The following is a 57,317-nucleotide window of genomic DNA, read 5'->3' as shown; positions in this document are numbered from 1 at the left end:
GAGGGTATGGGGAAACGAAATCCCCATCAAGTTGCAAGTGGTCAATAGCCCGGAAAGGGTTATTGTGCTACGTTGCGAAACTTGCTTTGATTTATGCATTTAGCCTTTGATTGAGAAGAGCGTAAAATTATGATAAAATATTAGAGATGTAATACAGATGGGAGTTACAAGAATATATGAAAAAAATACTTATTGTTGAAGATGATAATAAATTGAATGATGGGATCAAGTTAGCGTTAAGGAATGAGTTCTTTTGTTTGCAGGCTTTTTCACTTCAGTCAGCTTCAGACATATATAAAGAGCAGTCAATAGATCTAATTATATTGGATATAAATATGCCGGATGGAAATGGTATAGATTTTATGATAGAAATTCGTAAAACAGAAACTATTCCAATTATACTTCTTACAGCAAATAAGATGGAAATGGATATAGTTTCTGGCTTGGAATTGGGAGCAAATGATTATATTACAAAACCTTTTAGTCTGATGGTTTTACGAGCCAGAGTTAATGTACAATTAAGAAATGAGAAGATTTCAGAAGATGTGTATAAGAATGGTGATTTTTGCTTCGACTTTGGAAAAATGGAGTTTACAAAGGGAAACACTGTTTTAGAATTGAGTAAAACAGAACAAAAATTGCTCCGGTGTTTCATTGAGAATAAGGGTAAGAATCTAAGCCGTAGTCAGTTGATTGATTATATTTGGCAAGGAGATACGGAATATGTCGAAGAACACGCTCTTACAGTCGTAGTAAACCGTTTGCGGAACAAACTTGGAAATGATTCGGAATGTATTAAGACTGTATATGGAGTTGGATACACTTGGGCGAGAATTTAATCTTTTAGGACGAGCGGAGAAGTTATGAATAAGAAAATATGGATTGTTGCTCTGATGGTTTTGCTTATATTTTCAGTTGGTATTTGCTTGACCATAGTAATTTATTTTATGAAGCGTGAGAAGAGAGTTGCTGAAAAAATTCAAAGTATGTTAGATGATGCAATCTCTGGAAAATTTCAGGAGAAACATTTGAATGAATCCAGAATATCTCAAATTGAAAATAATATGTGGCGTTATCTTTGTGACCATGAAGTGGCCGTCAGTGCTTTAAAGAAAGAACAAGAGCAAATACAGGTACATATATCAGATATTTCTCATCAGTCGGTTCTACCAATTTCTAATATTGTGTTGTATTCACAACTTTTGGAAGAATGGATAGATATGCAGACTCTTGAGGAAAAGCAGGAAATTAAAAATGAATTAGCTGCAATCAGGGAACAAGCAGAAAAATTGGATTTTTTGATTGAATCGTTAGTAAAATTATCCCGGTTAGAGACAGGAATCATCCATATAAATATCAAAAAGCAGCCCCTGCAATACATATTTGATGCGATAAAAATTCAGTTTCAGGCAATCGCATCTAGGAAAGAGATACATTTTGAAGTGCCTGATACGGATGAAACAGCAGCGTTTGATATAAAGTGGGCAATTGAAGCAATAGCAAATGTTGTAGACAATGCAATCAAGTATACTCCTTATGGAGGAGATGTTATAATCCGTGTTATAGCATATAATTCCTTTGTCAGGGTGGATGTTACAGATACTGGAATCGGAATATCAGAAACAGAGCAGGCGAATGTATTTTCAAGATTTTACCGTTCTAAAATGGTAGGCGATAGATCCGGTGTTGGGATTGGGTTATATTTAGCAAGAGAGATTATGAAAGCACAAAATGGATATATTAAAGTCGCATCAGAAGTGGGGAAGGGAAGTACATTTTCAGTTTTTTTTATGAAAAAAGAAATATCTCAAAAGTGAGAGATTGTGGAGACTGGTTTGTGAGAATAGTATGGTATAGTCTGTATGTAGAAAGATACAGACTATTTTTTATGGGAAAGGATGGACGACAGTGGAAATCTTGAAAGTAAAAGATTTGAGAAAAGTATATGGTATTGGCGAGACACAAGTGAATGCGCTTGATGGGATTAATCTGACTGTGCAAAGAGGAGAGTTTGTGGCAATTGTCGGTTCATCGGGAAGTGGAAAAACGACATTCTTAAATATGGTTGGGGGACTGGATGTTCCTACCAGTGGGAAAATTATTGTTGATCAGAAAAAAATACAAGAGTTATCCGATGATGAGCTGACTGTTTTTCGACGTAGGAAAATAGGATTTATATTCCAGCAATACAATTTAATCCAGATGCTTAATATTTGGGAAAATATTATACTTCCATTGAAACTGGATGGTAGAAAAGTTGATGAAGAGTATATATTAGAAATTACACAGATCCTTGGCATTAGGGAGAAGTTAAATTTCATTCCTAGCAAATTATCCGGTGGGCAGCAGCAAAGAGTAGCAATTGCAAGAGCATTGGCTACGAAACCGGCCATAGTGCTTGCAGATGAACCGACAGGAAATCTTGATTCGAAAACCAGCCAGGATGTAATGGGCTTATTGAAAGTTACAAGTAGTAGATTTAACCAGACGATTATTATGATTACTCATAATGAAGAAATTGCACAGCTTGCTGACCGAATTCTGAGAATTGAGGATGGAAAAATCGTAACAAGGTAGGTGGAAAAATAATGAACAGCGAAAAAGAAATTAGGCTACATAGATATTTTATAAGAAATTGTAAGAAAAATACGCTGACCATTTTTTTTAGTTTTACATTAACTTTTGTTTTATTGACAGTCATGCTGGTTTTGCTACACACAAATCGTAAAATAGAGAATATACAGTTGAAAACAGAGTTTACCCCATCTGATTGTTATGTGGATGATTTGTCAGAATGGCAGATAAATCTGCTTCGGAATGATCCTCAAATTAAGTGGATTGCACTGCAACAGGGAATGCATGATCTTTATGGACGTAATGGGCAAAGGGTGTTATTGACAAAAAATGATGATACGGCAATTACGATGATGACAAAGATTACGGATGGCAGGCTGCCTGAAAAAACAGGGGAAATTGTCGCTGAGAGATGGGTACTGTTAAATCTGGGTATCGAACCAGTTATCAATCAGGAAGTCAATGTAATCAACGAGGAAACGGGGAAAGAAAAAAAGTTTAAGCTGGTGGGAATTTTATCGGATTCATATGGAAACAAAAAATATGGTCTGTTAGACTTATATACGGTCATGGAGAATAACAGTACAGATACCTACCTAGCTTATTTACGGTTTCAGGACTCTGTGAATTATGAAAGCCAAGTAAAAACTCTGCAAAAGAAGCTGGGAGTTTCAAGGGAGCAAATCAAAGAGTGTCCTGCAAGAGAGAAGCTGGGTGAGCTTCATTTGATTGATGTGGGAATCATTAGTGTTCTTCTGGTGATTTGCATGGTGGCATTTTACGGTATATATCGCATTGCTGTGTTATCAAGAGTACAACAGTATGGAATATTAAGAGCAATCGGTATGAAAAGAAAACAGCTCTATAAAATGATATTGTTGGAATTGTATGATATTTATTGTGTAAGTGTACCCATTGGAATACTGGGCGGACTTGGTGTAGCCTGGTTGGTTTTGTTCGTATCCGGTGACAGAAGCACAGAGGTTTATCTTTGTAATGAAACAGTGAAGTTCAGAATGATAATACCAGCCTGGCAGATTATTGAATGTGTCGTTGTTATCTTTCTTTTTATCAGTGTGCTTGGGTATTTACTTGGAAAAAAGGTTACACAGTATTCTGTCATAGATACAATAGTAGGGAAAGAAACAGAGGCGGGAAAACGTCTTTTCTATATACAGAATGCTCACGGCAAAATGGGTACATTGTTTCGGATGAGTTGCAAATATATCATGAAAGACTTAAAAACAAGTGGTTTTGTGATATTAACCATCTGTTTAGGAATAACGTTATTTACGGGACTTGCTTATAAAGCAAAAATTTTGAAATTGTACCGTGAAGATACTAGGGAAATGTATTACCTGAATGGTGAGTATGCTTTGACAATGCTGTATTTTGATGATGTAAGAGCCGGGATATCCAGACAAAACGTAGAAAAAATAGAGAATCTTGAAGGGATAAAGGCTGTTAAGACAAGTTCAGGACTTCCAATTCGTGTGATTGATGAAGACGGTATAGAAAGGAATGACACATATTATAATGAACGTAATGAAGCACTGGAGGAATTGTATGGTTATGGAAAAAGTGGCTATGATGGGAAAAATCAGATTTATAAATCTATGTTAATGGGATATAATTCAGCTGCATTAAAAGCACTTCAGGAATATGTGATTGAAGGTAGTTTTAATCCGGATGATATAGGAGAAGATGAAGTAATCTTGTCTGTTCTTCGGATAGATGATACAAAAAATAATGAGATGCCGGGATTTTACAAAGAGGGAATACCTTTAATGGAGTATCATGTAGGTGATGAGATTTCAATAAAATACAGGAAAGATTTGAAAACTAATTCCAATGAATATGAAACACTTGAAGATTATGATGCAGAATATATTTATAAAACTTATAGGGTGAAAGCTATTGTATCGTTTCCTTATATGTTTGACTGTAATAAAATACAGTATCCGTTATTGATTACCGCTGACCAGTATGTACAAAAAATCGCTCCAGAAAGCGGAATTCAATGCATGTACTGTGATGGGGATACGGATACAGATTTATCCCAACAGGATTTTTTAGAGCAACAGTTGATTCGGATTGGCAGTGAAAATTCTGATATATCAACACGCAGCTTGATTACGGAAAAGAAACAAAATGAAATGTTCTATCGTAAACAGATGGTGTATATTTATGGGATTTCTATTATCGTGTTTATATTGGTAATGATCAACATAATCAATAATTTCAGATATCGTATGCAAAAAAGGACCAGAGAGATCTGTATGCTACGTGCAATAGGAATGAGTGTGGCAATGATAAAGAGAGTGATGCTGTTTGAAAATCTGATATTAGGATTGGTGGCTGTTTTAACAGCATTTGTATTTTCACATCCAGTATTGAAATATTTGTATGAAGTGTCAGATATGCGGGCATTCGGGCATGAGTTTCGTTTTGCTTATACAGAATTTTTAGTTGTGGCAATGGGAACAGTGGTGATATGCATATTCCTTTCGTTTGGAATACTTAAATCATGGAAGATAAAGCAGATTATAGAAATAATGGGAAGTTTCGAATAAATTTTGAAGAATTCATATGTGTTGAAAGTCAGGTGATAAATCACGACATGATAGAAGTACATGATTAGGATTTGCGGTAGTTAAGACGCTTGTTGAAATTCTTTGGCAAGTATTGCTGCAAAAGTTCAACCTAATAGACTTAGTATTATTCTTGAATTATGAAGTGTTGAAGGCGCATCAATATAAATATTAATTACAGATGCCGAAAAGAGGTGGTTATTTGGGAGAGTTTTAATTTTGACAGTTAACGATAATGAAGAAGATATGTTAGAACGCATTTTATTATATTTAGATGACGAAACGAAAATTGTACAGTATGGGGCGACTTATAATGGAAATATTTGCTTTAATGGACTTTGTGTAGATGACCCGAAGCGAATTGTGGTTCGTGAAGGTAAAGAGATTGAATTAACCTATGCAGTAAACCATTGTATTTCGTTGAAATTGCCGTGGCTGTTCCTCATAGCGCTTGTTGCTGTTATGGGAGGTATTTATCTGATTTTTGTAGCATATGCCAAAGTTGAATTAAAGAAAGCGGAAATTTTGCCTGCCATACGGGAAGAATAGCAGTAAATCAGCGGAGTAATTAATAAATGCTGCTTCGCTGATTTTCAACTTTATCCGATTTCTTTAAAATATACGAGATTTGTAACAATTCAGCCTGATTTTCTGTCGGAAGCAAAGTTACATCGGATATTTATGTAACATTTGAATTGTATTATACCCCTCAGAAAGAAGAATAGTTTGTTATCAAAGTGCCGGACGATGATAAAAGAAAAAAGCCGTTGCACAGCAGTCTATCAACTTACTACAATAAAGAGTTGTTAAGTGGTGTAGTGTGTTTACAATCATAGAAAGTATAAAGGAAGGTGGTGCTTTTGGGAAGTTGCTGATTTTGTCCTTGGAAGATAACGAAGAACATATTATCAACAATATTTTATCATGTTTGAATGAGGAAACAGAAGTCTTACGACAGCAGATTGTCAATAAACGAAAACTGATATTTGATGGACTTCGCATTGATGAACATAAGCGGATTGTGGTTCGGGAAGATAATGAGATTGAGTTGACTTATACAGAATTTGAAATCTTATTGCTATTAGCACAAAATGCCGGAATAGTGTTCAGTAAAGAGCAGATTTACGATTGTGTCTGGAAAGAACCATATTTTGGCGATTATAATATTGTTATGAGTCATATCCGTAACCTACGTGAGAAAATAGAAGATAATCCAAGTAAACCAATGTACATACAGACAGTGTGGGGAGTTGGGTATCGCTTTAATAAAAATTTAAGCAGTGGTTTGTGAAAATATTCCAGATCACTGCTTATTTTTCCTTTTTAACACCCAAGAGATATTCACAAGATACATGAAAAAATTTAACTAATGATACAGACGGCGTGAAAAGTCAAGCTATTCTAGCGGAAAATTGAAGAAAATCAGAAGAATGCCAGGAAGACTTTCCTATGGAAATTTAATCGTACAGACGTTAGGAAAGTGTGGGAAATTTCGTCTGTGTCATGACATAGGAAGTGTTTGCTAGGTATCCTTTCATGCACTCCCGAAGGATGTGCCAATGTAGAAGGCATATGATTGTATTATTCGAAAGAACGAATTATAATAATATTCGGAGGAATGGATATGGATTATATGATATTAAAAGAAGCTAGTGCAAAATGGGGAGTAACACCTCGTTGGATAAATTATTTTTGCTCTGGTGGACGTATTCCAGGACCTGTAAAGATGGGAATGGTTTGGCTGATATCAAAATCAGTATAAAAACCTGTGGATGGTCGGACAAAACAAGGGAGAGAATTGTACCATGAATAGAATTTTGATTATAGATGATGACAGAGAACTGTGTGCCTTAATTAAGCGCAGCGTACAAACGGAAAATATAGCAGCCGATTTTTGTAATACCGGAAAAGAGGGCTTGCAGAAATTAAAAGAGCAGGAATATCAGCTTGTAATACTGGATGTGATGATGCCCGGTATGGATGGGTTTGAAACACTGGAAGAAATCCGCAAAGAGCATAGTTTGCCAATTTTAATGTTCACATCCAAAAATGACAGCATTTCTAAGGTGCGGGGGTTACGGGCGGGAGCGGACGATTATCTGACAAAGCCGTTTGATATGGATGAGCTGATTGCCCGTATTGTGTCCCTCATTCGCCGTTACACTCGCTTTAATCAGCAAGCCGGAACGATGCAAAAGCTGAATTTTGATGGATTACAAATTGACCTTGAAAATCGTTCCGTTACTACGGGAAACGGCACTTTTGAACTTCCACCAAAGGAATTTGATTTGCTGCTCTATTGTGTAAAAAATCAAGGAAGGATTTTAACAAAGCAGCAGATTTATGAAGAAGTATGGGGTGAAGAATATTTCTATGATGACAGTAACATTATGGCGATTATCAGTCGGCTTCGTAAAAAATTAGAAGTCAACCCCTCCAGTCCAAAGTACATCCAAACTGTCAAAGGGATCGGTTATCGCTTTAACAAGGAGGTGTAGTCAGCATGGAAATCATCGTATTCTTGTCCATTGTGATTGCTGTTGTGGCTGTATTGACTTCCATCGTTCTCGTTCGGCGTATAAAAAAACAAATAGCAGAAATGACCGATGCATTGGTTGATGTGAAAAATGGAAATGGCAATCGGCGTATTTTGTCTGCAACAAATGAACTAACAGCCCCTCTTGCATATGAAATCAATGAGATCGTTGTGGCTTATGAAAGCAGGCTTTCTGCTGTGCGACAGACGGAAGAAACCAACCGCCAGCTTATGACGAGCCTTTCTCACGATGTTCGGACGCCTCTTACCACTCTGATCGGGTATCTTGATGCTGCACACAAAGGTATTGTCACGGGAAAAGACCGGGATGATTATATTGAAACTGCTCGCCGGAAAGCCCACGATCTGAAAGAATATATTGATGTGCTTTTTGACTGGTTCAAGTTAAATTCCAACGAGTTTGCTTTGGAAATTCAGAGCATTGAGGCCGCAGAGTTTACAAGGAATATCCTGATTGACTGGATACCGATTTTTGAGGATAAACAGGTTGATTATGACATTGATATTTCCGAACAGCCTGTCCGGGTAAGATTGGATATAGACAGCTATATGAGAATCATCAATAATCTCATTCAAAATGTCATCGCTCATAGCCATGCGGACAAAATTAAAATCTCCCTATCGAAGAAGGAAAACAGCATGGAGCTGCTGCTGGCGGATAATGGAGTGGGAATTGAGAAAGAAGATTTGAAACACATATTTGAACGGCTTTATAAGTGTGATAAAGGACGCTCTGAAAAAGGCAGCGGACTTGGTCTTTCTATTGTCCATCAGCTTGTAGAAAAGATGGGTGGAAGTATAACAGTTGAAAGTTTGCCGGGAAAAGGAACTGAATTTATGTTGCTTTTTCCTTTGGAGAGTTAAGCGGGTTCCCGTCTTTATGGCGGGAGCCTTTGTCATTTTACTGGATTTCAAATTGCAAGGTTAATGCAAGGTTGCGGCAAGGTTAATGCAAGGTTGGCATGATAGAATACCTTACAGAACAGGAGGTTTTGAATATGGATACAAATTATATCATTGAAACAAAAAATCTGACAAAGCAATACGGCTCACAAAAGAGTGTGGCTGACTTAAATATCCATGTGAAGCGTGGGAGAATTTATGGTCTGTTGGGTAGAAACGGAGCCGGAAAAACCACAACTATGAAAATGCTGTTGGGTTTAACGAAGCCTACTTCCGGTGAGGTCAAAATCTGGGGAAAGTCTTTGCAAGGAAATGAAAAGAAGTTGCTGCCCCGCATTGGCAGTTTGATTGAGTCCCCTGGTTTTTATCCCAATCTGACCGGTACGGAGAACCTGCGTATCTTTGCTACCCTGCGTGGAGTACCAAACAATCATGCCATCAAAGACGCTCTGGATTTGGTCGGGCTACCTTACAAGGATAAAAAGCTGTTTTCGCAATACTCTCTTGGCATGAAGCAGCGGTTGGCGATTGCCCTTGCAGTCATGCACGATCCGGAGCTTTTGATTTTGGATGAGCCGATCAACGGTCTCGATCCCATCGGTATTGCAGAAGTGCGATCCTTTATCCGTGAGCTTTGCGACACAAGAGGAAAAACCATTCTAATCTCCAGTCACATTCTTTCGGAGATTTCCTTGCTGGCTGACGATATTGGAATTATTGACCACGGTGCATTGCTGGAAGAAGAAAGCCTTGCTGAGTTGGAGCAAAAAAGCAGTAAACATATCCGGTTTACGCTCTCTGATACTGCACAGGCGGCAAGAATTTTGGAACGCAATTTCCATGAAACCCATTTTTCCATACAAGACGACCACAATCTGCGTCTACACAATATGGAGCTACCCGTGGGGAAAATTGTAACTGCTTTTGTAGAAAACGGATTGGAGGTATCAGAAGCACATACCTGTGAAGAAAGTCTTGAAGATTACTTCAAGCGTGTGACAGGGGGCGAAGGAATTGCTTAAACTAATCAAATGCGAATTTTTGAAATTGAAACGGAAGAAATTTATTCCGCTGATTATTTTGGCTGCGTTCCTGTTTCCAATCCCGCTGACTTATCTGATGACAACGCCCTCTATGATGGAGCGATATACGGATCGGGCAGATGCTTTCGATGGACTATTTAACATGGTGTTGGGATATGGTATCCAGTTTTTACTGCCCTGCATTATCGGAGTGATTGCCGCTATTCTGTTTTTTATGGAACGCGACAACGATACATTCAAAAATCTGCGTACAATTCCCGTAACCAGCACGCAAATGGTACTTGCAAAGATTATTGTCCTTTTTATCTTTGGAATTGTTTTTTGCGTGGCTTCTACTATTGCAACAATTCTTTGCGGAATTGGAACATTAGAAGTTTATGGAATTGGTTATAAGCTGTTTTTGGCGGTTGAAACGGGGATCTTCATTACGGCAGGAACACTCCCGTTGATTGTCCTTGTTGTCTTTTTCAGTAAGACCTATGTTTTTTCCATTTTGTTGTGTGTCTTTTACAGCGTTCTGAACATGAGTGCTACGGCATTGTTTGACACACTGCCTAAAACTATGTTATGGCTTCTGCCCACGCCACTGACTACATTTTGGAGTGCGGGAGATATGGCGGCTCATGGAATAAAAATGGACTTGGAGCAAATGACAGGGCTAATTCCCTCAACATTTCAAGTTGTATTCATTCTTGGGATTATGGCATTCGTTTCGTTCTTACTGATTGACAGATTATATAAGCAGAGGGGGGAATAAACATGGTTCGCATTGTAAAAACAGAATTTTATAAATTGAAAAGGTATCATATCCTTTGGGCGGGCGTTGCACTCATGCTCCTATCTGTCCTGCTGACGTTGTTTACATCTATGGCGAATGATGGTTCCGTTTGGGATTTCGCCTATCTTACAGAACAGGTCATCAAAAACAATATGTCCATGATTTTTCCGATGTGTATTAGCCTAATTGCTGGATATATGATTTCTCGTGAGCAGACGGATGACACATTGAAAAATATTCTGACTGTGCCGATCTCTTTTAAGAAACTGTTGACCGGAAAATTGATTGTGTGCGGCGTACTGTCTATTATTTTCGGGCTGATATGCAGTCTGTTTACAATCATAGCAGAAATGATTGTGGGATTTCCTGGCTTTGAGATTTCCTTAGCCCTAAAAGCAGCCTTGCAGATTACGGCGGTTAATTTCTTTTTATATCTTGCGGTTCTACCGATTATCGCTCTTACTTGTCGGAGGGCAGGTAGCTTTTTAGTCGGTGTAATCATTGCTTTTGTCTATGGATATGGAGGGATGTTTGCCGCAGGAAATATGACATTAGCAAACCTTTATCCGATTACCGCCAGTCTCGGAATGGTAGGCTACCGTAGCTATGATACCGCAGTCAACTGGAATATCGGAATCTGTTCTTGCAGTCTTGTGCTTGCTGTTGTTATTTCTGCCATCTTGATTTTGTGCATGAAAGAGCGAGAAGCGACCCAAACAAAGAAAAAGGCCAAAAAAGTAGCACCAAAGAAAGGCTGGTGATGATTTTATGAAGAAAATAGTTTTAGCATTAACATTCGTCCTTGTGGGAAGTTTTATGCTTGCTGGCTGTTCAAAAGATGAAATTCTCAATCATTACAATAACATTGTTCAGTCTGCGGGCTCCATAGAACTGACAGGGAAATCGTCACTGCAAGGGGAAAAAGAAAAAGGAATTGATGATTATACAGGGACTTATACGGCTGATTATGCGCACTTTTCAGGTACAGAGTATTTGTTCGGAGGAACTTCCATAAAGAGAGAAGCCGGTAAGGAGGTGTCCATTGATTGCACCTTGGAGATTACGGAAGGTACTGCAAAGGTATTTTGGATTTCTGGATCTGATGAAGCAGTCACTTTGATTGAAGCAACCGGAACTTATAGTGATACAATTACACTTCCTGATGGTGGAAATTATATCGGCATTGAATGTGAGAATTTCACTGGAAACACTGAATTAAATATTGAATAATCTTTAGCTGTGTGATGGTAAAAGAAAAATGTCACAGTACGGCAGATTTGTTTTAGTTAAAAGTTTATGCATAAAAAAATAAAGTAGGTGATTACATGGGAAAATGTTAATACTGACATTTGAAGATAGTGAGGAAGAAATCCTGAATCATATAATATCCTGTGTCAATACGGGAGCAAGAGCATTTCAAGTAATTGAAAATGCAAAAACAAATTTGAGTTTTAATGGATTAGAAATAGATAATATAAATCGTTCGGTAAGAAAGCAGAAACAGGAAATAGATTTGACATTTACAGAATTTGAAATCCTCTATCTGTTAGCCAACAATCTAGGTAGAGTGTTTAGCAAGGAGCAGATTTATGATATTGTCTGGAAGGAATCCTATTCCGGCGATTACAACATCGTCATGAGCCATATCCGTAATCTACGTGAGAAAATAGAAGATAACCCAAGTAAACCGATTTACATACAAACAGTATGGGGAGTTGGGTATCGCTTTAATAAAAATTTAAGCAGTGGTCTGTGAAAATAATCCAGATCACTGCTTATTTTTCGTTTTTGACACCCAAGAGGTATTCACAAGATACATGAAAAAATTCTGCAAGGGCAACTACTTCATAATCCGGTACAAAACGTGTTCCTTGTTCGATACGAAGTACAGTAAGATCACTGAATTCATATCCGGCAAGTTGCAGTTGTTCGGCTAATGCTTTTTGCGACATATGTTTTTCGATTCGTAGTGCTTTTACACGTTGTCCGATAAGGTTCTTGGAATTATTTTCCTTATTCCAGTAAATCTTCATTCAAACACCAACTTTCTAAAGATGAAGTGTTACATGATTGATTTTACGGAATATTATTGATAATATACTTCTAAAGATGAAGTATAAGAGAATAAAGTTGTTGAAAATAATGCAAGGACTGATAATACTGCCTGCAAAATGCAATACTTATATGGAAAGGTGGATACAAAAATGAACGAAGTATTTGAAACGGTGGCAGAGGTATTGGAGGAGCTTCGTAGCGAAGCAGGAGAGCGTGAGTATTCTGTTTGTACAAAAGAGGCGAAAAATGCAGCTAAAGAATTAAAAAAGGCAAATCAGGAATATGAGAAGTTGCTGGCAGAGATTTCAGGAGAACAGAGGGAGCTTTTGGAAAAATATATGGATATTGTGGATCATGCTCATTTTCAAGAAGAACAAAGAGCGTATTATCAGGGAATGATAGATGCGATACAGATATTTGAAGGATTGGGAATTTTGAAAAAAAGAAATAAAGTAAAAGAATTGCTTATGCATACTGAAAAATAGTTCAAACGGGGTGGATGGCTTACCGGGAAGCTGACCACCCTGTTTTTCTTCAGAATAATTCAGAAATAATCCAGAAAAAATCGAAATCTTTTTGCTATTCTGTCTCATGGGTTTTATATGTACGAAGATAGGCTTCCACAAGTGCAAGAATAGTGGTGATCTGATCGTCCGTACATTCTGAAAGATAAACCAGCAGCCTTTGGTAATCCAGATTATCGGTTGGAGCTGCCGGATAAAAAAACGGATCGGCAGAGATGTGTAAAGCACGAATGAGCTGTCCGAGTTTTTCAAGACTTGGAACATTGCCATGATTTTCAATCTCTTTAATATATCTTGATGAAACACCGGATTTTTCGGATAGCTCATCATAAGTCAGCTTTTGGTCTAATCTGGCTTTCTTCAGGCGAAAACCCATGTCTTTATCAATTTTCTTAGATTTAGCCATATCATACACCTCCATGTATAGTGTATATTTCACTTTAGAGAAAGAAAATGCACTAATGAATCACTATATTAGAGGGGTATCATGCACTTTCGGAAAAATAAGAAACTTTGGATATTGCATATAAAAAAACGCAATGTTCAAAGGTTTTTTTTCGTGTTTTTATCCTTTGAACATGTTTGGGAGAGCTATGTATTCTGAACTGTTGAAAGGATTTTTTTGTGCTAATCAAAGCCAATCCTGCGTAATGCGTGGAAAGGCAGATAAATAAGTTGCATTTTAAGCAATGTAAATAGTTATGCAGTTGAGAGTGCATTATACCCACTCGGAACGTGTGGGAAAAATTTAATATCAAATATAAACAACGTCCTATGGGTATTAGCCAGTAAGGGCGTTTTTTATATAAAAAAATATTTTTTAAAAACAGTGTCGGGTGTTCGACGCTGGCTATATATCCATTCGTGCTATGGAGTGAAAGGGAGATATTTCACTCTGCTTCAGGTGGTTACGGAAGGAGGTGATCTCTTATGAAGAAATCTTCTTCCGAACAGCAGTCAAGAATAAGGAAACAGTTTGACAGTTTCTGCAAAACCCTGTTGAAGAATGAAATGATAGATTATGAGAGAGAAAGAAATTATCGTTTAAAATATGAAATTTCTTTTTCGGAATTAACGCAGAAGGAACTACGACAACTGGAAATCATGGATGATTACATAGTTGAATCAGAAATGTTCCATGTCTTTGATTATGACATAGAAGTAAAAGATGAGTTGATTGGTGAAGCATTAAAGTCCTTGCCGGAAAAGAAGCGAAATGTAATTTTATTATCTTTTTTTCTGGATATGACAGATACAGAAATTGCAAAATATATGAATCTTGTAAGAAGTACCATTCATCATCATCGTACAAGTTCCCTTATAGCTTTAAAAAAGATTATGGAGGAGATCAGGACTGGAAAAAAGAAATAATACAAAGTTACTACCGTATCATATTATTGTGTCGGCAGCGTCCGGAGATGTGGAAGCAATTAACAGGATTTTGAAACATTATGAAGGTTATATTGCAGTGTTATCAACCAGAAAATTATATGATGAATACGGAAATTTACATTATTGTGTGGATGAAACATTGAGACGCAGACTTGAAACAAAATTGATTACTAAAATACTGAAATTTAAGATTGCATAATTTTTATCTGAACTACTCCCTTTCGTAAATTGATATGAAAAGAGCAATCATTGTACCTTGAAAACTTCATATTTATCCTGCAGGACGAATGAAACAGAGGAGCTATACAGTAGATACGCCAGGACTGTCTGCATTATTGCTTTGCGACATCGTGACGCAAAGTGGAAATGGTATCAAAATGATATGGAAGTAAAGGCATGAGCGATAAATATTTGACTGTAATCAGAAAGTGGGATTTTTGTGGCGAAGATACTGTTTTTGATAATGATACTTCCGGGAAAGTTGCCCGGTCTGAGAAGATGGTGAAATACCAATGAGGCTGTTACCCGACAGCTACTGCAGGATTTTTGAATAAAAGTAGATGAGAAAGAATAGAGAGGGAAAATGAATAGTGCAAAATTGTTGAGATACAGTATGCAGCTGTCAATGTTGAAACAATTACGCTCGTTAAAACTTATAAGTGAAGCAGAGTATCAGCTGGTAGAGAAAAAGTTAAAAAAAGATTATGGTGTTATTTCTAATATTACCGCTTGACTATCGGAGTGTTGCGTTGTAAGATTATATCAACACTACGGTAGGAACACAAAAAGAAAGGGGCGGTGAAATGGAAGTTGAAATCATTAAGGCTAAGGGTGCTGGTGAGGATACTTCTACGGGAAGAAAGATTGATAGATTAAGAGTTGCCGCATATTGTCGTGTTAGTACTGATGATGAAGATCAGATTAAAAGTTATAATTCAATGGTCAGATATTACACGGACTTGATAAAGAGTAATAAGCAATGGGTTTTTGCAGGAGTTTTTGCTGATAAAGCAATTACAGGCACGAAAACAGATAAAAGAGAAGAATTCCAATTACTGATTCAGGAATGCCTTTCAGGCAATATTGATCTAGTGATTGCAAAAAGCATTCCTAGATTCGCACGAAATACATTAGATACATTAAAATATGTAAGAATGTTAAGAGAGAGGAATATAGCGGTATATTTTGAAGTCGAAAAAATTAATACGTTAAAAGATGGAGAATTTTTACTGACTATTTTAAGTTCTGTTGCACAGCAGGAAGTGGAAAATACATCTGCATATGTAAAAAAAGGTTTGAAAATGAAGATGAAACGTGGAGAACTTGTTGGTTTTCAGGGCTGCCTTGGATATGATTACGATGTAGTAACAAAGTCGCTGTCTATTAACGAAGAAGGTGCGGAAACGGTCCGATACATATTTGACAGATATGTTGCAGGTGCTGGAAGTACGATGATTGCAAGAGAACTGAATGAACAGGGAATTTCAACTGTTAAAGGAAATCCGTGGACTTCTTCAAGTGTAATGGGAATTATTAATAATGAAAAATACAAAGGTGATATTTTATTAGGAAAAACCTTTACAGTAGATCCGATATCAAAAAGAAGGCTGGAAAATCTTGGAGAAGAAGATCGGTTTTACATCAAAAATCATCATGAACCGATTGTATCAGAAGAAAAATTTGCAAGAGCTCAGGAGATACGGGAACGCCGTAATGGAGGACGCAAAAAGGGAGTAGCACCTGGAAAACGAGAAAAATTCAGTAGACAATATGCTTTTAGTTGTATGCTTGAATGTGGATTTTGCGGTGCAAATTTATCAAGGAGAAGGTGGCATAGCAGTTCGAAATATACAAAAACTATTTGGCAATGTGTAGAATCAACAAAGCATGGTAAAAGGTTTTGTCCAGATAGTAAGGGAATTCCAGAGCAGGTTATAGAAGATGCTTTTATTGAATCTTACCGTATGTTATGTACAGATCATAAAGACGTGTTAGAGGAATTTATTAAGAGAGTCGAGAAAACTTTATCAGAGGACTCGATAGAAGATAAAATTGAAAAACTCAATAGAAGTGTTTATAATATTCAATATAAGAGAAAAAAGTTGCTGGAAAACTATTTAGAAGGTGTTGTGGCTAAAGACATTTATGAGGAAACAGATGTGGGATATGAAAAGAAATTGTCTGAAACAAAAGCACAGTTAAGTATGTTGGAACAACAATATGACAATGAAGGCAGCTTGCAAAGAAGACTGGCAGATTTCAGAAAAGCATTGTCAAAAAATCAGATTTTAGAAGAATTTGACAGAGGAATATTTGAAAGTATCATCGAAAAAGTTATTGTCGGTGGTTACGATGAAAATGGAGAGAAAGATCCCTATAAAATCATTTTCATATATAAAACAGGATTCAAAAATGAAATTGGAAACGCAAAAGAACGATTTGGGAAGAAATCAAAAGCAGTAGAAAAAGCGAAAGAAATGTGTTCCCATATCGTAGACGGGGTAAAGGATGTGTGTTCCTATGTTAGTGACAACACATGTTGAGAGCGTAGTTCTGTTGACTAAAGTACAGAAGTAAAAGTGTGAAAATGCTTGAAATATAAGGCTTTTCCGAGGATTTGGAAGTAAATCCAGGTCCTCGGATTTTTTGCGTTTTAAGGGCTGAAAAGCTATTGATTTTTATAGGTTGATAGATAGAAGTGTTGATTTAAGGTTGGGCAGACAAAAATATTGATTTTAGCTGTCCGTATTTTGGCACACGTCTTATGGTATTCAGCTCTGATAAAGTGAGATTGGTCGTTATGATCAGGGGCTTTTTACTGCGGTAACGACTGTCGATTACATTGAATACCTGTTCCAGTGCAAAGTCAGAGTTCCGCTCAATTCCGAGATCATCAATAATCAGAAGACTGTAGCGGTTTAAGCTGTTGATGAACTGGTTTCTGTCTTCAAAAAGCATTCCGGTAAGGGTATTCAGAATCCGGAAAAAGTTGGTCATCAGTACAGGAACGCCTTTTTCCAGAAGGGCATTGGCAATGCAGCCTGCAAAAAAAGATTTTCCAGTACCGACATCACCCCAGATGAGAAGTCTAGAAGCGTTTGCTTTCATCTCTTCCCAGTTGCTTACATAATTTTCGTATTGATTGATTCAGCAGGTCGTATCGGTGTGGTACTGCTTTGCTGTGGGATAAGCATACGAAAATCGGAGGAAAAAGGCATTGAGGGGAAATTGAGCTGGAATTGAGTGAATGTTTGGAAAGTTGTAAAATTGAATTTCCTTTTTGGCAAAGAATTACCACAGTAATTATGAGGAGATAACGTGAATGAAAAATATAGTGATTGGGTATCCGGCAAATTTGATTCTTAAAAGTAGCATTTTTAAATGCAGCAAATTTTTATTATAAAACATTACTTTACAAGAAGAATAGAAAAGCATATAATTCTTTTATAAAATATTTAATAAAAGAGGATAAGAAAACGGGAAATAAAGATAAAAGAAATATAACAAGAAAAAAAATAATTAATTATGTGCTGAACAATCATGTCACATCCAAGGCAGAAATCGCAAAAGAGTTAAACTTGAGTATGCCGACTGTATTAGCAAATGTGAATGACTTGTTAGAAAAAATGGTGTTGGAAGAAACTGGGGAATATGCTTCGACCGGTGGACGGAAGGCAAAAAGTATAGGGATTAATAAGTCGTACTGTCATGCAATGGGAATTTTGATTACAGCGAATCATATAGAAATGGTATTAGTAAATCTTGGAGAGGAGATTATAAAAAAGGATCGCATCCGTTTAAAATTTACGGCAGAATTATCCTATTGTACAGAGGTGGCACAAAAGGTCAAAACTTTTCTTGAAGGCGAATTAGCGAAGGATACGCTACTTGGGATTGGAGTGGCGATTCCGGGAATCATTGATCAGAAAGAACGGATCGTTTTAAAATCTCATGCTTTAGGCATAGAGAATTATAGTCTGCGCTTTTTAGAGCAGGCTCTGGAAATTCCAGTATATTTTGAAAATGATGCTAATGCTGCAATGCTTGCAGAAAAAAAGCAAAAGTATCCAAATGCGATATATCTGTCTTTGAACCATACCTTAGGAGGCGCATTCTGCATAGATGGAAAGCTGTTTCGAGGGCAGAACCAGAAAGCAGGGGAGTTTGGTCACATGATACTCGTTCCCGGTGGAAGAAAGTGTTATTGTGGTAAATCAGGATGTGCGGATGCATATTGTGCTGCAAGTGTACTGACACAAGATAACAGGCAGTCACTGGATGCATTTATGAAAAAAATTGAAAGTGGTGATGAAAAAATTTTGCAGACATGGAATGAGTATCTGGATCATCTTGCTGTTTTGATATCAAATCTGCGGATGGCATATGATATGGATATCATACTAGGAGGTGATGTGGGAGGGGTATTGTCAGATTATATGATACCACTGGGAGAAAAAGTGATGGCATATAATGGCTTTGAGCATGATGTTTCATACTTGAAAAATTGTTCGTATAAGAAAGAAGCGTCGGCTGTTGGAGCCGCGAAATACTTTTTTACAAAACATATGGTAGAATTGTAAATTTTTTGAACGCAGATAAGCAGTCCACCGCATCTGATGCGTAGGGCATTAAGCGTAGGGCAAGGGGATGTTTAGTCTGTTGGAGTAAAAAACTCCCACTGACAGGTTGCAAAGTGAATGCAGATGTCCGCTTTATATGTGTGAAAAACGAGAAGTTGTGTAAAATTAGAAAAAGATATTATAGAAAAAACGGAAAGAAAACAATAACTACGGTTTCCTTTCCGTTTTTGCGTGTTGATTGTGAAAAATACACAAAAAATGTATTTTGAAATTATGAAATATATAAAATTATGAAAAAACATATTGACAAATCGTGTTTACAGGGCAATAATGTAATCACTTTAATAAAACATTTGATAAAACATAAAATAAAATAATATAAAAAAGGAGAAATCAATTATGTTACAGCAGATAATGACAAATCCAGGAGAAATTATTTTCAGAGAGATTCCGGTTCCGGAGGTAAAGGAAAATCAGGTGTTGGTAAAGATTATGAATATTGGTGTTTGTGGATCAGATATTCATGTTTATCATGGAAAACATCCGTTTACAAAATATCCGGTAACACAGGGACATGAGGTTTCCGGTGAGATTACAGAACTTGGAAAAAATGTCACAGAGTTTCATGTGGGACAGAAGGTGACAATAGAGCCGCAGGTATATTGTGGACACTGCTATCCATGCCGTCATGGAAAGTATAATCTCTGTGAGGAATTAAAAGTAATGGGATTTCAGACGACAGGAACAGCATCTGAGTATTTTGCAGTGGATGCATCGAAAGTAACACCGATTCCAGAAGATATGTCCTATGAAGAAGGAGCTATGATCGAACCTCTTGCGGTGGCAGTCCATGGTGTAAAACAGATGGGCGATGTGGCTGGCATGAATATTGCAGTCCTTGGTGCAGGACCGATCGGAAATCTTGTAGCACAGGCAGCAAAAGGAATGGAGGCAGCGAAAGTGATGATCACAGATATCAGTGATCTTAGACTGGCAAAGGCAGAAGAATGTGGGATTGATGTGTGTGTGAATACCAAAAATAAAGACTTCGGTGAGGCAATGGTTGAAGCATTTGGACCGGATAAGGCGGATGTGATTTACGACTGTGCCGGAAACAATATCACAATGGGACAGGCGATTAAATATGCAAGAAAAGGAAGCACGATTGTACTGGTAGCTGTTTTTGCAGGAATGGCAGAAGTAGATCTTGCAGTGGCAAATGACCACGAACTTGACATTAAGAGCACGATGATGTACCGCCATGATGATTACATAGATGGAATCAGACTGGTAAATGAGGGCAAAGTTCATTTGAAACCGCTCATCTCAAAGACATTTGCTTTTAAAGATTATCTGAAGGCATACCAGTATATTGATGATAACCGCGAGACAACGATGAAAGTAATTATCAATGTCAGTGAAAAGTAAGGAGTTAATATGGAAAATAAATATGGAATTGTCGGAGTTGCCCATATCGGGCTTCCGACAAACGATTTACAGAAAACAGTTGAGTTTTATAAGAGTCTTGGATTTGAAGTAATTATGCAGTCCTATAATGAAAAAGCAGGGGAAAAAGTGGCATTTTTACAGATAAAAAATTACTGTATAGAGACTTTTGAAAATGGACAGGCGGCAATGGCAGACGGTGCATACCAACATGTAGCACTTGATGTGGAAGACATTGAAAGTATGTATCAGAAAATTTGTAATGAAAAATACACAGTTATTACAGACGGAATCGAAGAACTGCCATTTTGGGAAAATGGTGTGAGGTTTTTTATGATTAAGGGACCAAATGAGGAAAGAATAGAGTTCTGCCAGAAACTCTGATAAAAACAGGAGGGACATATGGAAAGCGAAAACAAAAATGGAAAAATACCGCTGATCAGTAAGATTGCATATGGGTTTGGTGATGTTGGATGTAATTTCAGCTGGATGTTCGTCAGTAATTTTCTGATGATATTTTATACAGATGTGTTCGGAATCAGTATGGCGGCTGTGTCAGCACTTATGCTTTTTTCAAGATTCTGGGATGCAATCAATGATCCAATTGTCGGGGGACTTACGGATAAAACAAAATCGAGATGGGGACGGTACCGTCCATGGCTGTTAATAGCGGCACCAATTACAGCGATTCTTCTTGTTATGACATTCTGGGCAAGACCCGACTGGCCGCAGAATGGAAAGATCATTTATATGGTAATTACATATTGTCTGCTGGTTTTGGGGTATACCTGTGTGAATATTCCGTATGGAACCTTGTGTGGTGCTATGACACAGGATATTGATGAACGTGCAAAAATAAATACATCCCGTTCGGTTGCAGCGATGATTGCAATTGGTGTGTTAAATATTATCACAGTTCCACTGCTCAGCAAATTCGGCAGTTATAGTGCAAAGACAGGATATCTGACGGTTGCGGTCATATATGGATGTATTTTTACAGCCTGTCATTTCTTCTGCTTTGCGAAGACGAAAGAGACAGTGATTACTCCGGAAAAAGAAAGGATTTCTGTAAAGGTACAGTTGAAAGCAGTCATGCAGAACAGACCATATCTTCTTGCATTGGCAGGACAGATACTATTTGGATTTACATTATATGCTAGAAACGCAGATATTCTGTATTATTTTACATATGTGGAAGGAAATGCCTCCTACTACACAACTTATTCGATGTGCATCATTATTCCTTCTATCATCGGGGCAGCCTGTTTTCAGCCAGTATTCCGCAAGTTGAATAACAAAGGAAGAACAGCATCTCTCTTTGCTTTATTTACAGGAATTTCAATGCTGTCTATGTTTTTCTTCAATGCCAAAGAATCACCAGCAATTTTTTATGCATTATCTGGTCTCACACAGTTTTTTTTCTCTGGATTTAATACCGCAATCTATGCAATTATTCCAGACTGTGTGGAATATGGGGAGTGGAAAACCGGACTTAGAAATGATGGTTTTCAGTATGCATTTATTTCACTTGGAAATAAAATCGGAATGGCAGTTGGAACAGCACTTTTAGCAGGATTACTTGGAAAATATGGTTATATTGCAAATCAGACACAAAATGCAACTGTACTTTCAATTATGAAACATGCATTTACGACGATTCCAGGTGCACTTTGGATTGTGACTGCGGTTGTATTATTTTTCTACCGGTTAAATAAAAAACGTTATAACGAGATTGTGGAGGAACTGAAAAATGGAAGAAAAAGTTGATATCGTGGCATTGGGAGAATTGCTGATTGATTTTACGGAAGCAGGACACAGTCGGGATGGGAGGAAATTGTTCGAACAGAATCCCGGAGGTGCTACGGCAAATCTTCTAACCGTTGCAAGCCACTTTGGGTATCACACATCTTTTATTGGAAAAGTTGGAAACGATATGCATGGTAAATTTTTAAAGAAGACATTGCAAAAGGAAGGAATCAATACAGATGCTATTGTTGAAGACCCGGGTTATTTTACAACGTTGGCATTTGTGGAAATCGGTGAAGGTGGAGAACGGAATTTTTCTTTTGCAAGAAAACCGGGTGCAGATACACAGTTAAAAAAAGAAGAACTGGATCAGACATTAATTTCAGGTTGTAGAATTTTTCATTTTGGATCATTATCGCTGACAGATGAACCGGCAGAAAGTACAACGATTGAAGCGGTAAAAATGGCAAAAGCAGCGGGTGCACTTATTTCCTATGATCCGAATTACCGACCGTCTCTTTGGAAGAGCAAAGAGGATGCAGTGAAAAAAATGAGATCTGTCATAGAATTGGTAGATGTCATGAAGGTATCGGATGAAGAGAGTACTCTGTTGACAGAGGCGAAAAGTTATGAGCAGGCTGCAGATCAACTCCTTGCCATGGGACCAAAGCTGGTTGCCATTACATTGGGAGAACAGGGCGTTCTTATGGCAACAAAAAACAGAAAAGAAATCATCAAAGCATTTCAGATACATGCGGTCGACACGACTGGGGCAGGTGATTCATTTTGGGGAGGCGTATTATGCAGTATCCTTTCTATGAATAAGAATGTTGAAAAAATGGAATGGGAAGAAATCAAAAAGTGTGCTGTTTTGGGAAATGCAGTTGCTGGATTGTGTGTGCAAAAGAGAGGGGGAATCCCTGCGATTCCGACGAAAGAGGCGGTGTTTGAATTTATGCAGAAATAATGAATGTATATGAACAAACTCGGGGCTGTAAAAATTCCCCTATTTTTAATAATGATATAAGCAGGAAAACTTTCAAGATTGCTTCTGCCTGCATTTTTATGTAAATTACGAATAAGTTTTATTCCCTGGGTTCTTCTCTCCACGTACATAATGCCGTAAGCATTGGTATCAGAGATTTCCATTTTTCAGTAAAACTATGGTCATCTTTGTCATCATCCTTGTAATCAAGAAGATCCCCATCGTATAGACGCTCCTTATCATTCAATTGACCATTAGTAAAAAAATCAGTAGCATAGAGCGTTAATGATTATTAGCATGAAAATACTTTCTACCAAAAGTGATAGTAAAGCAACGGCGGACAATTTGTCCGCCGCAAAATTATGCCTGTTTTGTTAAAGAACTTGATATCTGTTGTCCAAGAAAGGAACCAACTTGTGGATATAACTCCTGAATCTCCTGATATTTTGCTTCAATCATTTCTGGCTCATCAGCCCAGATCTTTTCATATATTTTGAAAGCTTTTTTAAAATGTGTTTTGGCTTGAGGAAGATTGGCCGTCATCAGATAAATGGTTCCAAGGGTTTCCTGTACTTTGGCATAATCCAGACAGTCATCGGAATGGTATTCCTTGATGATGCCGGATAATTTTTGCAATTCGGAGATTCCTCTTTCGGGTTCCTGCTGTTCTGCCAGCTTTTTCTGATTACTGGGTTTGGAATAATAGGCAGATATTTTGGGACTGATCTTTGCTTGACCGGTCAGCCAACGACAAACCAGACCATTATCCATAGAAAAATCCTGATTTGCCGGATCATCCATAAAATCTTCAAATAATTCGTATAAAAAATCAGGCTGACTCATTTGATTACTTTCGCTGATATGATTTTTTTAGCAAGTGCTAATAGAAGAAAAATCGCATCGATTCAATTAATTTCTATTCAATGTGGTTTTCCGGCAGGTTCTGTAAAATAAGCTCAGATCAACAATAACGGGAGGAGCTTATGCAACAGAATATTGAATTTGAGCGGTGCATTGATTTTCTGGTACGGATGATTGATAAGTACGGCGAAGAAGTCCTCCGGGAGTTGGAGGAAGAAAAACAGAATAAAGAAGAAAAAGAAGCGGCAGTTTCCTGAAATACAAAATGTAAATCAGACTGTCGCTTTTTCATGTATTTTTAAATCGAATAAATTTTAAAAGCTGATAAAAAAGAATGATAATTTGGAGAAAAATAGCATAAAATAATTTTGGGCTGATATGACAGAGAATGTTTTGGCATATTGACAGAACATTTAAAATGACGTATACTAAGCTCAGTGATCGTTCTGTAGAAACTTGCGAAGCCTACAGGCGGGGGAGAGCCTGCGGGTCTCTCCCTCTTTTGTTTTAAGGAGAAATGAGATGCAGACACCGAAAAAATTCTCTTCTTTTAGTGACCAGGTTTCCTGGATCAGTGATGAAAAGGGAATAAAAATAAAAGACAGAGAATATGCGGAAGAGATGTTACGCCAAATAGGATATTTTCCTCTTATGGGAGGATATAAACATCTTTTTAGAATATCAAACACAAAAAAATATAAAGCAGGAACAAGTTTTGAAGAAATAGTCAGTCTGTATAAGTTTGATGCAGAGCTTAGAGAGTTGTTCTTTAAATATTTACTGCAGATTGAGCGACAGATGCGTTCTTTGATGTCATACTATTTTACTGAAATGTATGGAGCAGAGCAGAAGCAGTACCTGGATGCTAATAATTATGTAAATACAAAAAGAAATCATGCAACAATCGTAAAGTTGATAGCGACCTTGAAACGGGCAACAACGACCACAGATTATACATATATCAACTATTACCGCAAGACCTATGGTGAAATTCCATTATGGGTTTTGGCAAATGTACTTACGTTTGGAAACTTATCAAAAATGTTCCGAGTGTTTCCGCAGTCCTTAAAATCAAAAGTATCAAAAAACTTTGAACCTTTGAATCAGCATCAGATGGAACAGTTTCTATCTGTTCTCACTAAGTATAGGAATGTATGTGCCCATGGGGAACGACTGTTTACATACAGAACAGTAGATGCTATTGCGGATACACCGCTTCATAAAAAACTTTCATTACCACAGAGCGGTAATCAGTACGAAAAAGGAAAACAAGATTTGTTTGCTGTGGTGATTGCTTTTAGATATCTATTACCTGGAAAAGATTTTCTGGAATTTAAAAGAAAGCTTATAAAAGAGATTGACCGAGTAAACAGAGAAGTAGAGCATATAAGTGAAGCTGAATTATTGAATAAAATGGGTTTCCCGAAAAATTGGAAAAATATTACCAGATACCATTTAAATTAAAAAAAATCCTCTAAGAGATAGTGAAACACCTATTGTCTTAGAGGATTTTTTATTGAAGAATTTTAATATTTAAGAGTTTGTTTTTTTTCTTTTTGACATTAAAGATAAGATTTCTTGTGGGTTTGTCAACTGACGTCCGGGAAGTGTCTGCTTTGGTGTGCGGTCACGGTCGGCTTCGCCAATCGCTGCAATAAAAAGTTTTACGCTGTTTGGATTGGATATGACAAAATTATGAGTAATACTTGAAGTAGCCATACGAACACCTCCTCTTTTCGGGTTTTTTGTGTATTAATTATACGATCGACAGAGAAATGCGTCAATAGAAAAAATAAGTATTGGAAATAGTTGGTACAAGTATTAAAATAAAGTTGGGACACAAAATAAAGGTTATATTACGAAATGATAAGAATTGTAGGTGGAAGGTTTGAACATAGAAGCATATGATGCGGATTCATTGAGAAAGATGGTTAGGTTGCTTGAATATGAGAACAAGATATTAAAAGATAAATTGAAGAAAGCAGGCATTTCATATGAAGAGGTGAATCCTTTTGAAGAAAAAATAGAAAGTGCAGAAGAATATGACCTGGATCAAGGAAATCGTATTGTAAATCCACCGTATATTACAGAGAAAATGGCAATACATTTCTTTTCGATGTTTTGGGGAAGAGAAGATGTATATGCCAGACGGGGAAAGAACGGGGGGGATTTTCCACAATGTGCAAATCGTTGGAATGACCGGCTTTGTCCTAAACAACGTAAAGAGAAGGTATTTTGTGATGAATGTGAAAATACCAAATGGATAAGTCTGGATGTAAAAAAAATAATTGCTCATTTGTTAGGCACAAAAGAAGATGGATCAGATGTAATAGGTGTATATCCTTTACTGCCAAATGGAACATGCAGATTTATTGTATTTGATTTTGATAATCACGAAAAAGGAGCAGAGGTTACGGACTTTGCAAATACGGATAATGAGTGGCATAAAGAAGTGGATGCGCTTAGAAAAATGTGTGAGCTTAATGGTATCAGACCTTTAGTTGAGAGATCTCGATCTGGAAAAGGTGCCCATGTATGGATTTTCTTTAAAAAGGCAATACCTGCGGCAACAGCAAGGAATTTTGGATTTCTCCTGTTAGACAAGGGTTCAACTTCCATCAATCTGAAATCTTTTCATTATTATGATAGAATGTATCCTTCGCAGGATGTGGCAAGCAGCATAGGTAATTTGATTGCATTGCCATTACAGGGGCAGGCACTTAAAAATGGAAATAGTGCTTTTGTAGATGAAAATTGGAATGCATATCCTGATCAATGGGATGCTCTTTTCAATAAAACAAAAAAGCTGGGAATAGAAGATGTTGAACAATGCATGGCAAAATGGCAGGTAGAATTAGCAGAAGTCAGAGGAACGCTTACTAATATTGAGAAGAATGTCAGACCAAAACCATGGAAGAAGAAATGTGAGTTTTGTAAGTCAGATGTTGTGGGCAAGCTTCATATGGTATTGGGCAATGGAGTTTATATTGATACTCTGAATCTTATGCCAAGAATACAAAATCAGGTCCGTAGTTTGGCGGCATTTGATAATCCGGAATTTTACAAAAATAAAAGGCTGGGATATTCTAATTATTATAATTTCAGTGCTGTATATTTAGGTAAGGATATAGATGGATATATACAGATTCCGAGAGGACTGCGGGAAAATATTATACAGGAATGTGAAAAAGCAGGCATTTCAGTTGATGTTTCAGATCAAAGAGAAACAGGACAACCTATCAGAGTATCTTTTAAAGGTGATTTGCGAATGCAACAGGAATTAGCAGCAGAAAAATTATTATCACATTCAGATGGGGTTTTGAGTGCGGCAACTGCATTTGGAAAGACTGTAGTATGTAGTTACCTTATTGCAGAGCGAAAAGTAAATACGCTCATTTTGCTGCAAAGTAAAGATTTGCTTAATCAGTGGGTTGATGAATTGAATCATTTCTTAGAGATAAGAGAAGAACCACCGGAATATGAAACAAAAACAGGAAGAAAGAAAAAAAGAAATAGTGTGATAGGCGTTTTGCACGGAAATAAAAATACATTGACAGGGATTATAGATGTTGCAATGGTTGGTTCAATGTACAGCAGAGGAAAATTTAATGAACGGATTAATTCTTACGGAATGGTAATTATGGATGAATGTCATCACGCAGCTTCTAACACATCTATGGAATTATTGCAGAAAATAAATGCAAAATACGTATATGGTGTTTCTGCTACACCTAAACGTGGTGACAGTCTTGATCGGATCATCTATATGCTGTTAGGACCTTTGAGACATAGATTTACTGCATTGGAGAGGGCTAAGGAGCAAGGGATTGGACATTATTTTGTCCCAAGATATACAAGAGTAGTTGATACTGCAGAAAGCAAGGATAATATTAATAAAGCATATAATTTGATTAGTACCAGTAAGGTGCGCAATGAAATGATTATAGATGATGTTATAACTTGTGTTGCAAGAAAACAAACTCCTGTAATTTTAACAAGATTTAAGGAACATGCAAAATTTTTACATGATGCCTTAAAGGAAAAAGCAGATCATGTATTCCTTCTATATGGGGATAATTCGGATAAGGAAAATGCTGAAATAAGAGTAAAATTAAAGCAGATACCTGAAAATGAATCGCTTATTTTGGTGGCAACTGGTCAGAAAATAGGAGAAGGGTTTGATTTCCCAAGACTGGATGTATTAATGCTTGCAGCACCTGTATCTTTTGAAGGACGCTTGGAACAGTATGTAGGTAGATTAAACAGAGATTATGTCGGAAAAGAAGCCGTTTATGTGTATGATTATATTGATTCGCATGTGCGTTATTTTGATAAAATGTATGCAAAAAGATTGAGAACATACAGGAAGACAGGATTTTCAATCTGGACACAAGAGTTGCAACCTAAACAAATAATAAATGCAATATTTGATTCTGTAAATTATACCGAAAAATTCGAGCAAGATATTGTAGAGTCAGAAAAAATGGTGGTAATTTCCAGTCCGGATATCAGACAGGATAAAATTGACAGATTTTTATTACTAATCAAGAAGAGACAGGAAGTAGGGGTAAAGGTCACTGTTATTACAACAGATCCGGAAGATATTACTTACGCAAAGTCAGATGTATGTTATGAATTAATCAGAGCAATGCAATTGGTAGGAATAAATGTGATAACAAGAACAGAAGTAGAAGAATGTTTTGCCGTTATTGATGATGAAATAGTATGGCATGGCGGGATGAATCTACTTGGAAAAGCTGATGTCTGGGATAACTTAATGCGTATCAGAAATTCACAAGTTGCAACGGAATTGTTGGAAATTGCTTTGGGATGTTCTGAGGAGAGGAGGAAAAGTGAATAAAAAGATAAAATGTGATACCTATACCAGAGTATCCACAACCATGCAGGTAGATGGCTACAGTCTGGATGCTCAGAAAGAAAAACTCAAGAGATATGCGGAATTTCAGAACATGGAAATCGTAAATGAGTATTCCGATGAAGGTAAATCTGGAAAGAGCGTAGAGGGCAGACCGGAATTTCAGAGAATGTTGGATAATATTGAGAATGGCACAGATGAGGTGCAGTTTGTACTGGTGTTCAAGCTTTCCAGATTTGGTCGTAATGCGGCAGATGTTTTAAATTCTTTGCAGCGGATGCAGGATTTTGGAGTGAATCTGATCTGTGTTGAAGATGGAATTGACAGCTCAAAAGATAGTGGAAAGCAGATGATTTCTGTTCTGTCTGCGGTGGCAGAGATTGAACGGGAGAATATCCTTGTTCAGACAATGGAGGGACGTAAGCAGAAAGCCAGGGAAGGAAAATGGAACGGTGGATTTGCTCCATATGGCTATGAATTGGTAAATGGAGAATTGCAGATTGCAGAGGATGAAGCGGAAATTATTCGTTTGATCTATGATAAATTTATTCATACCAATATGGGAATCTCTGCGATTGCTTCATGGCTGAACCAGCATGGATATAAAAAGAAAAAACGACAGAATAATACACTGGACGCATTTGCCGCATCATTTATAAAAGGCGTTCTGGATAATCCGGTATACTGTGGAAAGCTGGTTTATGGACGAAGGAAAAACGAGAAAGTTTCTGGTACAAGAAATGAATATCGCATTGTAAAGCAGGAAAATTATATGCTGCACGATGGTATCCATGAAGGGATTATTTCGGAAACAGACTGGGAGCTGGCTCATCAAAAACGGGAAAAAACAGGTGTGAAATATGAAAAGATACATAGCCTCGATCATGAGCATATTTTATCCGGAATATTGAGATGTCCGTTATGTGGAAGCGGTATGTATGGAAACGTGAACCGAAAGAAAAAGAAAGACGGAACCTTATATAAGGATTATTTCTATTATGCCTGCAAGCATCGTCGCCTGGTAGATGGTCATAAATGTGGATATCGTAAACAATGGAGCGAGGAGAAGATTAACAATGCAGTGGAAGAAGTTATTCGGAAGCTGGTGAAGAATCCGAAATTTGAAGAAGCAATTCTGAATAAAATCGGTTCAAGAATAGATACAGAAGAAATAGAAAAAGAGATTGAAAGACTGGAAAAACAGCACAGGCAGCTGACCGGAGCAAAAGCAAGACTTGGACAGCAGATGGATAGACTGGATATCATGGATAAATTTTATGAGAAGAAATATCAGGATATGGAGACAAGGTTATACCGTTTGTATGATGAGATTGAAGGCGTGGAGAACAGTATAGAAGAAGTCAAGAACCGCCTGTTGAATATCCGGCAACAGAAAATATCAGAAGAAAACGTCTATCAATTTCTTTTATATTTTGATAAACTATATGATAAGTTCACCGACCTGGAGAAGAAAGAATTTCTTAACAGCTTTGTAGAACAGGTGGACATTTACGAGCAGGAGCAGCCAGATGGCAGATTCCTGAAGCACATGAAGTTCCGTTTTCCGGTGTATTTTGGAGACAGAGAGACACAGGAACTTTGTTGGGACAACGAAAGTACCGTTGAGACAGTATGTTTATTGTCCAAACTCCACGAAGCGAAGCATCATGTGAATGTGAGACCTGACATGGACGAGATGGATTTAACGGCGGCTGTGAGGCGCTAAAGGTCCAGGGAACCTTTGCCCAGCGCGGACCGAAGCGGAGCGTAGACAGGCTACTTATGAGGAGATAAAGAAGTATGTTGCAGAGTATAATGATGGGATGAAGGTATCTAATCTGTAGATTGCACAGGTGAAGAGAAAGTGTGGAATTGAATTAGCGGAGAATTTTAATATTCCTAGGTCAGAGGGAGCAAAGCAACCACAATGTCCGAAGGAGAAAGAAGAGGCAATTATTGGGGCACTGAAAGCATTTCAGATGATTTAAAATCACAAAGAGGAGTGAATTACATGATGTATAATCCACAACTTGATACATTTATCTGCGTTGTAGAAGCTGGAAGTTTTAGTAAAGCGGCAGAAGAATTATATATAAGTGCACCTGCGGTTATTAAACAGATAAATTCTTTGGAAAACAGCTTAGATTTGCAATTATTTGAAAGAACACACAGAGGTCTTATTATTACGGAAGCTGGTAAATCGCTCTATCAGGATGCAAAATATCTGATTCAATATTCAAAAGAATCGTTGATACGGGCGCAGGAAGCAATGAATCATAATGAAGAAATCATTCGTGTTGGAATATCTCCGATGACGCCACCGGAAGTTTTTGTGGAACTTTGGCCTAAGATACAGAAAATATATCCGGAGATGAAGTTTAAATTGATTACATTTGAAAATACACCAGAGAATGCAAGAGAGATACTGGCTAATATGGGAAAGAATATTGATGTGATAGCTGGAATCTTTGATGAAACAATGCTTGAACTCAGAGGCTGTGATGGCACTGAGATTTCAAGAGAACCATTTTGTGTGGCGGTATCAATTCATCACAGGCTTGCAAAAAAAGAAAAAATTACACTTGATGATCTGGCTGGAGAAAATCTTATGCTCATGCGAAGAGGATGGAGTTATTATGGCGATATGCTAAGGGATGATATGATGAAAAATCATCCTGAAATCAATATTGTAGACTTTAATCTGTACAATGTAGAAGCATTTAACCGATGCGAAAACAATAATGAGGTATTACTGGCATTCAAGAGCTGGGAAAGTGTTCATCCACTGATCAGAATCATTCCAGTAGAGTGGGATTATACTATGCCGTTTGGAATTCTTCATTCGAAAAAACCGTCCATTAAGGTTAAGCGGCTGATAAATGCTATTAACAAGGTAAAATAAAAATTGAATACATGCGAGTAGAAACCTAAAGGTTAATACTGAATAACAAAACGAGACTTCTAATGGAGTCTCGTTTTGTTATACTTTGGCTGAAGTGAAAAGGGAGGATACTATATGCAGATAAAGACAATATGAATGCTTTAGATAAGAGGTAGGATATGAAAAATAAACGATTTACAGCAAAAATATTGATAGATATAGGAATGACGATATGTTTGCTTCTTCTTATGCCATATAGTCTGCTCAGCGAGATTGCACATGAGTGGATTGGTATGGCGATGCTTGTGCTTTTTATTTCACATCACATACTGAATCATAAATGGGTGACCTCTGTAAGGAAAATATAATGCGTTCAGAGTGATACAGACAGTACTGGTTATCATCATGCTTATTCTTATAATGGGTTCCATGATAAGTGGAATATTATTGTCAAATCACATATTTAAATGGATAAAGATTTCCGGAACATATATGACAGCCAGACAGATACATATGTTTTGCGCATACTGGGGACTGGTGGTGATGTCATTACATCTCGGATTTTATTGGAATATAGCGGTAGCAATGGTAGGACGATTATGGGAACATTTATCCGTCATCAGAACATGGGCAGCAAGATCTGTCGCAACCACAATTGCAGGTTATGGTTTATATGCATTTTACAGGAGACAGATAGGAGATTATCTGATTATGAGGATGCATTTTATATTTTATGATTATGAAAAGGGGATCTTTCCTTTTCTGCTGGATTATCTGGCAGTAATGATATTGATAGCATTTATTGGATATTATAGTGGAGTGTTTCTAAAGAAAACAGGTAAGAGAAACCGAAAAGGTTCATACTGAAAGAAGGTGGTGTATTTATGGAAAAGCGGAAATTAGTACTTACAATTATTGGAGTTGTTATTTTAGCAATGGTAATCATGGTATATATCTACTTTTTAAAACTCGGCAGGGATGAAAAGAAGAATCAACAAACAATAAACCAGGTACAGACCGTACAGCAGAAGACAGATGAGAAAAAAGAAAATACAGAAAAAAATACATCCGGAGATGAATTGGAAAATGTTACGCCGGGAAGCGAAGAATACCGGGGCTTCCTCCTGGATAATGTTCTTCATTCTCCAAATGAAGGGGACATTCATTACAATGTATATATTCCGGATGCATATGACAGGACAAAGGAATATGCACTATATGTAACATTACCCGGATATCAGGGATTATATTTTCAGGGCGTGGGAGAAAATATCCGGACAGAAGATTTTGGATTTGAAGCACAGAAGTATATTACCGATATGATTATTGTAGCTCCACAGTTAAATGACTGGGGACAGACATCAGCAGATCAGACAATTGAACTGACACAGTATTTTCTGACGCATTATATTATTAATCCATCGAAAGTATATATTAATGGTTATTCCGGAGGAGGAGAAATCCTGTCACTGGTATTGGCAAAGCAGCCGGAATTATATACAGCGGCACTTATGTGCAGCTCTCAGTGGGATGGTGCATATGAGCCGGTTGTGGAGATGAAAACGCCGGTATATTTTGTGATTGGCGAAAGCGACGAATACTATGGATCAGAACCTTTTAAAGAGGCATACCAGCAGATACATGAGCTTTACAAAGAACAAGGATTATCGGAATCAGAGATTGATAAACTGGTGGTACTGGATGTAAAAGATAAAGATTACTTTGAAGGAACACCGGTCACTTATCAGCATGGCGGTGGCTATCTGTTTTGTCGTGACAAAGAAATTATGGGATGGCTGTTCAATCAGTAAGAACCAGAATAAACCGAAAGGTTAAGACTGAAAAACTTATCGAAACTTCTCAAAGGAATCTATCAGTATTATAGTATGAATGTAAGATGAATGAAAGAAAACAAGGAGGATACGACAATGGAATATATTTCATTAAATAATGGTGTAAAAATGCCAATACTGGGATATGGCGTATATCAGGTAACAAAAGAGGAATGTGAAAGATGTGTGCTTGATGCTTTAAAAGTTGGATACCGGGCGATTGATACAGCACAGAGTTATTTTAATGAGGAAGAGGTTGGGAATGCAATCCAAAAGTCAGGCATTCCAAGAGAAGAAATCTTCCTTACAACAAAGGTGTGGGTTGAACATTATGGATATGAAGAAGCAAAGAAATCAGTTCTTGAATCCATGAAAAAGTTAAAGACAGATTATCTGGATCTGGTATTGCTTCACCAGCCATTTTCAGATACTTACGGTGCTTACCATGCATTGGAAGATCTGTACGATGAGGGAAAAATCAGAGCAATCGGAATTTCCAACTTTTATGTAGACAGAATGGTTGATTTTGCATCCTTCAACCGCATTAAACCTATGGTAAATCAGGTGGAAACCCACATCTTCAATCAGCAGAAAGAGATGAAGGAATGGGCAGACAAATATGATATCCGGTTAGAAGCATGGGCACCATTCGGTGAGGGCAGAGGAGGCACCTTTGAGAATCCTGTCATCGCAGAGATTGCAGAAAAATATCAGAAGACTCCGGCACAGGTTATGCTTCGCTGGCATATTCAGAGAGGGGTAGTGGTTATTCCGAAATCAACACACATTGAGAGAATGGAAGAAAACTTTAATGTTTTTGATTTCACACTTTCTGATGAAGATATGAAGACTATTGCAGAACTGGACAAGAAGACAAGCTCCTTCTTCTCGCATCAGGATCCGAATATGGTGGAATGGTTCGTGAAGATGGTTGAGGAAAGAAAAAAGAATAATGACAGTTCAAAAGAAAAAAAGAACTGGTAAGCATAAGAGGAAAAATCAATGAAAGTATTACTTGTCAATGGCAGTCCACACAAAAATGGCTGTACTTATACAGCTCTTTGTGAAGTATCCAGTGCATTAAATGAAAATGGCATAAGTACAGATATTTTTTGGATTGGAAACAAGCCGATTTCAGGATGTATTGCCTGCAGAAAATGTCAGGAAAAAAATAAATGCATCCTGGATGATATCGTGAATGAATTTCTGGAAATAGCAGGGGATTATGACGGATTCGTATTTGGAACTCCGGTACACTGGGGTGGTGCAGGCGGTGCAATCACATCCTTTATGGACAGAGTCTTTTATGCCGATTTAAACGGTGGCGGCGACAGATTCCGCCTGAAACCTGCCGCTGTGGTAATTTCAGCAAGAAGGGCCGGAACAACGGCTACATGGGACCAGGTAAATAAATATTTTGGTCTGATGCAGATGCCGATCATTACATCGAGATATTGGAATATGGTACATGGGACGAATCCGGATGAAGTAAAACAGGATCTCGAAGGAATGCAGGTTATGCAGATCCTTGGAAACAATATGGCATATTTCATTAACTGTAAAAATGTTGCGACAAAAATGGGAATTGAAATGCCAAAGGCACCGGATTTTGTATTTACCAATTTCATCCGATAGAAATTAGCGTGACAAACATTTTATACGACAGGAGGTGACCTTAGAATGAAAACAAAGAAAATAGCAGCAGTACTCTTAACATGCATCATGGCAATCGGTTTGATGGCAGGATGTGGAGCAAGCAATACAAACCAGTCTGCTTCTAATAATGACAGCCAGTCTGCAAGTACAAACCAGTCTGGAAATGAAAAAACATTGGGTGTATATTATTCAGCTTCAGGAAATACAAAAGATGTTGCTGAAAAGATAGCAAAAATTACAGAGGCAGATCTGTTTGAAATAGAGCCTGTGGAGCCATATACAGATGATGACCTTGACTGGACAGATGATGACAGCCGGGTGTCAAGAGAACATGATGATGAGAGCTTAAGAGATGTGGAACTGGTATCTACAACAGTTGATAACTGGGATTCATATGATACGGTATACATTGGCTATCCTATCTGGTGGGGAATTGCAGCATGGCCAGTAGATAACTTTGTAAAAGAGAATGACTTTACAGGAAAAACAGTCATCCCATTCTGTACAGCAGCGACCTCGGGAATCGGTGACAGCGGTAATCTTCTGGAAGAGATGACAGGAACAGGTGACTGGAAAGAAGGGGAACGATTCCATGGTGGAGCGTCTGAATCAGATATCAGTTCATGGATAGACAGTCTTGGATTATAAAAGAATATAAAAATATTTGGAGGAATCGTAATAAGTAAGACATAACCTTTAGGTTTAAACTGCCTAACAAAGAGAGACTTCTGTCCGGAGTCTCTTTTTCTTATACTTACAGTAAAGTTTGAAATATAGAAAAGGAAGATAAAGATGGAGATAAGAATTTTAGGAAGAGACTTAGAAGTATCAGAAATCGGATTTGGATGTATGGGAATGAGTCATGCATATGGAACTGTTTCAACACAGAAAGAAGCAGAAGAATTGATTGAAAAAGCGATCGATGAAGGCTGCACATTTTTTGATACGGCAGAGATATACGGAACAACAGAAGACCCTCATCACAATGAAAAACTGCTTGGGGAAGTGTTAAGGCCATATAGAAACAAAATTGTCCTTGCATCAAAGTGTGGGATACGTTTTGATGAAACTGCAACAACTGTAAATAAACCTTTGATTCCTGATGGACGACCGGAGACGATTAAAGCATCGATTGAGGGATCTTTAATGAGACTTAACACAGACCATCTTGATTTATATTATATTCATCGTATTGACATGACTGTACCGATTGAAGAGACGGCAGGAGCTATGAAGGAGTTAATGGAGCAGGGAAAAATCACACACTGGGGGGTATCAGAAGCCAGTGAAGAGATTATTCGACGTGCACATAAAGTATGCCCGGTTACAGCGATTCAGAACAGATATTCCATGATGTACAGGGATTATGAGAAATTATTCCCGGTGCTTGAAGAATTGAAAATAGGATTTGTTGCATTTTCGCCGCTTGCAAATGGATTACTGACAGCAGCATATCATTCCCATGGGGAATTTGAAAAGCCGGGAGATTATCGAAGCGCAATGCCACAGTTTACAGAAGAAGGATTAAAGGAAAATAATGAATTTATGTCCTGGATGAAAGTGATTGCAGAAGAAAAAAATGCCACGCCTGCACAGATTTCTCTTGCATGGATGCTTGCAAAGAAACCATATATCGTACCAATTCCGGGAACAAGAAAAGTAAATAGACTGGAAGAAAATATGGAATCAGCAGATATAAAGCTGACTCAGGATGAAGTAAAATCTATTGATGAGATGCTTGCCCATATTCCGATGTCGCAGGTGTTTGGAGGTTCAAAAATACAGAAGAAATAAAAGAGGTGAGCAATGAAAATAAGGAAAAAGATAACCATCGAGGTAATAGTGGCTTTCTTGGCGGTAGTCATGGTGGGTTATATCTATCTGTTTACAGGGGTTAAAATAAGTAAAGGAGAATAGAGATAATGAAGAAAATGTTAGTTGTATATTATTCCTGGTCAAATGGAAACACGAAAAGAATTGCAGAGCAGCTGACTAATGGGACAGGTGCAGATATTACGAGAATCGAAACAACAGAGCCATACAGCGGCAGTCATGAAGATGTGGTTGAACAGGGAAAAAGAGAGGTAGAGGCAGGCTTTATGCCTCAGATCAATCCGATATCTGTAAATCTTGCTGATTATGATGTGATTGCTATCGGAACTCCAACGTGGTGGTATACGATGGCACCTGCAGTGCTTACATTTTTGACAACAAATGATTTTACAGGAAAGACAGTGATTCCATTTATGACAAATGGTGGATGGCCGGGGCATGTTATAAAAGATATGGAGGAAAATTGCAAAGGAGCTGCCTTTGCACATGAAATGCAGATTCAGTTTGATTCCAAAGGAAAAGATCATCTGGAAACTTCAGAAGAGGTGATTACAGAATGGATTGGGCAGATAAATACTGATATAAACAAATAACCATAAGGAGAAATAAAACAATGAGAAAAAATTTTGGAGCAAAGCCATTTTTATATCCACAGCCGGTTATGATTCTGGGAACCTATGATGAAAATGGAAAGGCAAATGCAATGAACGCTGCATGGGGCGGAATTGTAGGTGCAAATGAGATTATTGTAGATTTGTCTGCCCATAAGACAACAGACAATATTATAAAAAATAAGGCTTTTACAGTAGGGGTGGCAGATCTTGAACATCTGGTTGCCTGCGATTATGTGGGAATTGTTTCTGCAAATAAAGAAGCAGATAAGATGAAAAAAGCAGGCTTTACTACAACGAAAGGTGAATTTGTAAATGCACCAATCATCAATGAACTTCCATTGACTCTTGAGTGTGAACTTGTAAAAGTCATTGATGGCAGCAAGTATCTTGCGGAAATTAAAAATGTAAGTGTAGATGAGAAATATCTCGGTGATGACGGAGAAATTGATCTTAGTAAATTTACACCAATTACATATGACCCGGTACATCACGGATATTACCGACTTGGAGAACGTGTGGGAAATGCTTTTAAGGATGGAACACAGTTAAAATAAGGATAGGTGATTAAAGTGAAAAAAATTGTACAGACAGCAGATGGACAGTCTGGATATCATGGATAAATTTTATGAGAAGAAATATCAGGATATGGAGACAAGGTTATACCGTTTGTATGATGAGATTGAAGGCGTGGAGAACAGTATAGAGGAAGTCAAGAACCGCCTGTTGAATATCCGGCAACAGAAAATATCAGAAGAAAACGTCTATCAATTTCTTTTATTTTTTGATAAACTATATGATAAGTTCACCGACCTGGAGAAGAAAGAATTTCTTAACAGCTTTGTGGAACAGGTGGACATTTACGAGCAGGAGCAGCCAGATGGCAGATTCCTGAAGCACATAAAGTTCCGTTTTCCGGTGTATTTTGGAGACAGGGAGACACAGGAACTTTGTTGGGATAACGAAAGTACCGTTGAGACGGTTGTATTGATGTCAAAGGTGAACCCAGGCAAGTAAGAATAATGTGGTAAATTAAAGGCTTTTCAGAGAGCTATCGTTAGTGAGTACGATTAGTTACTGGAAAGCCTTTCTTTTTATGTGAAGTAATGACTTTGTGGAAACTGGTCCATAATGCAGGGTTGACACTAGGGGATAGATAACAAGAGAAAATGAACCCTGGGGTTCATCCTATAACGATAGTAGAAATAAGAAAAACAGCGACCGGAGAGTTGGTATCCGGTCGCTGCAGGTTGATTAAAGCTGCAGGCATTTCTGGAAGGACGATATGCAAAAGGAGAATCCGGACAAAATGCAGGTCCAGGAGGCGGAATGCCAGATGGAAATGATCCGGATGGAAACGAAATGGTGGAATCTTATGAAAGTGATATCGCCTCTATCGAGGATGGTGACAAATACGGAAATAATATTGTAGACCTGTATAATCCAATCAACTATATTGGAGATGAAGATACAGAAAGCTCGACATGGACCAGAATTGTAATGGGTGCATCCGAAGGTGATATGTCGCTATTTGCTTCTATGAACATGCAGATTGCATGGCTTAACAGCGGAACAGATGTCAGACTGGAATGAAAGTGGGATGGTGGACATGTTCCGTCTGAAATTTTTGGGGAATCACTGACACTTTATGTTGATGAAATGTATGGACAATATGTGGAAGGAGCTGCGGAAGTAACAAAAGCAGCAGCGCAGACTCAGACAGAAAACGGAACTGCCACAGAAACAACAGGAACCAGTAAAGCAACTCCGGGGTTTGATGTTATGGATTATGGGCAGGAAACCTATGAATTTGGTTCTTCGACACAGGATGCGAGACACTTTGACAAGTATGTGTTGAAGGTACTGCAGGAAGATGCGGAAACCTTAAGTGAACTGTTTAATTCTGAAGAAAAATAACAGTAAACTTACGTCAGTATGAGTATAGGAAGGTTAAGAAGCAGATATGAAGATTATATCCAGTTATGACGTAGAACTGCGAAACAGAATATCCCGATCCGCCAGACACTGGATATTTATCGTTCTGCGGTCAGCTGCCTGATTGAGATCTATGCCCAGACATGGGATGAACTGGCAGTGATCACGGAACCTAAAAAACGTTTCAATACCGACTTAAAAGAACTATTTTCAGAAATGGAACTCTTAAGAGTAGCATAAACACAGGCAGATATACAGCGGACTACCTGTGGTGTGGGAATCTGCCATATCTGGCATGGAAAAAGGCGCATGACTGCGCATATCCTAAGTTACAGGCGTATCCGCCGATATTTAGCCTTGTCGCTTAAAGCGACCGAGGAGCATGTGACTTTAGCCATGTGAGATCCACGAAGAGAATATCATTTTCAACTAACAATTCGGTAATGTTCATAAAGAACTGACGGTATACGAATAAGATTATGCAGCGTAATATTTATTATATTGAATGTATAAATTGATTTACATAGAACAATGCAGCCCCGATAGCAGGAGTGTATTGTCCATTTGTGCCAACAAAAATGTGCTCTTTGTTTAATGCGAATGGTGAGGAAACATTGATATGTTTAGTCAGGTAGGCAATGTCGTCCTCTAAAAAATATGGTGCCAGATAACCACTGATGATAATAGGCGCATCAATAATTAAATTAAGGTTTTTCATGGCAAAGGCCAGGTGATGGAGATAATCTTTCCAGATTTGTGTAAGCTGGGGAGATTTTTTTTCGCGTAAAAGAGAGAAAAAGTCTTTTATATTCATACCGGCAGCCTGTTCCAGAGCGTTGGCGGAACAGTAAGTTTCCAGACAGCCGCGGTTTCCGCAATAACAGAGCGGTCCATCTGGATTAATACAGATATGTTCGATCGTGCCGCTGTGCATAGAACTTCCCTGATGAATCTGGTGGTTTGTGATGATAGCGCCTCCGAGATTACGATTCAGTAGAAAGACAACGGCGCTGTCAAGTTCTGGGTGTTTCCATAATTCCAGAAAGGCAGCAGACTTTGAATCATGTTCCAAATAACATGGATAAGGCAGATAACGGGAAAAGTCCTCCAGTATCATGCCTGTATTGTTCATGATATTTCCATACAGCACAGTAGAGTGATCAGGGGAGGTGATTCCTTGTGTAGCGATGGAAACACCAAGTATCTTTTCTTCATCATACTGATTTGTGGCAATGAATTCTTTGATTTTATCGGTGACCTGCTTATAGTAATCCGGCGTGTTGGAATATGGAAATGGAATGGTATTGGTATAGAGTGCATTTCCGTACAGGTCAACGGCAGTGATATGGAACATATTCTTTAAAATACCAATGCCAATGGAAATTCTGAAGTCAGATACAATCTGAATCGCATTTGCTTTTCTTCCGCCGGTGGATTCGAAATATCCATTTTTTTCTATTAAGCCATCCTGCTCTAACAGGTTCAGATTCTGGCTTACGGTGGACAATCCCATCTGTAAATCCTGAACGATCTGGCGCTTGGATGTTATTTTTTTTCTGTAGATGTATTGATAAACTTTTGATCTGTTTATTTTTTTTACGCTGATATTGGTTAAACCTTTTTCACTCATAAGATTCTCCTGATTCTGTTATGGTAGCTGTTTTATAAATTATATATTTGATATAGTCTGGCAGAGCGCAAAAACTTGCCAGATTTTCTGGATTATATTATTTCCTGAATTGTTATAGATAGAGTTAAGTTCTAGCTTTATGTATATTGTAGTATATAGAAAATGAAAATGCAATAACGATAATAAGAACAGTAATGGTCAATATAACTGGTAAAAATACACAAAATAAGATTGAAAAAATTATACTTTTTGTCAATAGACTTTTATATAGGGAGGATATATACTCGACTTACAGTTAAGATATAAGCGTAAGTTTAAAACATAACAAAAAGAAAACAAGGAGGATATATCATGAAATTATCACTGAATGGAATCAAAGAACAGGAAGCATGGGAAAAGGCCGGAATCACTCTGCCAGGTTATGACGTAGAGGCTGTTTCTGAGAAAGCGAAGAAAGAACCTGGTTGGGTACATTTTGGAATTGGAAATATTTTCCGTGTATTTATCGGTGGTATTGCTGACGGCCTTCTGGAAGAGGGCGTGCTTAACCGTGGCATTACATGTATAGAGACTTTTGATTATGATGTAGTAGACAAGATTTATGATCCATATGACAACCTGGGATTAAGCGTAATCCTGCATGGTGATGGAACACGTGAATACAAAGTAATAGGAGCTCTTGCAGAAGCAGTAAAAGCACAGTCTTCAGACCCGGCACACTGGAATCGGCTGAAAGAAATCTTTACTAGCAAATCCCTGCAGATGGTTTCCTTTACAATCACAGAGAAAGGTTACGCATTACAAAAAGCTGACGGGACATGGTTTCCGTTTGTAGAAGCTGATATCAAAAATGGTCCGGATAAAGCAACAGGTGCAATGGCAGTTCTGGTTGCGATGCTTTATGAAAGATATAAAGCAGGCAGATATCCAATTGCTCTGGTTTCCATGGATAACTGCTCACAGAATGGTGCGAAACTTCGTGAATCTGTACTGACTATGACAGAAGAGTGGAAGAAAGTCGGATTCGTAGATGAAGGATTCGTAAATTATGTAAGTGATGAGAAAATTGTTGCGTTCCCATGGACGATGATCGATAAGATCACACCTCGTCCAAGCGAGCAGATTGCAGCGGACCTTGAGAATCTTGGCGTTGAGAATATGCAGCCGGTTATCACAAGTAAGAAAACATATATTGCACCATTTGTTAATGCAGAGAAACCGCAGTATCTCGTAATTGAAGATAACTTCCCGAACGGCCGTCCGGCTCTGGAGAAAGGTTTCGGTGTATATATGGCTGACAGAAATACGGTTAACCTTTCTGAGCGTATGAAAGTAACAGTATGTCTGAACCCTGTACATTCTGCAACAGGTCCGCTGGGTGTGGTTCTTGGATATGATCTGTTTGCGCATATGCTGAACACAAACGAAGATATGATGAAGATGGCGCGCATGATTGCTTATGATGAAGGTCTTCCGGTAGTCGCAAACCCGGGAATCCTTTCTCCGCAGGCATTTGTGGATGAACTTTTTAATGAGCGTTTCCCGAATGAGTATCTGGGAGATACAAACCTTCGTTTGGCCGTAGATGTATCTCAGATGGTTGGTATCCGATTCGGTGAGACAATTAAAGCATATGTAGCGAAATTCGGAGACGCCTCCAGACTGACAGCTATTCCTTTGGGAATCGCAGGATGGCTTAGATATATGCTTGGTGTGGATGATGAAGGAAATAAATTTGAACTTGCACCAGACCCAATGAACGAGGAACTTCAGGAACAGTTTAAGGATATCGTAGTAGGAAAAACGGAGACATTCAAAGATCAGCTCAAACCGATCCTTTCCAATGAGCGTCTGTTCTTCACTGACCTTTACAAAGATGGAGTTGGTGAAAAGATTGAAGAAATGTTCCGCGAAATGCTCGCAGGACCTGGGGCTGTAAGAGCAACAATACATAAATATGTTGGCTAATTGCAGGTATAGTGATAATGAAAAAATCGGCGTCTTACAAAATTATGTAAGTATGCCGAGGACTCGAAGTGATTGAGAAACTTTTGAATATAAAATGTAATAGAAGTAGAGGTTCAGGAGGAAAAAGAAAATGACAGAAGCGGTATTTGTGGCGGAGCCATCAAGGCTGTTGATTGCGGCAGCAGTCGGAATAGTATTATTATTGCTGCTTATTATCAAATTTAAAATTCACCCGGTATTATCCCTGTTGATTTCAGCTTTGTTTATTGGGCTCGGAGCCGGAATGCCAGTTCCAACTCTGGTCAGCACAGTAGAAAAGGGTGCCGGTGAAACACTGCAGGGAATCGTGTTACTGATTGGTCTGGGTTCTTTGTTTGGCGGAATTCTGGAAGTATCGGGTGGTGCGCAGTGTGTTGCACAGACACTGGTAAATAAATTCAGCGAAAAGAAGGCAGGAATCGCACTTGGAATCACAGGACTGGTAGTTGGAACTACGGTATTTTTTGAGGCAGGCGTTGTGATTTTGATTCCGCTGGCATTTGGGCTTGCAAAGAAAACAAAGAAATCTACCTTATGTTATGTAATTCCGTTGCTGGCAGGTCTTGCAACAGGCTTTGCATTTATCCCGCCATCAGCCGGGTCTGTACTTGTTGCAAATATGCTGAATGTTGACCTGGGAGTTATGATCGCAGTAGGTGTACCTGTAGGAATCCTTTCCCTGCTCTTTGCCGGAATTTTGTGGTCAAATTTTATCGGCAGTCGTATTAGCACAGGACTTCCATCAAATATTCAGGAAGTCAGGGTGGAAGAGGAGGCAAATCTTCCGGCATTTTCTACAGTATTATGTATCATTCTTGTTCCGCTGGTTTTGATCCTTCTGAGTACCATTTCCACTTATGTTCCGGGAATTGATGCAGTACGTCCGGTATTGGAATTCCTCGGAACACCTTTTGTGGCCTTGATTATTGCAGTATTATTTGCAATGTATTTTCTTGGAAAAAGACAGGGATATGATGGAGAACAGTTAAAGAAGATCATGGACCGTTCACTTCGTCCTACAGGTCAGATTCTTCTGGTTATCACTGGAGGAGGAATTATCCGCTGGATTTTACAGGATTGCGGCATGGGCGATATCATTGGACCTGCACTTGAGAAAAGTGGACTTCCACTGATACTTGTAGCTTTTCTGATTGCGGCCTTGATTCGTGCCTCTGTAGGTGCGGCGGTAGTAGCTATGACGATGGCAGCGGGAATTATGGCGGCTATGCCGGGAGTTGCAGGATTATCTCCGGTTTATCTGGCGGCTATGGTCTGTGCGATTAACGGCGGTGCTACGGCATTCAGCCATGTCAATGATTCTGGCTTCTGGCTGGTAAGTTCTCTGCTGGAGATAGATGAAAAGACAACATTGAAATCATGGACAATGATGGAAACGATTATAGGACTTACAGGTCTGATCTGTGCAATTGTGATCAGCCTGTTTGCTTAGGGGGAGACAGATGATTGCAAAAGTAGTTTTGGGAACAATGCAGAATGCAAGAAAGCTGGTAAGCATTGTGGAAGCAATTCCATATGATGCGGAATTATGCGCTGGACGTTATGTGGTAAATGCAAAATCTATGCTTGGTGTTTTGAGTATGCCGGATTTTGAAACGGGCGAACTTCATGTTCATACAGATAATGCTAAGGAATGTGAAGAGATTCTGTTTAAACTGTTAGAGGCAGGACTTCTGATGGATACGAACGATGCAGTTTGTCGGTCAATCTATGACATCACAACTTTTGGGGAGATTCTGATTGATTTTACATCTCAGGGAAAAAATGAGGATGGACAGATGCTGTATGCGAGAAACCCGGGAGGAGCACCGGCAAATGTAGCGGTGGCGGCAGGAAGACTGGGAGCACATACTGCATTTATCGGAAAAGCCGGAAATGATATGCAAGGGAAATTTCTGCGCTCTGTATTAGAGAAAGAAAATGTTGATATAAAAGGCATGCTTATGGATGATAAGTATTTTACGACACTGGCGTTTGTGGAAGTGAGTGAAAGCGGTGAGCGTACATTTGCTTTTGCAAGAAAACCGGGAGCAGATACAAAGATTCAGAAAGAGGAGTTGGATATTGATATTCTGGATCAGACGTATATTTTCCATGTGGGTTCGCTGTCACTTACAGAACAGCCAGCGAGAGATACCACATTCTATGCGGTAAAAAGAGCAAAGAATAAGGGAAGCATTATTTCCTATGATCCAAATTACAGGGCATCTCTGTGGGAAAATGAAGAAACAGCGATAGAGAATATGAGAAGTCTGATTCCATATGTCGATATCATGAAAATCTCTGATGAAGAAATAGAACTTTTGACAGGATATCAGAATATGATGGAAGCAGTTGAGGAATTGTATCGTCAGGGTGTAAAAATCATAGCTGTTACTCTTGGTGGAAATGGAGCTTATATTTACAATAAAGAAGGCGGATGCATGGTTCCGGGATTTACGGTAGAGCATGTGGCTGATACCAATGGAGCAGGTGATTCGTTTTGGGGTGGCTTCTTATATAAGATCAGTCAGTCGGATAAACAATTAGATGAACTGACTCAGAAAGAACTAGCAGAGTATGCCCTGTTTGGAAATGCAGTGGCGAGTCTTTGCGTGGAGAAAAAAGGGGCAATCCCGGCTATGCCGAAGCTTTCACAGGTAGAAGAGAGATTGGAGGATTCAAAATGGAAATGAAGTTAAAAGAACAGTTGAATGGAATTCAGCATGTTGGAATTCCAACAAATGATATTGAAAAAACCATTCGTTTTTATGAGACACTGGGATTTGAGGTTGCCTTCCAGACAGTAAATGAAGGGGCAGACGAGAAGGTAGCTTTTTTAAAATTGAATACACTTGTAATCGAGACATATGAGAATAAGGCTGCTAAAATGGAAGACGGTGCGATTGACCATATTGCAATCGATGTAAAAGATATTGAGAAAGTGTATGAAATGATCAGTGAGGCTGGTTTAAATACAACGAAAGATACCGTACATTTCCTGCCTTTCTGGGAAAACGGAGTTAAATTCTTTACGATTGAAGGACCAAATAAAGAAAAAGTGGAATTTAGTCAGTATTTATAATAGTAAAACAAGTTATGCAGAAAGGCGTGAGTCATAGAAATGTGGCTTGCGTCTTTTTTGTCTGGAAAGGAAGTGGGGTAGAATGGCACAAGTCTTTCGTGTAGAACAAAACAGGAATAATTTTATTCTTATCAAGTTTTTAAATAGATAGTATAGTAAATGTAGGAAAATTACGAAATGGAGATTTGAAACGTAAACAGACTATGATAAAAATATTAATTATAGATGGTTTTTCCATAGTAAAAAATTTGAGGAGTATGAAAGTCAGGACACCGGTTACAGCTATGAAGGCAAGTCTGGATATGCTTGAAAGAGAAGGAATTCACAGCAAATATCTGGATTTAAAGGAAGGTGATGAGGTCGTGGAATGCGACCTCATTATTATAGAGGAATCTCTCCTCATCAGAACACCCCATGTATCCTGGAGTGGAATCTCTTTCCGGTAACGTGAAAATGGGATTACAGATGAAAATGAAACGTGGAGAACTGGTAGGCTTTAATGGTTGTTTTGGTTATGATTATCATCAGGATACAAAGACAATTACTGTAAATGAAACAGAAGCAGAAATAGTCAGACTCATATATGATATGTATTTGCAGGAAAATGGATGTGGCACGATTGCCAAACGGCTGGTAGAACTCGGGATTAAAAATAAGCGTGGCACGGTGGAATGGCATGACCATGGAGTTATGGGAATGATTAAAAATGAGAAGTATAAAGGTGATGTGCTTCTTGGAAAGACATTTTCACTATTGAATCAAAAAAAAGTAGGTTAACAGATCTGCTGATTGATGGTAAAATAGAACAGGAAGATTATGATGAAAAGAAACTGAGTTTTCAGCGGAAACTTCATCAGATTACGGAAGAAAAGGCTTATCTGGAAGAGAATATCGGACAGCAGAAGAATATAAGAAAGCGCATGTCACAGCTTCGACAGACACTGGAAAATGAAAATGCCCTGGATGAATTTGACAGAATCGTGTTTGAGAGCATTGTAGAAAAGGTAATTGTTGGTGGGTATGATGCAGAAGGTAATCCAACACCATATAAACTGACATTTGTACTTAAGTGCAATCAGACATTAAAGGTAGATAATGCGAAAGCAGACTACAGAGCAAATCAGAAAGGGAAAAAGGTGTCATAAATGGAGCAGAATAAGGCAGAGCGATTGAATGAAAATGTAACTGAAAAAATGTGCTCATCAGACGGTAACGTGGTTGGGAAAATGTGTTCCCCAGCCGATACCGATACATGTGGAGACGGTCTGTTCGCTGTCAAGAAAAGATAAATAAGAGCTGAAAAGTGGCGTATTTCCGGGCTTTTTGCGAGGTTAGTATCATCAGAGAAGCCTTGCGGAAAGCTCGGTTTTCTTGTATGGAAACATATCTACTTTTTAGTCTGACTGGAGAAAAAGTGGATGGTCGAAAAAAGCGGTAGGGTTTAGGCTGTGGATTAGATGTCATAGGTTGTGGCACTGAAATTGTTATCAGAGCCGACCGCAGTTTAAGCCACTCGATTCTATGAGCCAGACTTGGCAGTGGAATAGATAACAGGAGGAAGAAGATTTTTGTCTTGTAGATTCAGAAGAAAGAATACCTTTTGAAGAAACAGATATAGATTATAAACAGTTAAAATTAAATATGAATCAGGGAATTAAGGGCATTTAGGGCAAAATAAGCAAAAAGAAATGTTACCAGAGCAGGAGAAATAACAAAGCTAGCTGCCAGAGTACATAAAATTTTGCTTTTTTACACTGACTGCCCTTTTTTATGTATCAACATTTTAGCTGATACAGATATAAGTTTTTTCCGAATTTGGGACAAAGTCAAAAATAAAAGTCAAGAAAGTATGAGGTATGATTATGAGAATATGGAAATGCTTGTACCGTTTGTAAAAGAATCGGTAGGAGAAAGTAATCTGCCGGACAGAACACTAACAATGGAGAAAACGGATGGAGAGATCGCAGAAGATAATCTGGACTGGGAGAAAGAAACTGATATGGATGCAGCACTGGATTTTGCAGACAGTTTTTAGATGGTTATGAAATAGAAGTAAAATGAAATATTTTGGAATGAACAATAGAATATTGACACCATATATGACACCATATATAATGTAAATGGGAGGTATTGGAAAGCTACGGATACGAAATGAATGCACCAAGAAGTGGAAGCAGTCATTCACTTTCAGAAAGCAATGGTGTATGCCAATTACAATACCAAAGCATGAACCAATCAAGAAAGTATATGTAGAAATGATAAGGCAGATTGTAGAAAGCGAGGCGAAGAATGATGAAGATGCTGAATGATTATATGGCAATGTCCTATCGTATGGAAATTGTGGAAGACAAGGATGAAGGCGGATTTGTAGTTTCTTATCCGGATTTGCCTGGTTGCATTACTTGTGGTGAGACAGTGGAGAGTGCGGTAGCAAATGCACTGGATGCAAAAAAAGCATGGATTGAAGCTGCATTAGAGAATGGTGTAGAGATTCATGAGCCAGACAGTCTGGAAAACTATTCTGGACAGTTTAAATTGAGAATTCCGAGAAGCCTGCACAGATCACTGACAGAACATTCTCAGAGAGAAGGTATCAGTATGAATCAGTATTGTGTGTATCTTCTTTCCAGAAATGATGCAGTGTTCTCAAAATAAATGTTGTCAAACTTATTCTTTGAGCTTGCCAAGTTTGAATAGCTTGAAAAATTGCAGAAAAAGCCCATGAATAAAGGCTTTGTGGGCAGTTGAAAAGACCAAATGGAGTTGAAAAAATTTTTTCTCTTGTTTATATTCCAGATTCACCTGCAAATTTCGTGAAATCAGTAGATCTGGATCCGGAAGGTATACTGATTGCACAGAAGCTATCACGGTATTATAAAGGAGAATTTCATTACTGGCATATGGAAACGGAAGATTATGAGATGTGTAAGTCAGAGGAAGGTATATCGCCGAAGCGGATGAGGATATTGGAGCGGATTACAGATGATAGATTGAAACCGGTGGTGGAAAGAATTAAAGCGTATGAGACTGCCAGGTATCAGGAGATGTTGATGGAGGAGAGAAAATGATGATCAGAGACGCAAAAGAAAAAGATATTCCGAGAATTTTAAAGTTATTAGAACAGGTACTGCAAATTCATGCAGATATAAGACCTGATATTTTTATCCCAGGTACAACAAAATATACGATAGACGAATTGAGAGAGCTTTTAAAAAATGAAGAAAAGCCAATATATGTTGCGGTGGATGAAGCCGATGTTTGTGTAGGGTATGCATTTTGCCAATTACAGGAGCAGCCTGTTTCAAATAATATGGTGCCGTTTAAGTCGTTCTATATCGATGATTTATGTGTTGATCAAGAAGTGCGGGGGCAGCATATTGGTGAAAGGCTGTTTGAATATGTAAAAAACGAAGCAAAGCAACGGGGGTGCTATGAAGTGACATTGAATGTATGGACAGGAAATACTTCAGCAGAGAGATTTTATGAGAGAATGGGAATGCGAACGAAAAAAAGAGAAATGGAATACACGGATCTGTAAAACGATAGCTTGAAACATTAGATTGTGAGATGAAGGCAAGGGGAAATGAAATATGACAACAAATCATCTGATTTTAGATTTTTCACATGTATATTGTGACGAGAAGATTCCAAAGAATGATAAAGTGCATTGGATGGACTGTTCTGATATTACGGAATGTGATTTATATTGTTCCAAACGTGCAGAAGAAATCAGAGCGAGAATTGCGCCCTATGGCATTCATGGAATTCATTTTTGGGATTCTGGAAATTATCACTATGTAACAGGCATCATGACGACATTGATTAAACAGAAAATTTCTTTGATTTTGCTTGACCATCATACAGATATGCAAAAACCGATGATTGAGCAAATGACAAGCTGTGGTGACTGGGCAGGAAAAGTATTAAAAACAAATCCATGGTTAGTAAGAAGTCGAAATAAGCCTGTATCAGACAATTTTAGGCATTAACCAGAGAGATATCGGTAGAGAAAACAGAAGTTTAAAAATGCGGAAACTCAAGAATTATTGATGCTTGACAGTCTACTTCAAGTTTGCTATAATATCAAGCGTAAAATTTTGGTGGACTTTTCCGGATTCGGTCATCTTTTTGCCACACAGCTATCTTGTGATAGTTGTGTGGCTTTTTTTGTTGTCCGTATCTCGGAAGTGTTAGCAGAATGGCGGACTATATCTGTATGGAAAATATTTTTTTGTCTCTTATCAAGACGCGCCATAGTGTACGGGCTTAGCGTCGGGGCAATTGCATTGGGGTATCCGGCCCAGGAAGCCGGTCAGCCCGCAGCACGCAAACAAAACAATATTGTTCGGATGTAATGTTCCGCTGTCCGGCGCATTTTTTTGCACCGGACAATTTGTGGAGAGGAGGGAAAGTATGCAGACCAATAATAAAATGGCGGTTGCTCCTGTTGGAAGGCTCATTTGGCAAATGTCGATGCCGCCGCTAATCTCCATGTTCCTGCAATATTCCTATAATATGATAGACAGTGCGTTTATAGCGCGGTTGAGTGAGAATGCACTAACAGCTGTTTCTCTGTCATTCCCGATTACAACACTGATGAATGCGGCGTCTATCTGGATCGGTGTCGGCGTGAATGTACTGATTGCAGGGTATCTTGGGGAGAAAAAGCAGGATGAGGCAAATACCACCGTCACACATGGATTGTTACTGGCCTTTGGAATTGGTGCTTTGTTCAATCTTCTGTCATTATTGATTATGAAATCCTACTTTGGGGCATTCACCAATAATGAAGAAATTTATCAGCTGAGTATTGCCTATATGAGCGTATGTTCGTTCATGCAAATTCCCAATATGGTGCATATCGCAATCCAGAAGATGATACAGGCTACCGGGAACATGGTTGCTCCCATGTGGTTCCAGATTGCAGGAGTGGTCGTTAATTTTATATTCGACCCACTTCTAATTTTTGGTATTGGTGTTTTTCCGGCTATGGGAATCCGTGGTGCTGCAGTGGCTACTGTTGCGGGCTATTTGTTATCCATGATTTTGGCATTTGCCTTGCTGCTGGGAAAGAAGCAGAAAGTGCAGATCAAGATCAAAGGATTTCATTTGCAAAAGTGGCTGATTGGTCGTATTTTCGCTCTTGGACTACCGTCTTTCATTATGAATGCCCTTAGTTCTTTTATGGTGACTTTTGTAAACTTTTTTCTGGTCGCCTATTCCAATACGGCAATCGCTTTCTTCGGTGCGTATTTTAAGGTACAGCAGTTGATCGTTATGACGGTGAACGGCTTGATCCAGGGCTGTTTGCCTATTATGCGGTTTAACTACGGTGCGAGCAACAGAGAGAGGCTGCACTCCGCCTTCCGACACGGAACCGCTTTGGTCTCCGGTATGATGATACTGGGAACATTGACCATAATTCTCTTTCCGGCGCAGCTTTTGGGATTATTTACGGCGTCGGAAGCCATGCGCTCCTTTGGAATATCCGCAATGCGGATTATGTCGGTCAGTTACCTATTCTGCGGATGGTCTACCATGATCTCCACCTATCTCCAGGCCACAGAACAGGTCATTCCAAGTATGCTGATCCAGCTGCTGCGGCAGTTTCTGCTGCTCATTCCATTCATGCGGGGCCTGGAAAAACTCCTGAAGATAACAGGAATCTGGCTGTCCTTCCCTGTGACAGAAACGGCAACATTCGTTCTGGCGTTTCTGATCTTTCGAGCAGGCAGAAAAAAAGAAACACTGGAGGCAATCACGAATGAATGAAACTTTTATGAAAGAAAAGCCGGTACTGCCGCTGATGCTGTCTATGGCACTACCCATGGTGCTTTCCATGATGGTCAATTCCCTATACAACATTATCGACAGCTTTTTCGTCTCGCAGATCAGCGAGGAAGCTATGACGGCATTATCCCTGGTTTACCCGGTTCAAAATGTCATCAATGCTGTCGGAATTGGATTTGGCATTGGAATAAACGCAGTCATCGCCTTCTATCTGGGTGCTGGAGATAACAGGGAAGCGGATCGGGTTGCTACGCAGGGGCTTGTGCTTGCCGTGATTCATGGCGTTGTCATGACAGTCTGCTGTATCGCAATGATGCCAGCTTTTTTAGGAATGTTCACTTCATCCGAGACAGTGATTGAACTTGGCGTTCGCTATTGTGTTGTTGCATTCGCTTTTACATTGGTTATCATTGTTGGTGTAACATTCGAGAAAATATTCCAGGCAGTAGGAAATATGAAAACAACCATGATAAGCCTGATGTGTGGGTGCATCACAAACATTGTCTTCGACCCCATTCTGATTTTTGGCTATGGCCCATTCCCGGCAATGGGAATCGAAGGTGCTGCGCTGGCAACCGGCATCGGGCAAGCTCTGACGCTGGCGATTTATCTGGTTGTTTATTTTGTGCGGCCAATCCGCGTACATATTCGCAGACAGCACATTCTGCCCGGAAAAGGAATGGTATGGAAGCTATATTCAATCGGCATTCCTGCCACCTTGAATCTTGCGCTTCCGTCTCTTTTGATTTCGGCGCTCAATGCTATTTTAGCAGCATATTCTGAAGTGTATATTTTGGTTTTGGGAATCTATTACAAATTACAGACTTTCATCTATCTGCCGGCGAATGGCGTTGTACAGGGAATGCGCCCCCTGATCGGCTATAACTACGGCGCAGGCGAGAACAAAAGGGTCAGTCAGATTTATAAGATCGTCTTGTGCATGAGCGGTATCATTATGGTACTTGGAACAGTGATATGCCTTCTGATCCCCAGCCAGCTTATGGGACTGTTTACCCACACAGAAGCAACGATTCAAGCCGGGGAAACGGCCCTGCGTATCATCGGTGCTGGGTTTATCGTTTCTGCGGTTTCCGTTACATCTTCCGGCGCATTGGAGGGACTTGGAAAAGGCACACCTTCATTATTGATTTCCCTTTGTCGGTATGTAGTGCTTATCATTCCGGTTGCACTTTTACTCAGCAGGCTTTTCGGAGCAGTTGGTGTCTGGAATGCGTTTTGGATCACGGAAGCGATTACCGCGATCCTATCCCTTTTCATTTACCTCAAGGCAATCGCATAACCCACAATGGCGGCCGAAAGACATGAACATCGTCCTGCTCCACTACGCCGGATAATCTGCAGCTTTCCTAAAGCGAACGGCTATTATATTATGGTATAATGGAGATAGCGGCAAATTCAATTTGTTGAGCACATGAAAATTTCAGTTGGCAGAATTCAAAATTTAATATGAAAGGCGAGATAGAGCGTATGGAAATAAACTATACGCTTTATTTTCTTGCCTTTTTTGAAAAAGTAATTAAAAAAACTATTGACATTTTGTTACTGGAAAAGCAACATTATCTGTTGTTGATAAACATGGCAAACATTATATTGTTAGTCGTATATACGGAGAACAGAGTAATGTGGAGATTGGTGGACGTAGTGGATTCATCTTCAATACAAAGCATGGACGTCCGATTATGCCAGCGGGAGTGAACAGCTTTCTGAAAAAAATAAGCGTGGCACAGTGGAGTGGCATGACCATGGAGTTATGGGAATGATTAAAAATGAGAAGTATAAAGGTGATGTGCTTCTTGGAAAGACATTTACAGTTGATCCGATTTCAAAGAGAAGACTTGCTAATATGGGAGAGGAAAATCAATATTATATTCGGGATCACCATGAAGCAATCGTATCAAGAGAAATCTGGGATAAAGCAGAAGAGATTCGATTGAAGCGTGCCAAACCAAAGCTGATGCAGACAACTGGAAACAGAGAGCGTTATACAAGACGGTTCACATTCAGCAGTATGCTTGAATGTGGGTATTGTGGTCATAAATTATCCAGAAGGACAAGACATCAAACGACTACAACGAAAAAACCTGTCTGGCAGTGTATGAATGCTACAAAAAACGGGATTGATAATTGTCCGAACTGCAAGGCGGTAGATGAAGTGATTATTGAAAACGCTTTTCTGGAAGCATTCCGGCTTCTGACTGATAATTTTGATGATGTTCTCCAATCGGTGCTGAATACGATTGAGGATATTTTAAAGGATGATACCGAACTGAAAAGGGTAAAACAGCTGGAAAAAGACATTTCCACTATTGAATCGAAAAAAAGCAGGTTAACAGATCTGCTGATTGATGGTTAAATAAACAGAAAGGAAAGGATAGTACAATGCGTAGGAAAATATTGATATTTCTATTGACAATGATCCTGGTTCTTAACGCAGTACCACAGGGCACACAATTGTTCGCTACAACCGAAGCCTCAACAAGCACAGTGATAACTAAAGTACCGGTAACTGCAAGGAATAAGCAACATTCAAATATTAATAAAAAGAAAAAAGAATATGGTGTCTTCTTGAGCATAGATGCATCAGAAATGAAAAAACTCTATGATTACAAAGAAGTGGTCATAGATGCTCAATATTTTTCAAAGAGAGATATTCAAACCTTGCATAAAAAAGGCGTTAAGGTTAATACGTATTTGAATGTCGGCTCTATTGAGAACTTTAGAAAGTATTACAAGGATTATGAGCATCTTGCGATAGGTGATTATGAAAACTGGGATGAAGAGAAATGGATCAATGTTTCTAGCCTAGAATGGCAGAAGTTTATAAAAGGATTATCTGGAAAGTTATTAAAAAAAGACGTGGATGGGTTCTTTATAGATAATTGCGATGTTTATTGCTATGCTAAAACAAAGAAAAATTTTGTTGGTCTTGTTAAAATATTAAGAAATATCAAGTCACTTAAAAAAGAAGTTATTATTAATGGTGGCGATGTTTTCGTAAAAAAATATAAAAGTCAATACGGAACTATGAAGAGCATTATGACAGATGTTAATCAGGAGTCTGTCTGGAGTAGGATTCTATTTAACAAAAACACATTCGGTAAGCAACCGAAGGATGTACATAAATATTTCTCAAATTATGTAAAGTTATGCAAAAAAGATGGAATGAGAGTGTATCTGTTAGAATATACGAAGGATAAAAAATTAATATCTAAGATTAAAAAGTATTGTAATAACAATAAATTTAAGTACTATATTTCAGATTCAATAGAGCTAGACTAATACAGTGTGTCATGCATATATATAAAAGCATAAGTGCGAATTATGTTTTCATAGAGAAATGATTGTTTCAAGTCTTTTTTATTATAGTGTTATGATAAAAGACATAATGGTATAGAAAGAAGAATAATATCAATGCATTTATTGAATTTAAATAACTTCATTTAAAACGGAATCGGAATAAGATGGAACGCTTTAGATAATTATACGGAATATCACTTAGCCCGCTGTCACTTGCGGTAGCGAGAATAATTTTGGCTCTATAAACTTTTTAGGGGTTTTGTAAAAATCAGCTTTAACGAAGTTTGTGGTGTTTATGAAAAAAGAAAGACGATAATCATTTTACACACATTGAATTGATTATCGTCTTTTTAATTGGAATCAAAGAGTAACTTCTGCTCATCTTTATACAATCTTAATTTCAAAACAAACTTACTTACGCCCATTTAATACAAATAAAGATAGAATAAAGCAATATAAAAAAGAAATTAAGATTATGAGGATATAGTTATGCAACAGACAAACAGATCAAGACATCGACATATAACATCATTTCAAGTGATTAGTTTAGGATTTTTATCCGTGATTCTCTTAGGCAGTCTGCTTTTGATGCTGCCGATTGCTACAAAAAGCGGTCAGTGTACCTCCTTTTTGGATGCTTTGTTTACCGCAACTTCTGCGGTTTGTGTGACGGGACTGGTTGTTTATGATACGGCAACCTACTGGTCTTTATTTGGCCAAGGAGTTATTTTACTGCTGATTCAAATCGGAGGTATGGGAATTATTACGATTGCTATTGCGATTGCTGTTGTTTCCGGACGCAAAATCGGGTTGATGCAGCGAAGTACCATGCAAGAGGCAATTTCGGCTCCAACGGTGGGTGGTATTGTGCGGAGAACGCAATTTATTATTCGGACTACTATTCTTATCGAAATCATTGGTGCGGTTCTTTTAGCCCCTGTTTTTTGCAGGGACTTTGGGTTTTGGAAAGGAATATGGTATTCACTGTTCCATTCTATTTCTGCTTTTTGCAATGCAGGATTTGATTTAATCGGTATAAGAGCTCCTTTTTCCTCGTTGACCTCTTATTCTGTACAGCCGATTGTAAATCTTGTAATTATGATGCTGATTATTGCAGGAGGTATTGGATTCCTTACCTGGGAGGATATAAAGAATCATAAATGGCATTTTAAAAAATACCGGATGCAAAGCAAGGTGATTTTTATGGTAACAGGAATATTGATATTCTTACCGGCTCTTTACTTTTTTTATTTTGAGTTTTCAAATGTGCCTCTTACAGAAAGAGTATGGGTTTCTTTGTTTCAATCCGTTACGCCGAGAACAGCAGGATTCAATACGGCAGATTTGACTTTACTCAGTGAAGTTGGGCAAATGCTTATCATTATGCTGATGCTCATCGGTGGCTCGCCTGGTTCCACTGCAGGTGGTATGAAAACGACAACTCTTGCAGTTCTCGTTTCATCGGCATTATCTGTATTTAGAAAAAAGGAACACACCCATTTTTTCGGCAGACAAATTCCGGATGGCACTATCAGAAATGCAGCTACGATTTTTTTAATGTATATCGTTTTATTCCTTGTCGGAGGAATGGTAATTTGCAGAACAGAAGATATTCCACTTATGACCGCTTTGTTTGAGACGGCGTCGGCAATTGGGACGGTAGGGTTATCGCTGGGAATAACTCCTGACCTGGGGGTTTTTTCCCATATAATCTTGATTTGCTTGATGTTTTTTGGCAGAGTGGGAGGATTGACCTTGATTTTTGCCACCGTTTCTGAAAAAAAGCCTAACGGTTCAAAATATCCTCAGGAAAAAATTACAGTAGGTTAAG

General features: G+C 38.4%; 64 protein-coding genes and 3 pseudogenes. 61 read left to right on the top strand and 6 right to left on the bottom strand.

Annotated features, from left to right (window positions below):
* Positions 1–176: 176 nt before the first annotated feature.
* The 14 genes from H8S07_RS04530 (at position 177) to H8S07_RS04465 (ending at position 12,202) form a co-directional block, all read left to right on the top strand.
* Entirely contained in the window at positions 177–839 is a 663-nt protein-coding gene (locus H8S07_RS04530) for a response regulator transcription factor (RefSeq protein WP_186855525.1), read from the top strand.
* Between the two features lie 24 nt (positions 840–863).
* On the top strand, positions 864–1,817 hold the full coding sequence (locus H8S07_RS04525; RefSeq protein WP_186855524.1) for a sensor histidine kinase: 954 nt from the start codon (positions 864–866) through the stop codon (positions 1,815–1,817).
* 91 nt (positions 1,818–1,908) lie between these two features.
* Positions 1,909–2,577, top strand: a complete 669-nt coding sequence (locus tag H8S07_RS04520) for an ABC transporter ATP-binding protein (RefSeq protein WP_186855523.1) — start codon at positions 1,909–1,911, stop codon at positions 2,575–2,577.
* Between the two features lie 167 nt (positions 2,578–2,744).
* Positions 2,745–5,147 carry an ABC transporter permease gene (locus H8S07_RS04515; protein ID WP_186855522.1) on the top strand — a complete coding sequence of 801 codons (2,403 nt, stop codon included), beginning with the start codon at positions 2,745–2,747 and terminating at the stop codon, positions 5,145–5,147.
* Positions 5,148–5,384: 237 nt separating this feature from the next.
* The gene (locus tag H8S07_RS04510) at positions 5,385–5,714 is read left to right on the top strand and encodes a hypothetical protein (RefSeq protein ID WP_186855557.1); all 330 of its coding nucleotides are present in this window, start codon (positions 5,385–5,387) and stop codon (positions 5,712–5,714) included.
* A gap of 271 nt (positions 5,715–5,985) precedes the next feature.
* Positions 5,986–6,456, top strand: a complete 471-nt coding sequence (locus H8S07_RS04505) for a winged helix-turn-helix domain-containing protein (protein ID WP_330598512.1) — start codon at positions 5,986–5,988, stop codon at positions 6,454–6,456.
* A 333-nt stretch (positions 6,457–6,789) separates the two neighbouring features.
* Complete coding sequence (locus H8S07_RS04500; protein ID WP_186855521.1) at positions 6,790–6,927, top strand: DNA-binding protein; 138 nt, start codon at positions 6,790–6,792, stop codon at positions 6,925–6,927.
* A gap of 43 nt (positions 6,928–6,970) precedes the next feature.
* Positions 6,971–7,663, top strand: coding sequence for a response regulator transcription factor (locus tag H8S07_RS04495; protein WP_110102441.1), 693 nt, complete (start codon positions 6,971–6,973; stop codon positions 7,661–7,663).
* Between the two features lie 5 nt (positions 7,664–7,668).
* Positions 7,669–8,586: a sensor histidine kinase gene (locus H8S07_RS04490; protein WP_117638879.1), complete on the top strand. Its 918-nt coding sequence runs from the start codon at positions 7,669–7,671 to the stop codon at positions 8,584–8,586.
* A 134-nt stretch (positions 8,587–8,720) separates the two neighbouring features.
* Complete coding sequence (locus H8S07_RS04485; RefSeq protein WP_005341684.1) at positions 8,721–9,647, top strand: ABC transporter ATP-binding protein; 927 nt, start codon at positions 8,721–8,723, stop codon at positions 9,645–9,647.
* Positions 9,640–10,425, top strand: a complete 786-nt coding sequence (locus H8S07_RS04480; RefSeq protein WP_024738632.1) for an ABC transporter permease — start codon at positions 9,640–9,642, stop codon at positions 10,423–10,425. Before H8S07_RS04485 ends, H8S07_RS04480 begins: the two co-directional genes overlap by 8 nt.
* A 2-nt stretch (positions 10,426–10,427) precedes the next feature.
* Complete coding sequence (locus tag H8S07_RS04475; protein WP_186855520.1) at positions 10,428–11,207, top strand: ABC transporter permease; 780 nt, start codon at positions 10,428–10,430, stop codon at positions 11,205–11,207.
* Between the two features lie 7 nt (positions 11,208–11,214).
* Positions 11,215–11,676 (top strand): membrane lipoprotein lipid attachment site-containing protein, encoded by a 462-nt coding sequence (locus H8S07_RS04470; protein WP_186855519.1) that lies wholly within the window; start codon positions 11,215–11,217, stop codon positions 11,674–11,676.
* Positions 11,677–11,779: 103 nt separating this feature from the next.
* On the top strand, positions 11,780–12,202 hold the full coding sequence (locus tag H8S07_RS04465; protein WP_186855518.1) for a winged helix-turn-helix domain-containing protein: 423 nt from the start codon (positions 11,780–11,782) through the stop codon (positions 12,200–12,202).
* A 19-nt stretch (positions 12,203–12,221) separates the two neighbouring features.
* Here the strand turns inward: H8S07_RS04465 and H8S07_RS04460 are convergent, their stop codons facing one another.
* Positions 12,222–12,479: a helix-turn-helix domain-containing protein gene (locus tag H8S07_RS04460; RefSeq protein ID WP_186855517.1), complete on the bottom strand. Its 258-nt coding sequence runs from the start codon at positions 12,477–12,479 to the stop codon at positions 12,222–12,224.
* Positions 12,480–12,650: 171 nt separating this feature from the next.
* On the opposite strand from H8S07_RS04460, the gene H8S07_RS04455 reads away from it, so the two are divergent.
* Entirely contained in the window at positions 12,651–12,986 is a 336-nt protein-coding gene (locus H8S07_RS04455) for a hypothetical protein (RefSeq protein ID WP_186855516.1), read from the top strand.
* Positions 12,987–13,080: 94 nt separating this feature from the next.
* Here H8S07_RS04455 and H8S07_RS04450 read toward each other — a convergent pair whose 3' ends face one another.
* A complete protein-coding gene (locus tag H8S07_RS04450) occupies positions 13,081–13,431 on the bottom strand; it encodes a helix-turn-helix domain-containing protein (RefSeq protein ID WP_171029199.1) in 351 nt (116 codons plus the stop codon).
* Between the two features lie 524 nt (positions 13,432–13,955).
* On the opposite strand from H8S07_RS04450, the gene H8S07_RS04445 reads away from it, so the two are divergent.
* The 4 genes from H8S07_RS04445 (at position 13,956) to H8S07_RS04435 (ending at position 16,960) form a co-directional block, all read left to right on the top strand.
* Complete coding sequence (locus tag H8S07_RS04445) at positions 13,956–14,396, top strand: sigma factor-like helix-turn-helix DNA-binding protein (RefSeq protein WP_002594762.1); 441 nt, start codon at positions 13,956–13,958, stop codon at positions 14,394–14,396.
* Entirely contained in the window at positions 14,380–14,616 is a 237-nt protein-coding gene (locus H8S07_RS04440) for a helix-turn-helix domain-containing protein (protein ID WP_038292684.1), read from the top strand. The genes H8S07_RS04445 and H8S07_RS04440 overlap by 17 nt, the downstream gene beginning before the upstream one ends.
* Positions 14,617–15,000: 384 nt before the next feature.
* Entirely contained in the window at positions 15,001–15,150 is a 150-nt protein-coding gene (locus tag H8S07_RS14400) for an SHOCT domain-containing protein (protein WP_004613393.1), read from the top strand.
* A 70-nt stretch (positions 15,151–15,220) separates the two neighbouring features.
* On the top strand, positions 15,221–16,960 hold the full coding sequence (locus H8S07_RS04435; protein ID WP_186855515.1) for a recombinase family protein: 1,740 nt from the start codon (positions 15,221–15,223) through the stop codon (positions 16,958–16,960).
* Positions 16,961–17,186: 226 nt separating this feature from the next.
* On the opposite strand, the pseudogene H8S07_RS04430 reads toward H8S07_RS04435, so the two are convergent.
* A pseudogene (locus tag H8S07_RS04430) lies at positions 17,187–17,549 on the bottom strand (ATP-binding protein); the annotation flags it as partial.
* Between the two features lie 314 nt (positions 17,550–17,863).
* Between H8S07_RS04430 and H8S07_RS04425 the strand changes: the two are divergent.
* From H8S07_RS04425 to H8S07_RS04405, 5 genes are all read left to right on the top strand, one after another.
* On the top strand, positions 17,864–18,997 hold the full coding sequence (locus H8S07_RS04425) for an ROK family transcriptional regulator (protein ID WP_330598513.1): 1,134 nt from the start codon (positions 17,864–17,866) through the stop codon (positions 18,995–18,997).
* 399 nt (positions 18,998–19,396) lie between these two features.
* Complete coding sequence (locus H8S07_RS04420; protein ID WP_186855514.1) at positions 19,397–20,425, top strand: zinc-dependent alcohol dehydrogenase; 1,029 nt, start codon at positions 19,397–19,399, stop codon at positions 20,423–20,425.
* Positions 20,426–20,434: 9 nt separating this feature from the next.
* The gene (locus H8S07_RS04415) at positions 20,435–20,827 is read left to right on the top strand and encodes a VOC family protein (RefSeq protein WP_186855513.1); all 393 of its coding nucleotides are present in this window, start codon (positions 20,435–20,437) and stop codon (positions 20,825–20,827) included.
* 18 nt (positions 20,828–20,845) lie between these two features.
* Positions 20,846–22,210 carry an MFS transporter gene (locus H8S07_RS04410; protein WP_186855512.1) on the top strand — a complete coding sequence of 455 codons (1,365 nt, stop codon included), beginning with the start codon at positions 20,846–20,848 and terminating at the stop codon, positions 22,208–22,210.
* The gene (locus tag H8S07_RS04405; RefSeq protein ID WP_186855511.1) at positions 22,194–23,156 is read left to right on the top strand and encodes a carbohydrate kinase family protein; all 963 of its coding nucleotides are present in this window, start codon (positions 22,194–22,196) and stop codon (positions 23,154–23,156) included. The genes H8S07_RS04410 and H8S07_RS04405 overlap by 17 nt, the downstream gene beginning before the upstream one ends.
* Before the next feature lie 378 nt (positions 23,157–23,534).
* On the opposite strand, the gene H8S07_RS15015 is transcribed toward H8S07_RS04405, so the two are convergent.
* Positions 23,535–24,017, bottom strand: coding sequence for a tetratricopeptide repeat protein (locus H8S07_RS15015; RefSeq protein WP_186855510.1), 483 nt, complete (start codon positions 24,015–24,017; stop codon positions 23,535–23,537).
* Positions 24,018–24,157: 140 nt separating this feature from the next.
* On the opposite strand from H8S07_RS15015, the gene H8S07_RS14620 reads away from it, so the two are divergent.
* Positions 24,158–24,292, top strand: a complete 135-nt coding sequence (locus H8S07_RS14620) for a hypothetical protein (RefSeq protein ID WP_004844681.1) — start codon at positions 24,158–24,160, stop codon at positions 24,290–24,292.
* Positions 24,293–24,557: 265 nt separating this feature from the next.
* Complete coding sequence (locus tag H8S07_RS04395; RefSeq protein ID WP_186855509.1) at positions 24,558–25,499, top strand: Abi family protein; 942 nt, start codon at positions 24,558–24,560, stop codon at positions 25,497–25,499.
* A 69-nt stretch (positions 25,500–25,568) separates the two neighbouring features.
* Here the strand turns inward: H8S07_RS04395 and H8S07_RS04390 are convergent, their stop codons facing one another.
* Positions 25,569–25,754 carry a hypothetical protein gene (locus H8S07_RS04390; protein ID WP_186855508.1) on the bottom strand — a complete coding sequence of 62 codons (186 nt, stop codon included), beginning with the start codon at positions 25,752–25,754 and terminating at the stop codon, positions 25,569–25,571.
* A gap of 169 nt (positions 25,755–25,923) precedes the next feature.
* On the opposite strand from H8S07_RS04390, the gene H8S07_RS04385 reads away from it, so the two are divergent.
* From H8S07_RS04385 to H8S07_RS04320, 15 genes and pseudogenes are all read left to right on the top strand, one after another.
* Complete coding sequence (locus H8S07_RS04385) at positions 25,924–28,896, top strand: TOTE conflict system archaeo-eukaryotic primase domain-containing protein (RefSeq protein ID WP_186855507.1); 2,973 nt, start codon at positions 25,924–25,926, stop codon at positions 28,894–28,896.
* Between the two features lie 40 nt (positions 28,897–28,936).
* The gene (locus H8S07_RS04380) at positions 28,937–30,637 is read left to right on the top strand and encodes a recombinase family protein (RefSeq protein WP_186855554.1); all 1,701 of its coding nucleotides are present in this window, start codon (positions 28,937–28,939) and stop codon (positions 30,635–30,637) included.
* Between the two features lie 285 nt (positions 30,638–30,922).
* Entirely contained in the window at positions 30,923–31,813 is an 891-nt protein-coding gene (locus H8S07_RS04375) for a LysR family transcriptional regulator (protein ID WP_138376322.1), read from the top strand.
* Between the two features lie 158 nt (positions 31,814–31,971).
* Complete coding sequence (locus H8S07_RS14390; RefSeq protein ID WP_243175965.1) at positions 31,972–32,160, top strand: hypothetical protein; 189 nt, start codon at positions 31,972–31,974, stop codon at positions 32,158–32,160.
* A gap of 10 nt (positions 32,161–32,170) precedes the next feature.
* The gene (locus H8S07_RS14385) at positions 32,171–32,659 is read left to right on the top strand and encodes a DUF4405 domain-containing protein (protein ID WP_330598510.1); all 489 of its coding nucleotides are present in this window, start codon (positions 32,171–32,173) and stop codon (positions 32,657–32,659) included.
* 17 nt (positions 32,660–32,676) lie between these two features.
* On the top strand, positions 32,677–33,603 hold the full coding sequence (locus tag H8S07_RS04365; protein WP_186855506.1) for a prolyl oligopeptidase family serine peptidase: 927 nt from the start codon (positions 32,677–32,679) through the stop codon (positions 33,601–33,603).
* Positions 33,604–33,720: 117 nt separating this feature from the next.
* Positions 33,721–34,608 (top strand): aldo/keto reductase, encoded by an 888-nt coding sequence (locus H8S07_RS04360; protein ID WP_186855505.1) that lies wholly within the window; start codon positions 33,721–33,723, stop codon positions 34,606–34,608.
* An 18-nt stretch (positions 34,609–34,626) separates the two neighbouring features.
* Positions 34,627–35,259 carry a flavodoxin family protein gene (locus tag H8S07_RS04355; RefSeq protein WP_006427000.1) on the top strand — a complete coding sequence of 211 codons (633 nt, stop codon included), beginning with the start codon at positions 34,627–34,629 and terminating at the stop codon, positions 35,257–35,259.
* Positions 35,260–35,304: 45 nt separating this feature from the next.
* A complete protein-coding gene (locus tag H8S07_RS04350) occupies positions 35,305–35,928 on the top strand; it encodes a flavodoxin (RefSeq protein ID WP_186855504.1) in 624 nt (207 codons plus the stop codon).
* 144 nt (positions 35,929–36,072) lie between these two features.
* Positions 36,073–37,074, top strand: coding sequence for an aldo/keto reductase (locus H8S07_RS04345; RefSeq protein ID WP_186855503.1), 1,002 nt, complete (start codon positions 36,073–36,075; stop codon positions 37,072–37,074).
* 128 nt (positions 37,075–37,202) lie between these two features.
* Positions 37,203–37,706 carry a flavodoxin gene (locus H8S07_RS04340; protein ID WP_186855502.1) on the top strand — a complete coding sequence of 168 codons (504 nt, stop codon included), beginning with the start codon at positions 37,203–37,205 and terminating at the stop codon, positions 37,704–37,706.
* Positions 37,707–37,726: 20 nt separating this feature from the next.
* Entirely contained in the window at positions 37,727–38,281 is a 555-nt protein-coding gene (locus tag H8S07_RS04335) for a flavin reductase family protein (RefSeq protein ID WP_186855501.1), read from the top strand.
* A 34-nt stretch (positions 38,282–38,315) separates the two neighbouring features.
* Positions 38,316–38,741, top strand: a pseudogene (locus tag H8S07_RS04330) (recombinase family protein); the annotation flags it as partial.
* Between the two features lie 312 nt (positions 38,742–39,053).
* Positions 39,054–39,317: a hypothetical protein gene (locus H8S07_RS04325; protein WP_186855500.1), complete on the top strand. Its 264-nt coding sequence runs from the start codon at positions 39,054–39,056 to the stop codon at positions 39,315–39,317.
* 66 nt (positions 39,318–39,383) lie between these two features.
* Positions 39,384–39,641: a hypothetical protein gene (locus H8S07_RS04320; protein WP_186855499.1), complete on the top strand. Its 258-nt coding sequence runs from the start codon at positions 39,384–39,386 to the stop codon at positions 39,639–39,641.
* A 514-nt stretch (positions 39,642–40,155) separates the two neighbouring features.
* Here the strand turns inward: H8S07_RS04320 and H8S07_RS04315 are convergent.
* On the bottom strand, positions 40,156–41,289 hold the full coding sequence (locus tag H8S07_RS04315) for an ROK family transcriptional regulator (RefSeq protein ID WP_186855498.1): 1,134 nt from the start codon (positions 41,287–41,289) through the stop codon (positions 40,156–40,158).
* A 351-nt stretch (positions 41,290–41,640) separates the two neighbouring features.
* Between H8S07_RS04315 and H8S07_RS04310 the strand changes: the two genes are divergently transcribed.
* The 20 genes and pseudogenes from H8S07_RS04310 to H8S07_RS04220 all read left to right on the top strand — a co-directional run bounded on the left by H8S07_RS04310 (position 41,641) and on the right by H8S07_RS04220 (position 57,316).
* A complete protein-coding gene (locus H8S07_RS04310; RefSeq protein ID WP_118288047.1) occupies positions 41,641–43,257 on the top strand; it encodes a mannitol dehydrogenase family protein in 1,617 nt (538 codons plus the stop codon).
* A gap of 130 nt (positions 43,258–43,387) precedes the next feature.
* A complete protein-coding gene (locus H8S07_RS04305; protein ID WP_186855497.1) occupies positions 43,388–44,746 on the top strand; it encodes a GntP family permease in 1,359 nt (452 codons plus the stop codon).
* A gap of 10 nt (positions 44,747–44,756) precedes the next feature.
* Positions 44,757–45,989: a carbohydrate kinase family protein gene (locus H8S07_RS04300; protein WP_186855496.1), complete on the top strand. Its 1,233-nt coding sequence runs from the start codon at positions 44,757–44,759 to the stop codon at positions 45,987–45,989.
* A complete protein-coding gene (locus H8S07_RS04295; protein ID WP_118661226.1) occupies positions 45,986–46,378 on the top strand; it encodes a VOC family protein in 393 nt (130 codons plus the stop codon). The genes H8S07_RS04300 and H8S07_RS04295 overlap by 4 nt, the downstream gene beginning before the upstream one ends.
* A 257-nt stretch (positions 46,379–46,635) precedes the next feature.
* Positions 46,636–46,824: a hypothetical protein gene (locus H8S07_RS04290; RefSeq protein WP_186855495.1), complete on the top strand. Its 189-nt coding sequence runs from the start codon at positions 46,636–46,638 to the stop codon at positions 46,822–46,824.
* A gap of 19 nt (positions 46,825–46,843) precedes the next feature.
* Positions 46,844–47,155, top strand: coding sequence for a recombinase family protein (locus H8S07_RS14380; protein ID WP_243175964.1), 312 nt, complete (start codon positions 46,844–46,846; stop codon positions 47,153–47,155).
* 143 nt (positions 47,156–47,298) lie between these two features.
* Positions 47,299–47,523 (top strand): hypothetical protein, encoded by a 225-nt coding sequence (locus H8S07_RS14375; protein WP_199692551.1) that lies wholly within the window; start codon positions 47,299–47,301, stop codon positions 47,521–47,523.
* Positions 47,524–47,667 (top strand): hypothetical protein, encoded by a 144-nt coding sequence (locus tag H8S07_RS04280; RefSeq protein ID WP_158580507.1) that lies wholly within the window; start codon positions 47,524–47,526, stop codon positions 47,665–47,667.
* A 560-nt stretch (positions 47,668–48,227) separates the two neighbouring features.
* Entirely contained in the window at positions 48,228–48,413 is a 186-nt protein-coding gene (locus tag H8S07_RS04275; protein ID WP_147366245.1) for a hypothetical protein, read from the top strand.
* A gap of 89 nt (positions 48,414–48,502) precedes the next feature.
* Positions 48,503–48,687 (top strand): annotated as a pseudogene (locus H8S07_RS14870) (toxin HicA); the annotation flags it as partial.
* Positions 48,671–49,033 (top strand): type II toxin-antitoxin system HicB family antitoxin, encoded by a 363-nt coding sequence (locus tag H8S07_RS04265; protein ID WP_186855553.1) that lies wholly within the window; start codon positions 48,671–48,673, stop codon positions 49,031–49,033. The pseudogene H8S07_RS14870 and the gene H8S07_RS04265, both read left to right, overlap by 17 nt.
* Before the next feature lie 158 nt (positions 49,034–49,191).
* Complete coding sequence (locus tag H8S07_RS04260; protein ID WP_186855494.1) at positions 49,192–49,446, top strand: DUF2399 domain-containing protein; 255 nt, start codon at positions 49,192–49,194, stop codon at positions 49,444–49,446.
* The gene (locus H8S07_RS04255; protein WP_118661207.1) at positions 49,443–49,916 is read left to right on the top strand and encodes a GNAT family N-acetyltransferase; all 474 of its coding nucleotides are present in this window, start codon (positions 49,443–49,445) and stop codon (positions 49,914–49,916) included. Before H8S07_RS04260 ends, H8S07_RS04255 begins: the two co-directional genes overlap by 4 nt.
* Positions 49,917–49,968: 52 nt before the next feature.
* Positions 49,969–50,367: a hypothetical protein gene (locus H8S07_RS04250; RefSeq protein WP_186855493.1), complete on the top strand. Its 399-nt coding sequence runs from the start codon at positions 49,969–49,971 to the stop codon at positions 50,365–50,367.
* 424 nt (positions 50,368–50,791) lie between these two features.
* Positions 50,792–52,150: an MATE family efflux transporter gene (locus H8S07_RS04245; protein ID WP_186855492.1), complete on the top strand. Its 1,359-nt coding sequence runs from the start codon at positions 50,792–50,794 to the stop codon at positions 52,148–52,150.
* Positions 52,143–53,468, top strand: coding sequence for an MATE family efflux transporter (locus tag H8S07_RS04240; RefSeq protein WP_186855491.1), 1,326 nt, complete (start codon positions 52,143–52,145; stop codon positions 53,466–53,468). Before H8S07_RS04245 ends, H8S07_RS04240 begins: the two co-directional genes overlap by 8 nt.
* A gap of 343 nt (positions 53,469–53,811) precedes the next feature.
* Entirely contained in the window at positions 53,812–53,949 is a 138-nt protein-coding gene (locus tag H8S07_RS04235; protein WP_243175962.1) for a hypothetical protein, read from the top strand.
* On the top strand, positions 53,946–54,542 hold the full coding sequence (locus tag H8S07_RS04230) for a recombinase family protein (RefSeq protein WP_243112156.1): 597 nt from the start codon (positions 53,946–53,948) through the stop codon (positions 54,540–54,542). Before H8S07_RS04235 ends, H8S07_RS04230 begins: the two co-directional genes overlap by 4 nt.
* A gap of 26 nt (positions 54,543–54,568) precedes the next feature.
* Positions 54,569–55,468: an endo alpha-1,4 polygalactosaminidase gene (locus H8S07_RS04225; protein WP_243059776.1), complete on the top strand. Its 900-nt coding sequence runs from the start codon at positions 54,569–54,571 to the stop codon at positions 55,466–55,468.
* Positions 55,469–55,975: 507 nt separating this feature from the next.
* Positions 55,976–57,316, top strand: coding sequence for a TrkH family potassium uptake protein (locus H8S07_RS04220; protein ID WP_186855490.1), 1,341 nt, complete (start codon positions 55,976–55,978; stop codon positions 57,314–57,316).
* Position 57,317: the final 1 nt, after the last annotated feature.

Source organism: Dorea hominis (genome assembly GCF_014287705.1).
Classification (GTDB): domain Bacteria; phylum Bacillota; class Clostridia; order Lachnospirales; family Lachnospiraceae; genus Dorea_D; species Dorea_D hominis.
This window is presented reverse-complemented; position numbering and strand designations above follow the sequence as displayed.

What these genes read in the sequence shown, in the direction of transcription:
- H8S07_RS04530 (WP_186855525.1), top strand. Translation starts at nt 177, where the DNA reads ATGAAAAAAATACTTATTGTTGAAGATGATAATAAATTGAATGATGGG.
- H8S07_RS04525 (WP_186855524.1), top strand. Translation starts at nt 864, where the DNA reads ATGAATAAGAAAATATGGATTGTTGCTCTGATGGTTTTGCTTATATTT.
- H8S07_RS04500 (WP_186855521.1), top strand. Translation starts at nt 6,790, where the DNA reads ATGGATTATATGATATTAAAAGAAGCTAGTGCAAAATGGGGAGTAACA.
- H8S07_RS04495 (WP_110102441.1), top strand. Translation starts at nt 6,971, where the DNA reads ATGAATAGAATTTTGATTATAGATGATGACAGAGAACTGTGTGCCTTA.
- H8S07_RS04490 (WP_117638879.1), top strand. Translation starts at nt 7,669, where the DNA reads ATGGAAATCATCGTATTCTTGTCCATTGTGATTGCTGTTGTGGCTGTA.
- H8S07_RS04485 (WP_005341684.1), top strand. Translation starts at nt 8,721, where the DNA reads ATGGATACAAATTATATCATTGAAACAAAAAATCTGACAAAGCAATAC.
- H8S07_RS04475 (WP_186855520.1), top strand. Translation starts at nt 10,428, where the DNA reads ATGGTTCGCATTGTAAAAACAGAATTTTATAAATTGAAAAGGTATCAT.
- H8S07_RS04470 (WP_186855519.1), top strand. Translation starts at nt 11,215, where the DNA reads ATGAAGAAAATAGTTTTAGCATTAACATTCGTCCTTGTGGGAAGTTTT.
- H8S07_RS04465 (WP_186855518.1), top strand. Translation starts at nt 11,780, where the DNA reads ATGTTAATACTGACATTTGAAGATAGTGAGGAAGAAATCCTGAATCAT.
- H8S07_RS04460 (WP_186855517.1), bottom strand. Translation starts at nt 12,479, where the DNA reads ATGAAGATTTACTGGAATAAGGAAAATAATTCCAAGAACCTTATCGGA.
- H8S07_RS04455 (WP_186855516.1), top strand. Translation starts at nt 12,651, where the DNA reads ATGAACGAAGTATTTGAAACGGTGGCAGAGGTATTGGAGGAGCTTCGT.
- H8S07_RS04450 (WP_171029199.1), bottom strand. Translation starts at nt 13,431, where the DNA reads ATGGCTAAATCTAAGAAAATTGATAAAGACATGGGTTTTCGCCTGAAG.
- H8S07_RS04445 (WP_002594762.1), top strand. Translation starts at nt 13,956, where the DNA reads ATGAAGAAATCTTCTTCCGAACAGCAGTCAAGAATAAGGAAACAGTTT.
- H8S07_RS14400 (WP_004613393.1), top strand. Translation starts at nt 15,001, where the DNA reads ATGAATAGTGCAAAATTGTTGAGATACAGTATGCAGCTGTCAATGTTG.
- H8S07_RS04435 (WP_186855515.1), top strand. Translation starts at nt 15,221, where the DNA reads ATGGAAGTTGAAATCATTAAGGCTAAGGGTGCTGGTGAGGATACTTCT.
- H8S07_RS04420 (WP_186855514.1), top strand. Translation starts at nt 19,397, where the DNA reads ATGTTACAGCAGATAATGACAAATCCAGGAGAAATTATTTTCAGAGAG.
- H8S07_RS04415 (WP_186855513.1), top strand. Translation starts at nt 20,435, where the DNA reads ATGGAAAATAAATATGGAATTGTCGGAGTTGCCCATATCGGGCTTCCG.
- H8S07_RS04410 (WP_186855512.1), top strand. Translation starts at nt 20,846, where the DNA reads ATGGAAAGCGAAAACAAAAATGGAAAAATACCGCTGATCAGTAAGATT.
- H8S07_RS04405 (WP_186855511.1), top strand. Translation starts at nt 22,194, where the DNA reads ATGGAAGAAAAAGTTGATATCGTGGCATTGGGAGAATTGCTGATTGAT.
- H8S07_RS15015 (WP_186855510.1), bottom strand. Translation starts at nt 24,017, where the DNA reads ATGAGTCAGCCTGATTTTTTATACGAATTATTTGAAGATTTTATGGAT.
- H8S07_RS14620 (WP_004844681.1), top strand. Translation starts at nt 24,158, where the DNA reads ATGCAACAGAATATTGAATTTGAGCGGTGCATTGATTTTCTGGTACGG.
- H8S07_RS04395 (WP_186855509.1), top strand. Translation starts at nt 24,558, where the DNA reads ATGCAGACACCGAAAAAATTCTCTTCTTTTAGTGACCAGGTTTCCTGG.
- H8S07_RS04390 (WP_186855508.1), bottom strand. Translation starts at nt 25,754, where the DNA reads ATGGCTACTTCAAGTATTACTCATAATTTTGTCATATCCAATCCAAAC.
- H8S07_RS04380 (WP_186855554.1), top strand. Translation starts at nt 28,937, where the DNA reads ATGCAGGTAGATGGCTACAGTCTGGATGCTCAGAAAGAAAAACTCAAG.
- H8S07_RS04375 (WP_138376322.1), top strand. Translation starts at nt 30,923, where the DNA reads ATGATGTATAATCCACAACTTGATACATTTATCTGCGTTGTAGAAGCT.
- H8S07_RS14390 (WP_243175965.1), top strand. Translation starts at nt 31,972, where the DNA reads ATGAAAAATAAACGATTTACAGCAAAAATATTGATAGATATAGGAATG.
- H8S07_RS04365 (WP_186855506.1), top strand. Translation starts at nt 32,677, where the DNA reads ATGGAAAAGCGGAAATTAGTACTTACAATTATTGGAGTTGTTATTTTA.
- H8S07_RS04360 (WP_186855505.1), top strand. Translation starts at nt 33,721, where the DNA reads ATGGAATATATTTCATTAAATAATGGTGTAAAAATGCCAATACTGGGA.
- H8S07_RS04355 (WP_006427000.1), top strand. Translation starts at nt 34,627, where the DNA reads ATGAAAGTATTACTTGTCAATGGCAGTCCACACAAAAATGGCTGTACT.
- H8S07_RS04350 (WP_186855504.1), top strand. Translation starts at nt 35,305, where the DNA reads ATGAAAACAAAGAAAATAGCAGCAGTACTCTTAACATGCATCATGGCA.
- H8S07_RS04345 (WP_186855503.1), top strand. Translation starts at nt 36,073, where the DNA reads ATGGAGATAAGAATTTTAGGAAGAGACTTAGAAGTATCAGAAATCGGA.
- H8S07_RS04340 (WP_186855502.1), top strand. Translation starts at nt 37,203, where the DNA reads ATGAAGAAAATGTTAGTTGTATATTATTCCTGGTCAAATGGAAACACG.
- H8S07_RS04335 (WP_186855501.1), top strand. Translation starts at nt 37,727, where the DNA reads ATGAGAAAAAATTTTGGAGCAAAGCCATTTTTATATCCACAGCCGGTT.
- H8S07_RS04325 (WP_186855500.1), top strand. Translation starts at nt 39,054, where the DNA reads ATGCCAGATGGAAATGATCCGGATGGAAACGAAATGGTGGAATCTTAT.
- H8S07_RS04320 (WP_186855499.1), top strand. Translation starts at nt 39,384, where the DNA reads ATGTATGGACAATATGTGGAAGGAGCTGCGGAAGTAACAAAAGCAGCA.
- H8S07_RS04315 (WP_186855498.1), bottom strand. Translation starts at nt 41,289, where the DNA reads ATGAGTGAAAAAGGTTTAACCAATATCAGCGTAAAAAAAATAAACAGA.
- H8S07_RS04310 (WP_118288047.1), top strand. Translation starts at nt 41,641, where the DNA reads ATGAAATTATCACTGAATGGAATCAAAGAACAGGAAGCATGGGAAAAG.
- H8S07_RS04305 (WP_186855497.1), top strand. Translation starts at nt 43,388, where the DNA reads ATGACAGAAGCGGTATTTGTGGCGGAGCCATCAAGGCTGTTGATTGCG.
- H8S07_RS04300 (WP_186855496.1), top strand. Translation starts at nt 44,757, where the DNA reads ATGATTGCAAAAGTAGTTTTGGGAACAATGCAGAATGCAAGAAAGCTG.
- H8S07_RS04295 (WP_118661226.1), top strand. Translation starts at nt 45,986, where the DNA reads ATGAAGTTAAAAGAACAGTTGAATGGAATTCAGCATGTTGGAATTCCA.
- H8S07_RS04290 (WP_186855495.1), top strand. Translation starts at nt 46,636, where the DNA reads ATGAAAGTCAGGACACCGGTTACAGCTATGAAGGCAAGTCTGGATATG.
- H8S07_RS14380 (WP_243175964.1), top strand. Translation starts at nt 46,844, where the DNA reads ATGAAAATGAAACGTGGAGAACTGGTAGGCTTTAATGGTTGTTTTGGT.
- H8S07_RS14375 (WP_199692551.1), top strand. Translation starts at nt 47,299, where the DNA reads ATGTCACAGCTTCGACAGACACTGGAAAATGAAAATGCCCTGGATGAA.
- H8S07_RS04280 (WP_158580507.1), top strand. Translation starts at nt 47,524, where the DNA reads ATGGAGCAGAATAAGGCAGAGCGATTGAATGAAAATGTAACTGAAAAA.
- H8S07_RS04275 (WP_147366245.1), top strand. Translation starts at nt 48,228, where the DNA reads ATGAGGTATGATTATGAGAATATGGAAATGCTTGTACCGTTTGTAAAA.
- H8S07_RS04265 (WP_186855553.1), top strand. Translation starts at nt 48,671, where the DNA reads ATGAAGATGCTGAATGATTATATGGCAATGTCCTATCGTATGGAAATT.
- H8S07_RS04255 (WP_118661207.1), top strand. Translation starts at nt 49,443, where the DNA reads ATGATGATCAGAGACGCAAAAGAAAAAGATATTCCGAGAATTTTAAAG.
- H8S07_RS04250 (WP_186855493.1), top strand. Translation starts at nt 49,969, where the DNA reads ATGACAACAAATCATCTGATTTTAGATTTTTCACATGTATATTGTGAC.
- H8S07_RS04245 (WP_186855492.1), top strand. Translation starts at nt 50,792, where the DNA reads ATGCAGACCAATAATAAAATGGCGGTTGCTCCTGTTGGAAGGCTCATT.
- H8S07_RS04240 (WP_186855491.1), top strand. Translation starts at nt 52,143, where the DNA reads ATGAATGAAACTTTTATGAAAGAAAAGCCGGTACTGCCGCTGATGCTG.
- H8S07_RS04230 (WP_243112156.1), top strand. Translation starts at nt 53,946, where the DNA reads ATGATTAAAAATGAGAAGTATAAAGGTGATGTGCTTCTTGGAAAGACA.
- H8S07_RS04225 (WP_243059776.1), top strand. Translation starts at nt 54,569, where the DNA reads ATGCGTAGGAAAATATTGATATTTCTATTGACAATGATCCTGGTTCTT.
- H8S07_RS04220 (WP_186855490.1), top strand. Translation starts at nt 55,976, where the DNA reads ATGCAACAGACAAACAGATCAAGACATCGACATATAACATCATTTCAA.